The sequence below is a fragment of the Clostridium sp. CM038 genome (assembly GCF_055081105.1).
Map to the genome: position 1 here is coordinate 2,081,170 of NZ_CM143651.1, position 55,763 is coordinate 2,136,932.

The 55,763-nt window shown below is 32.7% G+C and carries 73 protein-coding genes and 2 pseudogenes (1 of these 75 running past the window's edge); 4 read left to right on the forward strand and 71 right to left on the reverse strand.

Annotated elements, in window-relative coordinates:
• The 6 genes and pseudogenes from spoIIGA to ACWJKS_RS09495 form a co-directional block, all read right to left on the reverse strand.
• Positions 1-359: the beginning of a sigma-E processing peptidase SpoIIGA gene (gene spoIIGA / locus ACWJKS_RS09470; protein ID WP_165412729.1), read on the reverse strand. It extends 448 nt beyond the left edge of the window; only the first 359 of its 807 coding nucleotides appear in the window; the start codon lies at positions 357-359; the stop codon falls past the left edge of the window.
• A 286-nt stretch (positions 360-645) separates the two neighbouring features.
• Entirely contained in the window at positions 646-1,737 is a 1,092-nt protein-coding gene (gene ftsZ / locus ACWJKS_RS09475; protein ID WP_165412730.1) for a cell division protein FtsZ, read from the reverse strand.
• Between the two features lie 15 nt (positions 1,738-1,752).
• Positions 1,753-3,006 carry a cell division protein FtsA gene (gene ftsA / locus ACWJKS_RS09480; RefSeq protein WP_165412731.1) on the reverse strand — a complete coding sequence of 418 codons (1,254 nt, stop codon included), beginning with the start codon at positions 3,004-3,006 and terminating at the stop codon, positions 1,753-1,755.
• 374 nt (positions 3,007-3,380) lie between these two features.
• Positions 3,381-4,436, reverse strand: coding sequence for a type IV pilus twitching motility protein PilT (locus ACWJKS_RS09485; RefSeq protein WP_216302811.1), 1,056 nt, complete (start codon positions 4,434-4,436; stop codon positions 3,381-3,383).
• 244 nt (positions 4,437-4,680) lie between these two features.
• Positions 4,681-4,989: pseudogene (locus ACWJKS_RS09490) on the reverse strand (sigma-70 family RNA polymerase sigma factor); the annotation flags it as partial.
• Between the two features lie 40 nt (positions 4,990-5,029).
• Entirely contained in the window at positions 5,030-5,176 is a 147-nt protein-coding gene (locus ACWJKS_RS09495) for a hypothetical protein (protein ID WP_462959412.1), read from the reverse strand.
• 401 nt (positions 5,177-5,577) lie between these two features.
• On the opposite strand from ACWJKS_RS09495, the gene ACWJKS_RS09500 reads away from it, so the two are divergent.
• Positions 5,578-5,784, forward strand: a complete 207-nt coding sequence (locus tag ACWJKS_RS09500) for a helix-turn-helix domain-containing protein (protein WP_462959413.1) — start codon at positions 5,578-5,580, stop codon at positions 5,782-5,784.
• A gap of 88 nt (positions 5,785-5,872) precedes the next feature.
• Positions 5,873-6,013 (forward strand): hypothetical protein, encoded by a 141-nt coding sequence (locus ACWJKS_RS09505; RefSeq protein WP_165411885.1) that lies wholly within the window; start codon positions 5,873-5,875, stop codon positions 6,011-6,013.
• 48 nt (positions 6,014-6,061) lie between these two features.
• Here ACWJKS_RS09505 and ACWJKS_RS09510 read toward each other — a convergent pair whose 3' ends face one another.
• The 4 genes from ACWJKS_RS09510 to ACWJKS_RS09525 are packed head-to-tail and all read right to left on the reverse strand — an operon-like array spanning position 6,062 to position 8,173.
• Positions 6,062-6,388, reverse strand: a complete 327-nt coding sequence (locus tag ACWJKS_RS09510; RefSeq protein ID WP_462959414.1) for a hypothetical protein — start codon at positions 6,386-6,388, stop codon at positions 6,062-6,064.
• Positions 6,369-7,247: a ParM/StbA family protein gene (locus ACWJKS_RS09515; RefSeq protein WP_462959415.1), complete on the reverse strand. Its 879-nt coding sequence runs from the start codon at positions 7,245-7,247 to the stop codon at positions 6,369-6,371. The genes ACWJKS_RS09510 and ACWJKS_RS09515 overlap by 20 nt, the downstream gene beginning before the upstream one ends.
• Positions 7,248-7,267: 20 nt before the next feature.
• Positions 7,268-7,429, reverse strand: coding sequence for a hypothetical protein (locus ACWJKS_RS09520; protein WP_462959416.1), 162 nt, complete (start codon positions 7,427-7,429; stop codon positions 7,268-7,270).
• A 30-nt stretch (positions 7,430-7,459) separates the two neighbouring features.
• Entirely contained in the window at positions 7,460-8,173 is a 714-nt protein-coding gene (locus tag ACWJKS_RS09525) for a hypothetical protein (protein ID WP_462959417.1), read from the reverse strand.
• A gap of 166 nt (positions 8,174-8,339) precedes the next feature.
• Between ACWJKS_RS09525 and ACWJKS_RS09530 the strand changes: the two genes are divergently transcribed.
• Positions 8,340-8,507: a ribbon-helix-helix domain-containing protein gene (locus ACWJKS_RS09530; protein WP_462959418.1), complete on the forward strand. Its 168-nt coding sequence runs from the start codon at positions 8,340-8,342 to the stop codon at positions 8,505-8,507.
• Positions 8,508-8,866: 359 nt separating this feature from the next.
• On the opposite strand, the gene ACWJKS_RS09535 is transcribed toward ACWJKS_RS09530, so the two are convergent.
• The 6 genes from ACWJKS_RS09535 to ACWJKS_RS09560 all read right to left on the reverse strand — a co-directional run bounded on the left by ACWJKS_RS09535 (position 8,867) and on the right by ACWJKS_RS09560 (position 12,956).
• The gene (locus ACWJKS_RS09535) at positions 8,867-9,694 is read right to left on the reverse strand and encodes a hypothetical protein (RefSeq protein WP_462959419.1); all 828 of its coding nucleotides are present in this window, start codon (positions 9,692-9,694) and stop codon (positions 8,867-8,869) included.
• Between the two features lie 72 nt (positions 9,695-9,766).
• Positions 9,767-10,525 (reverse strand): potassium channel family protein, encoded by a 759-nt coding sequence (locus ACWJKS_RS09540; RefSeq protein WP_462959420.1) that lies wholly within the window; start codon positions 10,523-10,525, stop codon positions 9,767-9,769.
• A gap of 145 nt (positions 10,526-10,670) precedes the next feature.
• On the reverse strand, positions 10,671-10,883 hold the full coding sequence (locus ACWJKS_RS09545; RefSeq protein WP_462959421.1) for a DUF3006 domain-containing protein: 213 nt from the start codon (positions 10,881-10,883) through the stop codon (positions 10,671-10,673).
• A 9-nt stretch (positions 10,884-10,892) separates the two neighbouring features.
• Entirely contained in the window at positions 10,893-12,140 is a 1,248-nt protein-coding gene (locus ACWJKS_RS09550; RefSeq protein ID WP_462959422.1) for a ComEC/Rec2 family competence protein, read from the reverse strand.
• A 95-nt stretch (positions 12,141-12,235) separates the two neighbouring features.
• A complete protein-coding gene (locus ACWJKS_RS09555; protein ID WP_462959423.1) occupies positions 12,236-12,595 on the reverse strand; it encodes a DUF5658 family protein in 360 nt (119 codons plus the stop codon).
• Positions 12,596-12,683: 88 nt separating this feature from the next.
• Positions 12,684-12,956, reverse strand: coding sequence for a hypothetical protein (locus ACWJKS_RS09560; RefSeq protein ID WP_462959424.1), 273 nt, complete (start codon positions 12,954-12,956; stop codon positions 12,684-12,686).
• 179 nt (positions 12,957-13,135) lie between these two features.
• On the opposite strand from ACWJKS_RS09560, the gene ACWJKS_RS09565 reads away from it, so the two are divergent.
• On the forward strand, positions 13,136-13,534 hold the full coding sequence (locus tag ACWJKS_RS09565; RefSeq protein WP_462959425.1) for a YmaF family protein: 399 nt from the start codon (positions 13,136-13,138) through the stop codon (positions 13,532-13,534).
• Between the two features lie 229 nt (positions 13,535-13,763).
• On the opposite strand, the gene ACWJKS_RS09570 is transcribed toward ACWJKS_RS09565, so the two are convergent.
• The 55 genes and pseudogenes from ACWJKS_RS09570 to ACWJKS_RS09840 all read right to left on the reverse strand — a co-directional run bounded on the left by ACWJKS_RS09570 (position 13,764) and on the right by ACWJKS_RS09840 (position 55,600).
• A complete protein-coding gene (locus tag ACWJKS_RS09570) occupies positions 13,764-14,261 on the reverse strand; it encodes a hypothetical protein (protein WP_462959426.1) in 498 nt (165 codons plus the stop codon).
• Positions 14,262-14,558: 297 nt separating this feature from the next.
• Positions 14,559-15,269, reverse strand: a complete 711-nt coding sequence (locus tag ACWJKS_RS09575; protein WP_462959427.1) for an HIRAN domain-containing protein — start codon at positions 15,267-15,269, stop codon at positions 14,559-14,561.
• Positions 15,270-16,172 (reverse strand): HipA domain-containing protein, encoded by a 903-nt coding sequence (locus tag ACWJKS_RS09580; protein WP_462961066.1) that lies wholly within the window; start codon positions 16,170-16,172, stop codon positions 15,270-15,272.
• A 226-nt stretch (positions 16,173-16,398) separates the two neighbouring features.
• A complete protein-coding gene (locus tag ACWJKS_RS09585; protein WP_462959428.1) occupies positions 16,399-16,740 on the reverse strand; it encodes a hypothetical protein in 342 nt (113 codons plus the stop codon).
• An 87-nt stretch (positions 16,741-16,827) separates the two neighbouring features.
• Complete coding sequence (locus ACWJKS_RS09590) at positions 16,828-17,706, reverse strand: N-acetylmuramoyl-L-alanine amidase (protein ID WP_462959429.1); 879 nt, start codon at positions 17,704-17,706, stop codon at positions 16,828-16,830.
• Positions 17,707-17,721: 15 nt separating this feature from the next.
• Positions 17,722-17,970 (reverse strand): BhlA/UviB family holin-like peptide, encoded by a 249-nt coding sequence (locus tag ACWJKS_RS09595; protein WP_462959430.1) that lies wholly within the window; start codon positions 17,968-17,970, stop codon positions 17,722-17,724.
• A 32-nt stretch (positions 17,971-18,002) separates the two neighbouring features.
• The gene (locus ACWJKS_RS09600; RefSeq protein WP_462959431.1) at positions 18,003-18,134 is read right to left on the reverse strand and encodes a hypothetical protein; all 132 of its coding nucleotides are present in this window, start codon (positions 18,132-18,134) and stop codon (positions 18,003-18,005) included.
• Position 18,135: 1 nt separating this feature from the next.
• Positions 18,136-18,303, reverse strand: coding sequence for a hypothetical protein (locus ACWJKS_RS09605; protein WP_462959432.1), 168 nt, complete (start codon positions 18,301-18,303; stop codon positions 18,136-18,138).
• 2 nt (positions 18,304-18,305) lie between these two features.
• Positions 18,306-21,515: a BppU family phage baseplate upper protein gene (locus ACWJKS_RS09610; RefSeq protein WP_462959433.1), complete on the reverse strand. Its 3,210-nt coding sequence runs from the start codon at positions 21,513-21,515 to the stop codon at positions 18,306-18,308.
• Positions 21,516-21,564: 49 nt separating this feature from the next.
• Positions 21,565-21,840: a hypothetical protein gene (locus ACWJKS_RS09615; protein WP_462959434.1), complete on the reverse strand. Its 276-nt coding sequence runs from the start codon at positions 21,838-21,840 to the stop codon at positions 21,565-21,567.
• Positions 21,841-21,854: 14 nt separating this feature from the next.
• Positions 21,855-24,578, reverse strand: a complete 2,724-nt coding sequence (locus ACWJKS_RS09620) for a phage tail spike protein (RefSeq protein ID WP_462959435.1) — start codon at positions 24,576-24,578, stop codon at positions 21,855-21,857.
• Between the two features lie 10 nt (positions 24,579-24,588).
• Positions 24,589-25,296, reverse strand: coding sequence for a phage tail protein (locus ACWJKS_RS09625; RefSeq protein ID WP_462959436.1), 708 nt, complete (start codon positions 25,294-25,296; stop codon positions 24,589-24,591).
• Positions 25,297-25,301: 5 nt separating this feature from the next.
• On the reverse strand, positions 25,302-27,452 hold the full coding sequence (locus tag ACWJKS_RS09630) for a phage tail tape measure protein (RefSeq protein ID WP_462959437.1): 2,151 nt from the start codon (positions 27,450-27,452) through the stop codon (positions 25,302-25,304).
• A 238-nt stretch (positions 27,453-27,690) separates the two neighbouring features.
• On the reverse strand, positions 27,691-28,521 hold the full coding sequence (locus tag ACWJKS_RS09635; protein ID WP_462959438.1) for a hypothetical protein: 831 nt from the start codon (positions 28,519-28,521) through the stop codon (positions 27,691-27,693).
• Between the two features lie 224 nt (positions 28,522-28,745).
• Positions 28,746-29,360: pseudogene (locus ACWJKS_RS09640) on the reverse strand (phage tail tape measure protein); the annotation flags it as partial.
• Between the two features lie 258 nt (positions 29,361-29,618).
• Entirely contained in the window at positions 29,619-30,170 is a 552-nt protein-coding gene (locus ACWJKS_RS09645; protein WP_462959439.1) for a hypothetical protein, read from the reverse strand.
• Between the two features lie 48 nt (positions 30,171-30,218).
• Entirely contained in the window at positions 30,219-30,824 is a 606-nt protein-coding gene (locus ACWJKS_RS09650; RefSeq protein ID WP_462959440.1) for a bacteriophage Gp15 family protein, read from the reverse strand.
• Positions 30,824-31,177, reverse strand: a complete 354-nt coding sequence (locus ACWJKS_RS09655) for a DUF6673 family protein (protein ID WP_462959441.1) — start codon at positions 31,175-31,177, stop codon at positions 30,824-30,826. The genes ACWJKS_RS09650 and ACWJKS_RS09655 overlap by 1 nt, the downstream gene beginning before the upstream one ends.
• Positions 31,178-31,191: 14 nt before the next feature.
• Entirely contained in the window at positions 31,192-31,671 is a 480-nt protein-coding gene (locus ACWJKS_RS09660; RefSeq protein ID WP_462959442.1) for a hypothetical protein, read from the reverse strand.
• A gap of 1 nt (position 31,672) precedes the next feature.
• Positions 31,673-32,110 (reverse strand): chloramphenicol resistance protein, encoded by a 438-nt coding sequence (locus ACWJKS_RS09665; protein ID WP_462959443.1) that lies wholly within the window; start codon positions 32,108-32,110, stop codon positions 31,673-31,675.
• The gene (locus ACWJKS_RS09670; RefSeq protein WP_462959444.1) at positions 32,107-32,463 is read right to left on the reverse strand and encodes a minor capsid protein; all 357 of its coding nucleotides are present in this window, start codon (positions 32,461-32,463) and stop codon (positions 32,107-32,109) included. Before ACWJKS_RS09670 ends, ACWJKS_RS09665 begins: the two co-directional genes overlap by 4 nt.
• On the reverse strand, positions 32,463-32,870 hold the full coding sequence (locus ACWJKS_RS09675) for a DUF6751 family protein (protein ID WP_462959445.1): 408 nt from the start codon (positions 32,868-32,870) through the stop codon (positions 32,463-32,465). The genes ACWJKS_RS09670 and ACWJKS_RS09675 overlap by 1 nt, the downstream gene beginning before the upstream one ends.
• Position 32,871: 1 nt before the next feature.
• Positions 32,872-33,156 carry a hypothetical protein gene (locus tag ACWJKS_RS09680; protein ID WP_462959446.1) on the reverse strand — a complete coding sequence of 95 codons (285 nt, stop codon included), beginning with the start codon at positions 33,154-33,156 and terminating at the stop codon, positions 32,872-32,874.
• A 50-nt stretch (positions 33,157-33,206) separates the two neighbouring features.
• Positions 33,207-34,229, reverse strand: coding sequence for a major capsid protein (locus ACWJKS_RS09685; RefSeq protein WP_462959447.1), 1,023 nt, complete (start codon positions 34,227-34,229; stop codon positions 33,207-33,209).
• A 14-nt stretch (positions 34,230-34,243) separates the two neighbouring features.
• On the reverse strand, positions 34,244-34,615 hold the full coding sequence (locus ACWJKS_RS09690) for a hypothetical protein (RefSeq protein WP_462959448.1): 372 nt from the start codon (positions 34,613-34,615) through the stop codon (positions 34,244-34,246).
• Positions 34,616-34,630: 15 nt separating this feature from the next.
• The gene (locus tag ACWJKS_RS09695; RefSeq protein WP_462959449.1) at positions 34,631-35,278 is read right to left on the reverse strand and encodes a DUF4355 domain-containing protein; all 648 of its coding nucleotides are present in this window, start codon (positions 35,276-35,278) and stop codon (positions 34,631-34,633) included.
• Positions 35,279-35,544: 266 nt separating this feature from the next.
• Entirely contained in the window at positions 35,545-35,823 is a 279-nt protein-coding gene (locus ACWJKS_RS09700; protein WP_462959450.1) for a hypothetical protein, read from the reverse strand.
• 18 nt (positions 35,824-35,841) lie between these two features.
• A complete protein-coding gene (locus tag ACWJKS_RS09705; protein WP_462959451.1) occupies positions 35,842-36,576 on the reverse strand; it encodes a minor capsid protein in 735 nt (244 codons plus the stop codon).
• Positions 36,577-37,908, reverse strand: a complete 1,332-nt coding sequence (locus ACWJKS_RS09710) for a phage portal protein (protein WP_462959452.1) — start codon at positions 37,906-37,908, stop codon at positions 36,577-36,579.
• 12 nt (positions 37,909-37,920) lie between these two features.
• A complete protein-coding gene (locus ACWJKS_RS09715) occupies positions 37,921-39,684 on the reverse strand; it encodes a hypothetical protein (RefSeq protein ID WP_462959453.1) in 1,764 nt (587 codons plus the stop codon).
• A gap of 144 nt (positions 39,685-39,828) precedes the next feature.
• Positions 39,829-40,389: a recombinase family protein gene (locus ACWJKS_RS09720; RefSeq protein ID WP_462959454.1), complete on the reverse strand. Its 561-nt coding sequence runs from the start codon at positions 40,387-40,389 to the stop codon at positions 39,829-39,831.
• A 187-nt stretch (positions 40,390-40,576) separates the two neighbouring features.
• On the reverse strand, positions 40,577-40,966 hold the full coding sequence (locus tag ACWJKS_RS09725) for a phBC6A51 family helix-turn-helix protein (protein ID WP_462959455.1): 390 nt from the start codon (positions 40,964-40,966) through the stop codon (positions 40,577-40,579).
• 152 nt (positions 40,967-41,118) lie between these two features.
• Positions 41,119-41,625 (reverse strand): hypothetical protein, encoded by a 507-nt coding sequence (locus tag ACWJKS_RS09730; protein ID WP_462959456.1) that lies wholly within the window; start codon positions 41,623-41,625, stop codon positions 41,119-41,121.
• Positions 41,622-42,989, reverse strand: coding sequence for an SNF2-related protein (locus tag ACWJKS_RS09735; protein ID WP_462959457.1), 1,368 nt, complete (start codon positions 42,987-42,989; stop codon positions 41,622-41,624). Before ACWJKS_RS09735 ends, ACWJKS_RS09730 begins: the two co-directional genes overlap by 4 nt.
• Positions 42,990-43,265, reverse strand: a complete 276-nt coding sequence (locus tag ACWJKS_RS09740) for a VRR-NUC domain-containing protein (protein ID WP_462959458.1) — start codon at positions 43,263-43,265, stop codon at positions 42,990-42,992.
• 276 nt (positions 43,266-43,541) lie between these two features.
• Entirely contained in the window at positions 43,542-45,971 is a 2,430-nt protein-coding gene (locus tag ACWJKS_RS09745) for a virulence-associated E family protein (protein ID WP_462959459.1), read from the reverse strand.
• A 43-nt stretch (positions 45,972-46,014) separates the two neighbouring features.
• Complete coding sequence (locus tag ACWJKS_RS09750) at positions 46,015-46,188, reverse strand: DUF3797 domain-containing protein (RefSeq protein ID WP_462959460.1); 174 nt, start codon at positions 46,186-46,188, stop codon at positions 46,015-46,017.
• A 44-nt stretch (positions 46,189-46,232) separates the two neighbouring features.
• Positions 46,233-46,553 carry a hypothetical protein gene (locus tag ACWJKS_RS09755; protein ID WP_462959461.1) on the reverse strand — a complete coding sequence of 107 codons (321 nt, stop codon included), beginning with the start codon at positions 46,551-46,553 and terminating at the stop codon, positions 46,233-46,235.
• Complete coding sequence (locus ACWJKS_RS09760; protein WP_462959462.1) at positions 46,550-46,723, reverse strand: hypothetical protein; 174 nt, start codon at positions 46,721-46,723, stop codon at positions 46,550-46,552. Before ACWJKS_RS09760 ends, ACWJKS_RS09755 begins: the two co-directional genes overlap by 4 nt.
• A gap of 20 nt (positions 46,724-46,743) precedes the next feature.
• A complete protein-coding gene (locus ACWJKS_RS09765) occupies positions 46,744-47,769 on the reverse strand; it encodes a nucleoid-associated protein (RefSeq protein ID WP_462959463.1) in 1,026 nt (341 codons plus the stop codon).
• Positions 47,770-47,826: 57 nt separating this feature from the next.
• Complete coding sequence (locus ACWJKS_RS09770) at positions 47,827-48,075, reverse strand: hypothetical protein (protein ID WP_462959464.1); 249 nt, start codon at positions 48,073-48,075, stop codon at positions 47,827-47,829.
• A gap of 49 nt (positions 48,076-48,124) precedes the next feature.
• Complete coding sequence (locus ACWJKS_RS09775) at positions 48,125-48,328, reverse strand: defense against restriction DarA-related protein (protein WP_462959465.1); 204 nt, start codon at positions 48,326-48,328, stop codon at positions 48,125-48,127.
• Positions 48,325-48,687: a hypothetical protein gene (locus ACWJKS_RS09780; protein ID WP_462959466.1), complete on the reverse strand. Its 363-nt coding sequence runs from the start codon at positions 48,685-48,687 to the stop codon at positions 48,325-48,327. Before ACWJKS_RS09780 ends, ACWJKS_RS09775 begins: the two co-directional genes overlap by 4 nt.
• Positions 48,688-48,698: 11 nt before the next feature.
• Positions 48,699-50,654 (reverse strand): DNA polymerase, encoded by a 1,956-nt coding sequence (locus ACWJKS_RS09785; RefSeq protein WP_462959467.1) that lies wholly within the window; start codon positions 50,652-50,654, stop codon positions 48,699-48,701.
• A 17-nt stretch (positions 50,655-50,671) separates the two neighbouring features.
• The gene (locus ACWJKS_RS09790; protein ID WP_462959468.1) at positions 50,672-50,941 is read right to left on the reverse strand and encodes a hypothetical protein; all 270 of its coding nucleotides are present in this window, start codon (positions 50,939-50,941) and stop codon (positions 50,672-50,674) included.
• Positions 50,942-50,952: 11 nt separating this feature from the next.
• Positions 50,953-51,135 (reverse strand): hypothetical protein, encoded by a 183-nt coding sequence (locus tag ACWJKS_RS09795; protein WP_462959469.1) that lies wholly within the window; start codon positions 51,133-51,135, stop codon positions 50,953-50,955.
• On the reverse strand, positions 51,135-51,701 hold the full coding sequence (locus ACWJKS_RS09800) for a DUF2815 family protein (RefSeq protein WP_462959470.1): 567 nt from the start codon (positions 51,699-51,701) through the stop codon (positions 51,135-51,137). Before ACWJKS_RS09800 ends, ACWJKS_RS09795 begins: the two co-directional genes overlap by 1 nt.
• Before the next feature lie 35 nt (positions 51,702-51,736).
• A complete protein-coding gene (locus ACWJKS_RS09805) occupies positions 51,737-51,925 on the reverse strand; it encodes a hypothetical protein (protein WP_462959471.1) in 189 nt (62 codons plus the stop codon).
• Positions 51,918-53,081, reverse strand: a complete 1,164-nt coding sequence (locus ACWJKS_RS09810) for a DUF2800 domain-containing protein (RefSeq protein WP_462959472.1) — start codon at positions 53,079-53,081, stop codon at positions 51,918-51,920. The genes ACWJKS_RS09805 and ACWJKS_RS09810 overlap by 8 nt, the downstream gene beginning before the upstream one ends.
• A complete protein-coding gene (locus ACWJKS_RS09815; RefSeq protein ID WP_462959473.1) occupies positions 53,081-53,512 on the reverse strand; it encodes a hypothetical protein in 432 nt (143 codons plus the stop codon). The genes ACWJKS_RS09810 and ACWJKS_RS09815 overlap by 1 nt, the downstream gene beginning before the upstream one ends.
• A gap of 2 nt (positions 53,513-53,514) precedes the next feature.
• Positions 53,515-53,826 (reverse strand): hypothetical protein, encoded by a 312-nt coding sequence (locus ACWJKS_RS09820; RefSeq protein WP_462959474.1) that lies wholly within the window; start codon positions 53,824-53,826, stop codon positions 53,515-53,517.
• Positions 53,826-54,077 (reverse strand): hypothetical protein, encoded by a 252-nt coding sequence (locus ACWJKS_RS09825; protein ID WP_462959475.1) that lies wholly within the window; start codon positions 54,075-54,077, stop codon positions 53,826-53,828. The genes ACWJKS_RS09820 and ACWJKS_RS09825 overlap by 1 nt, the downstream gene beginning before the upstream one ends.
• A 14-nt stretch (positions 54,078-54,091) precedes the next feature.
• A complete protein-coding gene (locus ACWJKS_RS09830) occupies positions 54,092-55,150 on the reverse strand; it encodes a DUF1351 domain-containing protein (protein WP_462959476.1) in 1,059 nt (352 codons plus the stop codon).
• On the reverse strand, positions 55,151-55,285 hold the full coding sequence (locus tag ACWJKS_RS09835) for a hypothetical protein (RefSeq protein ID WP_462959477.1): 135 nt from the start codon (positions 55,283-55,285) through the stop codon (positions 55,151-55,153).
• A complete protein-coding gene (locus tag ACWJKS_RS09840) occupies positions 55,286-55,600 on the reverse strand; it encodes an aspartyl-phosphate phosphatase Spo0E family protein (protein WP_462959478.1) in 315 nt (104 codons plus the stop codon).
• Between the last annotated feature and the right edge of the window lie 163 nt (positions 55,601-55,763).

Consider the following 55,763-nt stretch of genomic DNA (forward strand, 5'->3'; position numbering starts at 1 on the left):
ATTATGATTATATCAAATGACATATTTTTACTATTGTTCATTTGTATAAATAAACACATTCCAGCTAAAAGTATTGAATATAATATAAATATTAAAGAAGCCTTAATATTGAATAAAATGTTTTTTTCTCTAAAAACAATTAAAATCATCGCGACTGGTACTAATATTTTAAAAGGTAAATATGTCAAGTATCTAAGCTTTGGATAGACTACTGTTAATACATATAAGCTGCCTATAAAACTCGAAAGACACATCCATATAAGATTTACTCTTTTTCTTAATGTTTGAACTGTAATATGCAATATGAATAGATTAACTATAAAATTCACTAATATAAGGACATCTATATATACTATCACTTGCTCTTCCTCCTTTAAAATTATTATATAACTTATGCAATCAAAATTTTGTCATTTTTTACAATATTTTTTTATTTTTATTCTTCTATAAATCACCATTTTTTTCCATATTGTGTTAGGAAATACAAAGTAAAAAAAAGGACCATTCCTTATTAATTCACCACGTTAACTAGCCCCTCTAAAACGACTTAAGTTAACTCAGTGAATTTGCATAGAGATTATGTCCTATTAGCAATTAAAATTGCCCTAAACGCAAATAAAGTGCCAAAAGGCACTTTACTATTTATTACTTGCTTTGTCTTCTTAAAAAAGCTGGAATTTCTAAATCAGAATCTCCATACTCTTTAGTATATGCAACTTCTTCAATAGGATTAACTGGTTCTTTTACTTTAGGCTTTGGGACAGTTTTATTTTGCACAACTTTGTCACTTTCAAAACCAGTTGCAATAACTGTTATTCTTATTTCATCTTTTAGGTCTTCATCTATAACTGCACCAAATATAATATTAGCGTCTGGGTCAGCTGCACCTTGTACAATTTCCGCAGCCTCATTTATTTCAAGTAAACCTAAGTCCATTCCACCAGTAATATTTAAAAGTACACCTGTAGCACCGACTATAGAGGTTTCTAGTAACGGGCTTGAAATAGCTTGTTTTGCTGCCTCTTGAGATCTATTATCACCAGAGGCTCTACCAACACCCATATGTGCAAGACCTTTAGCAAGCATAATTGTTCTCACATCTGCAAAATCTAAATTTACAAGACCGGGTATAGTAATCAAATCAGATATACCTTGTATACCTTGTCTTAAAACATCATCTGCCATTTTGAAAGAGTCCATCAATGTAGTTTTTTTATCTACCATTGTTAATAATCTTTCATTTGGAATTGTTACTAAAGTATCAACTACTTCTTTAAGCGTTTTTATTCCGATTTCAGCATTAATCATTCTTTTTCTGCCTTCAAAAGGGAATGGTTTTGTTACAACTCCTACAGTAAGTATTCCCATGGATTTAGCGATTTCTGCAACTACAGGTGCAGCTCCAGTACCTGTACCGCCTCCCATACCTGCAGTAATAAATACCATATCCGCTCCTTTTATTGCTTGAGAAATTTCTTCTTTACTTTCTTCTGCTGCTTTCATACCTATTTCTGGATTAGCGCCTGCTCCTAGCCCCTTAGTTAACTTATCACCAATTTGAATTTTTTGAACTGCATGAGAAAGAATTAAAGCTTGTTTATCCGTATTTATCGCTATAAACTCCACGTTTTTGAGTCCCTCTATAATCATTCTGTTTATAGCATTGTTTCCTCCGCCTCCACACCCAATTACTTTAATTTGAGCAAATTCTTGAACATCAACATCAAAATCTAGCACAACACTACCTCCTCTTTAGAAAAAATCTGCAAAAAAACCTTTTATTTTTGATGCAAATCCATTTTCTACTTTTATATTTTTGTTTTTTGACCATTTGTTATCATATGAATGTTCATCTGATTCTTCCAATGAACTATTACTAGTTTTAATATTATTAACAGCTTGAAGCACTATACCTACTGCTGTAACATATATAGGGCTAGCTGCTCCTACATACTCTGGTGAACCTATTCTCACTGACTTATCGAGTATAACTTTACTGAGTTCATTAGTGCCTCTTAATAAAGCTATACCTCCACCAACTATTACTACTCCAGAAGTTTCATTATAAAATCCACTATTTACTAGGTTTCTTTTAATTAAATGTAATAACTCATCTACTCTAGCATAAATTATATCAACTAATAAATTATTATCAATTTCCATTAAATTATCATAAGAATCTTTGACTCTAATTTTCTCAACGTTTTCTCCTTTTTCTTTAATTAAGCTTCCATATTTAAGCTTTAATCTTTCACCTTCGCTAAAAGGAACTTTAAGACAAACCGAGATATCGTTGGTTATGTTATCTCCACCTAATTGAATAATAGAAGTATGTTTTAATTTTCCACTCTTGTAAATAGAAATATCAATAGTTTGTGCTCCAACATCAACTAGTGCTATTCCCATGTCCTTTTCTTCTTTTCGTAATACAGCCTCTGATATAGCTGATGGTTGAAGTACTATCCCATTAACTTTAATTCCAGCTCGCTTCACACTTTTTAATAAATTACTAACTACTGTGGATTGTGCCATGACTACTTGTCCTTCAACTTCTAGCCTTATACCACTCATTCCTCTAGGGTCTTTGATATTATCATATCCATCAACAATATATTGTTCGGGCTCAACACCTACTATTTCTTTATCGGGCGGAACTGAGATGAGTTTAGCTGCCTCAATTACCCTGTCCACGTCGCTCTGCTTTATTTCTCTGTCTTCAGAAGATATCGCAATCATACCTGTATTTCTTACTAGTTCACAAATTCCTCCAGGTAAAGATATATACCCTTCATTGATTTGTGTATCTGTCATACGCTCTAATTGTGTAATACATTTTTTTATAGCTTCCGCTGTACTATCAATATCTATTACAACTGATTTATTTAAACCACTACATACAACTGATGTAATGCCTATAATCTGAAGTTTTCCATTACTACTGATTTTACCAACTGATCCACATATTTTTGATGATCCTAAATCAATCCCTACTATTTGTTCATTCATTAAGTTTATCCCCCCTCATAAGAGAAACCTTAAGTGTATATATTCAACAAAAAGATAAATTTTCCTCTTAATTTAAATGATTTTTTTAAATATTTATTATAAATTTAAATATAATCAAAATTAATTTCATTTTATTGTATATTTGCAGATATATATAACCTTAATTTCAAATTAGTAAATACATTATATTATGATGTTAAAAAGCTAACTTGTCCTTCTAGACTAATTATAATAGCAAAATATAGAAAAAGCAATATCATATCGTTAAGTAAATCAACCAAATAGTATATAAATTGGTTAATTTTACATTAAATTAAAAATAAAGCTGAAAGCTATAATTTATCTATGCTTTTAGCTTGTTTTTTAATTATTTACTAAAGCGATAGCATTCTTACAATCATTTCATTGTCAACTGAGTAATTAATTGCTTCCTCTTTAGATATAACACCTTTTTTATATAACTCTGCAATTGACATATCCATAGTTTTCATACCATATTTCCCGCCAGTTTGAACACAAGATTGTAATTGATGTGTCTTGCCTTCGCGGATAAGATTTTGAATTGCTGGAGTTGATATCATTACCTCAAGCGCTGCTACTCTCCCTCTTCCACTTATCTTAGGTATTAATTGTTGAGAAACTATTCCCTGCATTACCGCTGATAATTGAACTTTAATTTGTTGCTGCTGATATGGAGGAAATACATCAACTATTCTATCTACTGTTTTTGCTGCACCTATAGTATGTAAAGTAGAGAAAACCAAATGTCCAGTTTCAGCTGCAGTAATAGCAATAGAAATCGTTTCAAGATCTCGCATTTCACCTACTAATATAACATCTGGATCCTCTCTAAGAATAGCCCTTAATGCATTTTTATAATTTTTACTGTCTTTTCCGATTTCTCTTTGATTAATAATGGATTTGTTATGTTTGTGTAAATATTCAATAGGGTCCTCGAGTGTTATAATATTACATGCTCTAGTAGAATTAATTTCATTAACCATAGCAGCGAGAGTTGTACTTTTACCACTACCTGTAGGCCCTGTCACTAAAACTAGCCCTCTTTGTTTTGTGGTAAGAACCCTAACAACCTCTGGAAGCTCAAGCTGTTTAATAGTAGGTATTTTTAATGCAACTACTCTAATAGCTATAGTATCGCTTCCCCTATGTTTATAAACATTAACCCTAAATCTTCCAAGTCCGTAAATAAAGTAAGACGTATCGATTTCTCCATTTTGACAATATTTTTCATAAGAATTTTCTAAAATTTCTCTTGAGTATTTTTCAGTGTCTGCTGGAGTTAATTTATCTTTTCCTGTTTGTATTAAATTACCATCGACTCTAATGATTGGCACTGAGTCCACTGTAAGGTGCAAATCTGATGCATTTTGTTCTGTTGTCTTTTTTAGTAATTCACTAAGAGGTATCATTATTGGTCCTCCTGTTCTTTTAATGAAGCTTCCAAATATATATGCCAAATTGAGTTCTAAATTTTAGAATCTTCTTGTCACTTAAAATTTTTGCTCCATTTTCATCACCTAACTGCAGAAATTTTATTTTCTCAGATAAATAATTTAAATACATTCTTTCCCGAAATATTTTGTATCTTTAATGAAAATCGTTAAGATGCTTTATTTGACTAACGGTGTACATTTTATAATTATACCATAGTTGTTACAATTTATTAGAACTATTCAACCTATTTTTACTAGTACTATTTAATTCCTTATTAAGCTTCTTTAATGCCCTCTTTTCAATTCTAGAAACATAGGACCTTGAAATCCCTAAGATCAATGCAATTTCTCTTTGAGTTCTAGGGTTACCATCAAGTAATCCATATCGCATTTGAATTATTGTTTTTTCTCTATCCATTAAAGCTACGTTTATCTTATTATAAAGCTTTTTAATTTGTATTTTACTTTCTACTATATCAATAATAGAATCTTCATCGCTGCTTAACACATCCATAAGTGATATCTCATTACGTCTTTCATGTTAGACGTTGCAATGAATATCCCTTTCATTATATAGACACCACTCTGACTAATTTTTTTAGTAGCTTTAAATTTAAGAAGAAACGTTTCTGATTATCTTCTGCCTTCCCATTTGCTAAAGCTTCTATCGTATTTAATAATTCCTCTTGCCTTTTTAAAATTTTTATATTGTCCAATTTAATACCCCCATATCTTTAGTTATGTAACTATAACCTCGTAAAATTACCATCTATATCCTTATATGGATATATAATATTATGTTAAATTGCAAAAGTAAAGAACAACTGTTCCCACGTGATCAACATCATAATTTTCTATTACATTTAGTCAAATAGTCTCTTGTTTTATATTTGTTAACGCTGGCTTACGTTTCTTTCATTGTAAACTCAAATTTAAATTTGAGTTTATTTTTGTTAATTATTTATGTCCTTCTTCTCTTCTCTTGTATTGTAAACCAATCCGCTACCACTATATTGGTAACTTTCCCCACTTTTCGACAATTATCAAAAATTATGTGTTGAATTTTGTAGAATTGTGATATATATTGTAATATAAAGGTTTTTTAAGGGGAACGATTATGTATAAGCTGAAAGTAAAAGAGTACAGAGTTGAAAAAGAATGGTCGCAAAAAGAATTGGCAACTAGAAGTGGGGTAAGCCAGTCCGCAATATCGTATATCGAACAATTAGAGAGAAATCCTTCAATTGACACTATAGCTAAACTAGGTATAGCTTTTGGGATTTCCCCACATGATTTGATTGTATTCCATGATTATGATAAGTAACTTTAACCACAGCGCCATTACAATGGCGTGATGGCATAGCGCTATGATGTTACGCCTGTGCTTTGTATAATGGTTTTGAGGTGCTAATATGAATGAAAAAACTACGGTATATATAGAACTAAAATTAAAAGAAGAAGTTAAAATCAGATTGATTAGGGCACAGGACAATCAAAGTTTATCGTCCCTGGTAAATGAGCTACTCGAAAAATGGTTAAAAGAACAGGAATAACAAAAGCCTTGGAGATAATTCCAAGGCTTATTGAATCGTGCATACAAGTTAAACAAACTTGCTCAATTCCTCTAACTCATTCATTTCTAATTCGGTTACTTCGCGTAACTTTTCTTCACTGTTACTCACTATATTTTCATTTATATCATCACCTTTCCTTACCGTGAGTAACTTTACATCACATTCACTTACTTCTATTTGAGTAACTAGTGGTAACTTTGCACCACCGTTACTCACTATATAATTATAAATCATTTCCTTAATGGAGCTATTTGGATCCATGCATCCACTAAGGAACTCTATTATTTGATTTTCTTTAGGTTTGTCTAGGTTTAATGTGAATTGGACTCTTACACTATTTTTGCTTATCGCCATTATTCCACACCTTTCTGCAAGCTTCCAATGCTCCATCTACATTAGATGTACTTGCATTATCTAATACAAAACTTGCCTTTAGAGGTAATTGTTTTATATGATTTTTTAACATTAAGCTTGTACCACCAGTCCAGTAAACTTTATAGGTATTAAGATTTGCATAAGGCTTTATAGAGTTCAGTATATTGCTTAAAAACAAAGCATATTCCTTTGATTCTACTGTAATTATCTTATTATCTATAAGTCTTTGTATATCCTCCTCGCTATAATCCTTATTCTCTATATTTTTAATTTTAGTATATAGATCATAACTTCCTAGTTTAATTGTTTGGAGCTTAACCACCTTCCCATTTTCAAGAATCGATAAATTTATTGTCCTGCTGCCACAATCTATTATGCAAATGTCACCCATCTTCTGCTCCTTACTAATGCTGAAATAGCTGCTATAACCCTCAGGCAATATTAGTGTGTCCTCTATAAAAATTTCCTTCTCTACGCCATTAAACTTTAATTTTGTATGCTTATTTTTATTTACTATATCTATTAACTTTTGTTTACTAGCCATCTGCATTATAGGTAGCATTAAACATAAATTAGTTTTTATAACGTCACCGCTATTAGCTTTACATATAGCATACATAAGTTGAGGTATAAAGTTTTCTTTGTTGGTTTTGTCATACTCCTTGCTAAATTCTCCAATGGTCAAATATGTGGTAAATCCCTCTATCTCAACCCTTTGAAAACTATCTTGGTAACTTTGATAGTCTGTAGTATATTTAGCACTAAAGCTTCCCTTGTTCTCTCCAATATACTTTATAAAATAATTACCCACGTCTATAATTGTATTTTTTTTATTCATTACTAAAACCTCCATTTAATTTATTGTCTGATTCTTCTACTTCCTAAACACTCCGCATACTCTAACTTTTCTATTAGATCTCTCCTGCCCTGTAAAGCTTCGCCAGTAAGTTCTATAATATAATTTTTTAATGTTTTATTATCCATATCGGATATTAAATTTTTATTTTTTTCGGTTAGCATAACAAAACCTCCTGTTTTTATAGCTTATTCCTACGCTGGCAACTCATACTGCTCACCATAGAGCAGTAGCTTTTCTAATTTATCAAAATCATATTTCCGCTGTGGATAATCGTTAAAACTACCTTTGGCAGCATATTCTTTTTTACATTTCAAAACTTTATTGTTTTTTATTGCCCATTTTGTGTAGCTAAAAATATCTTTTACATTGTCCTGAGCAACGCTGTACTTATGACACTCAATAACCTTAGTGACATTATTACTAGCCACTTTCAATAGTTCAGTCGCTTCTGCATAGGTAAGTCGTGTAGCTTGTACTACTGCCACAACATCTTCATTTATGCTAACTACTTCTTGTTGCTCCGCCCCTAAAACATCATCAATGTGTATTTGGCCATCCAGTGGAGCATCACCATCGCTATCTATATGTTTAGGTTTCTTTTTCTTTACTGGGGCCGTTATCTTTGTGGCACTTTCATTATTTTTTAATGTATATATATACTCATATCTGCCTTTATTACTTGTTTTATTTTCAATAAGCACACCTTTATCCTTAAGTTCTTTCCAAACCCTTCTGAAGGCGGTCTCACCATAACCACTAAGTGATTTTGTGTAGTCTCTCTTGATTGAAAAGTTATCTATGGTAGATAGGTGTTGGAGTTTGTTATAAAGCCCGATAGCCTCACATGATAGATTTAAATCGAAAATTATTGAATTGTTTATTTTGGTAAATCCCTTAGTAGCCATGTTGTGTTGCCTCCTTATTTAACATTGATTAACATTAATTAATGTCAGTATACAACATTAATTAATGTTAATCAACCTTTTTTTATAAATTAATTAATCAACATTGCTTATAATTAATCAATTTATATGTTATAATATAGGTATACTCTAGGTTTAGGAGGTTTTTATGAAAACTAAAAAAGATACTTTAGTTAATAGAGAAAGATACTCTAGCACATTTGATAAAGACTTATTAAGGCAATTTAAAGATTTGTCAAACGAAACTTCAATACCCGCTTCAAAGCTATTCGATAAAGCATTAGATTTATTATTAAAAGAATATGGCAAAAGGTAACCAATGATAAAATTGGCTACCTTATTTTTTTATTTAAATTTCTATTTATAACCTCTCCCTAACCAACTCCTTATCTTATAGCATACCTTTAGGTATATAGTTGTTGTTATATAGAGTTATTTATATAGTCTTATTAATAAAGTCTTATTAATAAAGTCTTATTAATAAAGTCTTAATACCTATAGTCTTATTAAGTATGCACGATAACCACATGTGGGTTTTAAACGTATGGTTATTGATATGTTGGTAATGATATGTTTAAAATAATGTTTTACGTTGTTATGATAACGAAGAAAAAGACACCGGATTAACCAGTGCCTTTCGTTATATCTAAGTTGTATTTTTGTAATTATCTTTAATTAATAAGCTATCTTATTAGCTCCTTTGCTATTATAACCATCTAAGATTATATTGCTTTCCCCTGAAAATATTCTTACATGAGCATTATATTCTTCCCAGATTTGACCGTAATAATCTTTGTTTGGGGTCTTCCCGCCAGAGTGAGCGCCAACTTGTCTTATAGCTGTATCTACTAGATCCTTTGCTTTATTTTCGTTTATTGCTGCATTAACTTGTATTGCTATATTTATCATATCGTCTTTTTCTACTATAGCCACGTCTTGTACTAAATCATCTGCTTTTAATGTTTCTGTTGTAAGTTTGATTGCAATATCACTTAGTGTAGGCGCCGTAGTTTCTTCTGCATCATCCTTAGCCTGTTGTTCTGCTAATACTTTTTTATCTTCTATATCTTTGGACTTTTGAGCTACTTTTATTTTTTCACTAGCTCCAACTTTAATTTTACCTTCAGTATCATCCTTAACTTTTGTACTAGCCTCTGATTTAATTTCTATTACAGTTTTTGCTTTCTTTTCAGGAACTACTTTGCTTGTTGAAACTGCTTTTGTTGAACCTTCTGTTATACCTTTAGAAAAGGCAGGCTCTAACTTTACCCCAATGCTAAATATTATTATGCCTGCAACGAGCGTTAACACTACATCTTTGTTTCTATGCTTTATGAGTCTTATAATAGCAAATAATGTAAATGGGATTGATGTCATTATTAAAAATGCACCAATTCCAGCTATTAACATGAGTAAGCAAAATAGATAATATATTATTGCGATTACTTTCTTCCATTTCTTATCTGTTCTAAAACCAGGTATGTATTTAAAAATATCTTTCATTAATTTAATTCTCCTTTTCAATCTTATAATATAATATTTTTTAATATGAGTTAGTTTAAGAGAATATAACTTCTACTTTTTCAATGCTATAAGCACATTGTAGATATTATTTATGTCTTCAATATTTAATTCTTCAAAATTATCTAATCTCATTTTGATGTCTTCAATCGTTTGACTTTTAAAGCCTGTACTATCATTTTTACTAAGAAAGAATGTAGCTATAGTTCCAGTAAGCATACCCAAGAATCCTATACCAGTAAGCATTATTATTCCAGCAATAACTCTTCCAATTGGGGTTGCTGGAGAAATGTCTCCATATCCTACAGTTGAAATGGTGACAAAACTCCACCATAGTGCATTACCAAATGATATACCTTCTGCGAAATGTATTCCAATAGCTCCCATAAGCAATGTGGATAAAGTTATCCAAATAACATAATTTAAATTATTGGTTTTTAAAAATTTATCCATATATTTTCTAAATTTAAAAATCAATGTCCCTGATCTAAATATTTTAATAAACTTTAGTAGTTTAGCTAACCTTAATATTCTAATTGACCGAAATACAGAATTGAATGGAATAATAGAAATTAGATCGATTATATTGCACTTAAAAAACTTTACTTTATCTTTAGCTAAAAATAATCTTGTAAAGTAGTCTATAGCGAAAATTCCTAATATTATATTATCAGCAATTGAGAACGTAATAGTAATATCTTGAGGTAGGTTATATGATAGCTCAATTACAAGAATCGCAACAACAACGATAGCCAGTAACGCCATCACTATTTCATAAAATGCTATAATTCTTCTGTTTTTTAATAGTTTCAATTTAATCCTCCTTGTTTTTATATGGCAATACTTCTTTTGAATTCTTACAACTAACACTACCCTTAGTAAATAGCTTCAATCAATAGTTAGTTTGAATTTATTTTTTATAAAATGAAATACCTCGGCTGTTACACCGAGGTTAATTTCATTCCCATAAATCTTCAGTTAATCTTTCAATTTCTCTACGCCTTTTTTCAGTTTCCAATATATCAATAGTAATAGCATCATTAATGATATTAAGTACATCTCCATCCTTAGCACCAGAAGGAATTTTATCTTTAGATATGTCCATCATAGTTCTATCTTCTTTTTCACACACTGCATAATATCCTTCAAATCTATCAATAATTACTTTCATAAATTCCTCCTATTGTGGTGGTCCACAAACGCTACATGGTTCATATCCCGCCTTTGCATCATTCAAACTTATAGATATTTTGCTTTTCTTTAAATATCTACACCCACCACTGTGATATTTTTTACCTGTTTCAGTAACATATACTGTAGCGCTTTTATTTTGAGTTGCTATTGGTTTTTCTTCAGGAACTACTTTAACTTCAGTAGACGCAACACTCTTTGTTTCTGTAGTTGGTTTGTTAACTACGGCATTTGATGAAGTATTTGCCTTACTAGTAGCTGGTACAGCACCATTAGAATAACTTCCTGGCTTAACATTAAAAGTTATATCTTTACCGTTACTTGTTGCGATAACAGTTCCAGACTCGTCGGTGCGGTAAACAGAAATATTTTTAGCCTTAAGTCTATCCATGCTTTCTTTATTAGGATGACCATAACTATTGTCCTTTCCAACACTGACAACTGCATACTTTGGGCTGACCTTATCTAAAAATCCTTGTGTTGTTGAACTATTGCTACCATGATGGCCTACTTTAAGTACATCTGATTTAAGGTCATAATTTTTTGATAACATTTCTTTTTCCGATACATCTTCTGCATCTCCAGTAAATAAGAATGAATTACCTCCGAACGATACTTTAATAACTATTGAGTCATTGTTAGGGTCTTCATATCCGCTTCCATTAGGAGATAGTATGGTGCATGTAGCTTCTCCTAGTTTAAAGTTCTCTCCTGGAGTTGGCACTGAAACTTTCATTCCTTTACTTTTAATTGCATTTACTACATCTGTAAAAGTTTTAGTTGTTGCAGTTCTTTTAGGCATATATACTTTGCCTATTTTAAAACTATTTATTACATAATCAAGTCCGCCAATATGGTCTTCATGCGGATGAGTACCAACTAGAAAATCTAAATTAGTAATCCCTTGGTCTGCTATGTATTTTTTAACCAATTCACTATCAGCATTATTACCAGCATCTATTAGCATAGAGCTTGAGCCTTGTTGTATTAAAATACTATCTGCCTGGCCTACATCTATGTAGTGTACTTTTAGTTCTCCTTTAACTTCGGTAGTTACCTCCGCCTTAGGTGTCTCAGCTTTATTAGTATCTGCAGCTGCAGCTACAACTTTAGCATCAGTTTCAACCTTTACCTCTTCTTTACTGCATCCACTCAAAGTTACTCCCATAACTATTGCAATGGCAATTAGCCAAGAGCACTTCTTCTTATGAAATTTCTTTTTAACCTTATCGCTCATAATAATCCCCCTTTATATTTAAGTTCTTATAGAATAATACCATATCAACCACAATCATACAATTACTTAAAATTCCTTTTATTGTCGGAATTCTATTATAAAATTATATATAATATACTCCCAAAAATGTGTAATATATTTAAAGCTCCATAAAATATTAAGCATCCATTAATGATAATATTTGACTGGTATAGCTGCTTTTCTGTAGCATCTTTCATCCTTTGGTATACCCAAAACAAAAGTACAAATGGGATTACTACCTTAATTAATATGCTTAGTAATTGACTATTGTTTACAAATGGTGCCATGACAGAATTGATTTCTAAGAACATACCTGTGTTGATTAGAAAAATAGTAAATATAATATCTGTTACATTTAATATGTACACTGCAATTAACTTCTTCCTTATTAATCCCAAATCTCTGGTTTTTAGTAGATATTTTATAAAAGACATGGCCATCACCTCTATTTAGAAGTATTGGCCATGTCCGTATGTTTTAAACCTAGTTTTAGGTAAGATATTCAGCATTTAACAAAAGCTATTAAATCTTAAACAATATCCACTTGCAAGTATTGAGTTCATATTTAAGTTCATATCTTTTCTCACTATCTCCAATTAGGCTTTGACAGGCAAATACAATCATTAAATTACCTGCAAACTTCTCCTGTGTTCTAGTAATTACTTTATCTACTTTATCTACTTTAATTACTTGTAAAGATTCATCTTCCCTCACGATTCTTAGCCTCAAAGGGGTAATGCTCCCTTTAGTATCCATTACAGATATAACTTCAATTGGTTTTGCTACAATTTTCATATTACCCCTCCAAAACATATGTTCTTATTAATATTATACAACATATTACTTAAATTGGAAGGGGTAAAGTTTTCCTTTAAAATAAAAAATGTATGAACCACTAAATGAATTCTATCTTTTAGTGTCATATTCAATTAACCTGAATATCATATACTGTCGAAGGACAAGGAGTGATGTTAATGTCAAAGTTTGAAACTAAATATGATTATGAAGATTGGTGCGAAGAAAAACATGTTGATGAAAATTGTTGTAAAAAAGTACAACTTCATGATCATGAATTTGAAGGAAGCACTAGGTTAGCTGAATTAGGTAGTGAGGATGCTCATAATCATAGATTCGCCGGAGTATCAAGTCCTGCAATACCAGTTAAAGGCGGTCATGTTCATAAAGTTAAATCAAGAACAGATTTTTTTGACCACTTTCATGAATTTGAAGCAGTTTCGGGTCTACCGATACCTGTTGGCGGTGGTAGGCATGTTCATTTTGTAAAAGCTAAAACTAATGTCGTTGATGACCATTGCCATGAATTAATATTTGCTACACTTATAGAAGCTCCAATATTCGAAGAAGAAAGCTAATATAAATGCAGAGTTGATGTTTCTTAACAACTCTGCTTTTTTAATTTTGGGTATGCAATTAACTCTTTTATTTCTTCTAAATTATTGCCATACTACAATTACTTATACAAAAAAATAAAAAAGCTCCAAGGATTCCCTCAGAGCTACTCTAAATATTCTTGAAATGTAAGTTCGCATATCTCATAAATCATTTTACTGAAATTGTAAGGAGTGAATTTTCCCTTTAAAATTAAGGTGTTAAAAACAAAGTTTTAAGTGCTTGTAAAATAAATATGATTGTGTAATCTACGCCTTTGTCCAATAGGTTTTGTTTTGCTGCTGAAATAAAGTCACTCTGTAAATTATTTGAGTTTTCTTTAATATATTCAAGCTCCTTTTGAATTAAAAGCAAATTGCATTCTTCTACGTTGTTACCAAATTCTATGGAGTTTATAAGTCCACCAAGTTTTTGAATAATCTCTTCATTGTCTTTATTTACACATTGCATAAGAAATAATATTAGTTTTTGCGTTTCGTTGCTTTCGCACTGAAGTTTTAAACTCCGCTTATCTCTCTCTTCCTCTTCTTTTCTTTTTTGTTCAATGCCTTGTAGTCTTCTTTCGGATTCTTTATCTACTAGAGTTATTGGGGCTGCCGGGTAAAATCCAAGTGATCTAGTTAATGTATTCTTATCAACTTTAGGCAAAGTTCTTAATAGATTTGTATCAATTTCATATAAATTATCCATAACCATACCACCTCCACATATAGGTAAATTCTATAAGAAAATGTAAATCCCTTTAAATTGAATACTCATTCCAAATTAAAAATTCAAAAAAATAAAATCCAGTGCTACAACAATAGTACTGGATTTTATACATGCAATTACTTATTTTATTTTTCGTATAAATTATTGCCATACTACAATTATTTATACAAATAAAAAGAAGCCCCAAGGCATCCCTCAGAGCTTCATCAACTATTTTTTAAAATTACAAAAAAATACTTTACTGTATTTTTGCATACATTGGAAAATGTATATTAATCAAAATTTATTTTGCGGGTAAATTTTCATATCTATTTTTATACACTCATTGCAATTATTATTTATATTTGCTTCAACAACTGAACAATCTACTCGACGTCCTGATTCAATACATTCAAAAACCTCTTTACTATAATACTTTGGCATATACCCCAACATCTCATCATTGTTTTTACAAACAACAACGGCATTAAGGTCAAATTTATTATTAGGCTCCAGAACCAACTCTAACTTTTCGCCTATTTGCAAATTTATTAATTTAGGGCAAATTTGATTACTACACATATCATAATATCTTACACCAGCAACAAAAAACTCCCTAGTAATCACATCAACTGAATCTATAAATATAGGATCTATAAATTCCAATGTATCAATTGGTAATCTACCACCACTTCTTTTTAATAACTCAAAAGCATCATATTTATCTAATTTATATCTATTTAAAACAATTTCAATATCTTTTCTTCTTCTATCTGGTAATCTACTGTTGAATACTGGAAATAGGGATTGATTAAAATAAGTTTCTTCGATGTCACTAAACGCTATCAATGGTTGAAATCCTTTTTTTATAGCTTTTTTTACTTGATCTTTATTATACTTAAATACATATTCGCTATCTTTTGAAAGTTCTCCAATAACATATCTTTGTCTTTCGACCGAGTCTTTCCAAACAACGTAGATACAATCGCTTCCATTCCTTTTACTCATTTAATGTTCTCCCTCCTTTAAATTATAAATTTTTAAAATATTATTTACTCTTTCATTGATAAATTTTATTAATAATATTTTCATTTTAGAACTAACTATATTATCAGGATACTTTTCTATTAATTCCTTTACTTTTTCTTCTTTTATATTTTCCTTAATACATTTTACAAAATCTATCGTATCATCATAATAGTTCATATGTAATTCAGAAAGTACATCAAAATGATTAGGTTTCTTTGTTTCAGTTAATCTTCTCCTAATGATTGATTTAGATTTATTAATTACTAATGCACTAAAACGACGCCCATCTCTTAAAATATTATCAATTTGAGATTCATTTACATAAGCACACAATGATGATCCATTATCATACAAAGGTGATATGCGCATTTTTTTATTTACCCTATTCCATACAACTCCCCAATTACTAGGATGCCTATCACTGTTTCCAATTAAACAATCAAAAATAGGTATTTTCAAAAAATCTTTTTCTAAATTTATGAATTTCAATGAATTTATTATCATAGGAATTGAATAAAATTCTCGCGTTTTCAAATTGCAAAATTCATCTTCATCATAGCTATTATATATTCTAGTTATAAACTGTATACCCTCAATAAGTTCTTCATCACTATTTAATATAAAATAACTCATTGAGGCTCTCTTGAAATCATATTCTCCTATATCTACCCTAGCACATTCTAAATTTAACAAATAAGCCAGATCGCTAGCTATTTTTTCAGCCCAATATTCACCTGTTATAGTTCCTATATTATTAACTTTTGGAAATTTGATTATTCCTTTTTGAGTTTTACTTTTATCAATTATCCACAATTTTGAACTTGCACCACTACCAAACGGTGAATCCTCCCATATATCCCAATCATCAAATGACTTAATAATTTCTAATCAACTCCAATAAAACTATTTTTTTATGCTACAGTACCTATTTGTATTAATTAACTCTATAAACAGCTTTGAGTAGTCAGTTATCTAACTATATAAATCTCTATGTTTTTATCTGTACCTTATATATTCTATAAATATTTTTATTTTCCCTTTAAATTTACCAAAAAATAAAAAAGACCTGAAACTAGATTTCTCTAACCTCAGGCTTAAAATTATTGTGCTACTGGTATTGATGCAGCTTATCTGTAATAGTTTTATTCTGTAGAATTGCATAAGCTTGTAATTTATTTAAAGAATATTCGATAGCTCTTCTTACATCATCTTCACTAATTAAATAGCTAATCACTTTTGGTGCTTTATTGTAAGCATTTTTGAGAACATAGTCAAACTTTTCAGGGCCTTTAGCGTATAGAAGTTCTGCATCTCCGATTAGATCATAAATTCCAGTATAAATCTTTTGTTTATTTTTAGATATAATTGCCTTAACCAATCCAAAGATTACAGCTAGCAAGGCAACTAAGACACCGATATTATTAGTTAAAAAGGTTGTTATATTTGACATTTTTACATTCCTCCAAGAATTTATTTTTTTTAATATAAAAAGGTACCTATTAAGATACCCTTTAATTTTATTATTATTTTATTATTACTATCTTAGTAGAGCAGCCCAAGTATCTCTGCCCACAATTCCGTCAGCTGACAATCCCATTGCACGCTGAAATTTAATAATTGCATTTTTAGTTATATCTCCGAAGTAGCCGGTTTGTAGGTTAGCTGGAAATGCTAATCTCTTTTGTAACCATTTTGTTATGTTTCCGTTTGCCCCGAATTTTGTCATAGGGCATCCGTTGAGTGTGTTTATACCATTGAAGCCATCCACTTTTTGGTTGCTAAAGCCTTGCTTATTACATTCTGTTTGTAGTTGCGCTATAGAATTATTAACCCTTGTGTCCGGTATTGGAATAGGTACTGGTTTTGATGGTGTAACCCCCGGAATAGCCTGTCCTTTAATTGCTTCCGCGATTGCTTGGCCTACTCTATCCGCTCCTAAGCTTTTATAAAGAGCAACATCTTCTGTAGCTTCTACAAAACAAACTTCCACTAAAACAGTTGGCATTTTAGTTGATCTTATATCATGTAAACCCATACCATTTTTCAACCCTCTATTTTTAAATCCAAGTGCCTGTAAATTGTTTAATATTCTAGTCCCTGTTGCCACGCTTGTAGCACTATCTGGGTTAATCCATATCTCGCTACCGATTGCTCCGTTGTAATTTTTATAAGCATTATTAAAATGTATTGGAACGAATAAATCTACATTTGCGTTGTTAGCGGTATCTGTACCGTAATTCAAATCTGCATTTTCTCCGCAATTCCCTGGCGTACACTCTACAACCGTATCACCTGCATTTTTTAAATATTTGTCCATTGCTGCGCATACATTTCTGTCTTCTGTCACCTCATTTATTTGTGCGCTTGCACCTTCGCATTGTCTGTTGTGTCCGCCTCTTGTACCGATTTTTCCCATAATAATTTCCTCCTCTTATTTTCTTAATAATTCCTCTATTTTGTCTACTTTACTTCCGATTACTGTTATTAACTGCAAATTATTAGTTAAATCTGTAATAATATTTTGGTATGTAGATTCTCTAATTTCACTTTTTGTGTCTCTGTCTTCCTGTTTTTTTAGTACATAGAATAGTAAACAAACAAAAAGTGCATACCCCAAACCGTCATGTAGGGCCTTTGTAAGTATTGCTTCCAAGGTTATTACCTCCTTAATTTTTGGCATTAAAAAAGCACCCTTTTGAGCGCCTTACTGATTTATTCTGTTGGGATATTCTCAACAATTACATCTTTTTCTGCTTCGGAAATCCATTCTATTAGTACTGCTTTTTCTAACATTTCAACCGTGCATCTACCGTCTTGGTGTAGTCTTTTTAAAGTATTAAACATATTATTTGCCCCCTAAATTAATTAAAATTAAAGAATCCACTATATCTTTCAATTCCTTTATTTCTATATCTTTTTCTGCCCTAACAATTTCAATTTCACTTGTTATTTTTTCCTCTATTAAACTTTTTAAAAACGGACAATTATTCATTACTGTATCAAAAATATTCATTTTTAAGCCCTCCATATATTTAGTATTTCGTTTATTTTTGCTTTTAAATCTGTAGCAGTTTCCACGGTTAATAATTCAATTGATTTCATTCTTAACTCTCTATCTGCAATGGTTAAGAGTGAATTTGTGGTGTAAGAATCTAACTCTAGTACATAAGTTTTAACCTCTCCTATACTGGCATTATTGTCGGATATAGTCGCTCTAAAATTTATAGGTACAATATACTTAGTAGTGGGTGCAATCTCTCCTCCATCCACAGATAGCGTACCATTTTCATAACACGATAGAGGTAAAGTTCCGTTGGGTTCTAAGGGGTTACTACCTTCTACGTTTAATACTTCTGTAGTTGGATTTGCAAGTTGGTAAATCATTTTATAAGGTGTATATCCTTCATATGGTGCAGTTGGTAATACACTTGTTACTCCTACTGGATTAATTACACGCTTCCAGTTTTTGGGGTTAAGACCATAAAATTTATACTTTTCAACAAGCTGGTCTGCGGTCAAAGAATTAAAGTCCTCTTCTATTTGAGAACCCGCGGGTAGTTCAAATATTCTAATATCTTTAATCTTAATTTTGGTTCCTGCAGTGCTATCAGTACTGGTATAAATCACTGTTCCCAAGTCTGAATTGGATGCGTTAGAAGTACCTATACTCTTGTTATTTCCAATAGTTTTAGGTAAAGCACCGAACCCAACACCTCTGGTAGCAGAAGCGGAATTAAGGGCGCCATCTATGCTTGATGAAACTACATTATAAAGTAACCCATATTTAGTGAATGGTTTAACCGTCATAACATAAGGTGCGCCAAGGACATTACCATTCGCAGTAAATTCTAATCCTGTGTTATCTCCAATAATACCAACTGGTCTTGTCCACTCTGCCCATGTGCTAGGATTATAAGGAACTAAGCTTGGTAGGTAAGGGTACAAACCGTCTGAGTGGCACATTTTCCAACCGTAGAAATACGCTTTTCTTTCAGCTAATACTGGTGCTAATGAAGCACACCATCCCGAATCTACATTGGCTACATTAATAGCTATTCCTGTTGCACCAGTACCTATGCTATCAGCACTATTCATAGGTAAAGCCTTTTGTATTAAGTCAAGACCATCATATTTAATACCTCTAACGGAATTGCTATTTAGTATTACCTCTGGATAAACAGAAGCTGAAATATAAAGTTGCTTATAGGTAGTGTACCCAAGATTTATTAACCAATTTAAATTGCCGCTTAACTCTTCCCATTCACCACTTACATTTCTAGTAACTCGACCCTCGTTATATACGTCTGCTACTGTGCCGTTAACTCGTTTAAGGGGTTTTTCTAATAGTAATGTTCTTGCATCTTCTACATATGGCACATAGGAGGTTATCGCTGTACCTTCTTCAAGCTGTATTCCTAATTTGTCGCCCCATGTCGCACTCGTTTGATAAAACCTAACATACTTACAATTTGCTGATGTAATAAAAGGAGTATCAGTGTTACCTCCACGGCCAATACAAACTTTCTTGTCATCATAGTAGAAAACAGCTATGCGTAAAGGTTTCCCATTTTTACTAACCCTATAGCTAGTATTAGGTTTTACTTCACAGTAATTTCGAGTAGCTTTATTACCTGTTAAGGTATATACCAAGTTACCTAAATCATTAGGGTTTATACCTAAGTAGTAATTATCCAGTATGCCATTGGGGTCAAATATGTTTTTACATCTACTCGATATATCTATCTTATGAATTCCTTTACCACCAAAATTCTCTCCTACACTTTTATAAGAAGGTTTAAAAGTCATTTCTAAACTTATATAATCTGTGTAAATTGTTGAAGCTACAATTCCATCTGACGCATCTGTATAAGCTAGATAATGGACAAATCCATTTGCATCTATTTTGTCTGATACAACACCTGTGGTATAGGCAAGGGGGGCTATACTATTTGAAGTGCTAGGAGAACTATTTGACCATACGGAGTTGCTAGTATTCCATATACCGAATACTGATTTACCACCGCTTGGACAACTACCGTAGCCATACCAATTACCTTTTAACTGCTTTATATTATCCTTCAACCAAGCAACTTGACTTGCCGCCGTTTGCATTTCGCTTGGGATTGCTCCGTACCTTTTTTCATAGCTTTTAATTATATCGAAGGAAAATAAGTGTTGTGGTATAGCCCCTGGTGTTAATATTGTCGATGCCTTTACACTTGCATCAAGAGTATTAATAAATCCATAGGATTGGTCAAGATATTCATTCCACACACCTGCATCATTAGGTAGTGATAGAGTTGGAGTAAACGAAGCTTTAGCTTTATTCGGATTTTCAATTGTACTGATAGCAACCTTACCTTTGAAATCAATTAAAACTCCACCTGTATACATATCACTTGTATTACCTTCGATTGAATGATTTACAATGCCATTTACAACTGAATTAGACACATCTACGTCTGCACCAGCATCATTCTTTCCAGTCCCAAGGCTAAACATCTTAGCAGTTTGATTTAGTTGTACGGAGTAAGAAGGTGCTGTTGTTAACTCGAGCAACTCGTCTATTTCTCCAACATTCTTATTGATTTGACTCTGCAGTGCAGCCACATTGCTTTCTGCAATCATTATTTTTTTATACGTATCGTAGTCCTTCTTAATTACTCCAAAATCTGTTGTCCTGTCTTTTTCGTTGGCATTGAAAAGGTTAGTTCTAGCAGTTTCTTTCGTAGTAAATTCTGTTGACCTATTCTTTTCATTTGTATTAAAAAGATTAGTTCTATCATTTTCATTTTTTTTACACTCTGCGTTCCACTCAACTATTTTATTGTTTATTTCAGATATGTAATTAATGCTTAATGCGCCTATACTAGGGCTTGCTATAAAGGTAAAGGCTTCTGTAGATAATAAATTATTACCTTCGCTAAAAGAAATTTCACACTTTACTAATCCCGCAATCGCAAGGGCTGGACATTCAAGCGTACACTCAAAAACTCCTTTTAATGGGTCTAAAATAACTACTCCTTTACTAAAATCTTGTATTACTATATTTTTGTCATTTCTTAAAAATTTAAATTCTATGTTTTGGCCTGTTATGTCAACAACTTTTCCATTGTTTGTTAAATTAATTTCCAGTACACAGGTGCCTGTGTCACCTTGCTTAAATCTAATATTACTTAAAATTTTACTCTTTAAATCGTATCTTACGATATAGCGATTCTCCAATGTTTATCACTCCTTTATAATATTTTTGGCATTAAAAAAGCACCTACATTTAAGCAGATGCTACTGGGTATTTGTTTGCACTTTCTTGTTTTAGTGAGAGTACTGGCTCTTCCCCGCTCAAATCCATTTTAAAATTATTAGGATTTGACAAAACGTAAGGGTCATTGGGTATAATTATCTGTTTTACTATCTGCATAATATCTTGCGAGTGAGTTGTAAAAAATTCCTCGATACTTTGAATACCGCTACAAGCAGAATATATATCGCCATCGCTCTTATAATAAAATATTGTCATATTGTCTTGCATTTCTTGCATTGTAGCCATTTTAACATCTCCTTTTAATATGTTACAGTATAAAGAATGTTCATTGAACCTCTCCAAAAAGGTGCATTCTCTGTCGACGGATTTCTGACTAAAAGTGAGGATTTAACCACAAATGAAGCAGCACTTTTATCGTCAGATATCAACTCGGCATTTGCAGAAAAGACTAAATCAGTGTTGTCTTTAGGGAATACATTACCTGCCCACCAATTTAACATGTAATTTTTACCTTTAAATTCCTCCGGCAAATAAATTCTATATGTACCGTTGCTTTCTAATTTAGATACCGAACCAGTGAATTTAAGAAAGTGGTAATTCTGCCCTGTTCCTGCAGTATATCTTGTAATCCCATTTGCGCTTAATATCGTATAATCTCCATTTGGGTGGTTTACTCTTATACCACCACCTCCTATAGATATCACATCACAGATTCCATTAAAGCCAATATTAACATTAGAAGCAGTTTGCGCTATAGTACTCGCTTGTGCAGAGGTTATTTTCTCGCCTAAATCATTTATGTATGACTGACTATTTCGAACTGTATTTGTTATCGCATCAGACGTTATTTTTGATTCGGCTGTAGAAATTCTTTCATTTGAACTATCTATCTGTGATTGAGTATCTTTGTAGGAAGGCTTCCAACCAGTTCTTTTCGTGCCTTCCTCTATATGCATCTCAGAAAACCAAGCACTTGAGACTTCTCCATTAAGACTTTTATTATTGTCGAACCTTATAAACCCGCAAACTTCATCACTAAGAGTTGTAAATTCTAATTCATACTTTGCCCAATCTTCGGGAACTCTCCCCGTTATTACATTGTGAGCATGGTCAAATTGACCTCCAATGCCTACTTTATCGACAACACTTCCAAGAAAATGTATATCTATTCCATCACAATTTCCAGATTGCAGCAAGTAAACAGTTAGTAAATATTTTGTGTTAGGTTTAACTTTAAATATCGTTGAACTCGCATAGTTTTCTACCTCTAAACTATTTTTAAGAAGAAATCCAGTTCTGCCATATATGGATTCTTGTACCATGTCGCCAACCCAACCATTAATCCCAAGTAATGCGCTTGAATTATAAAGGATATTTTCTCCGCCGATAACTACATGTTCTATTGCTTCGTCAATATCTTTTTGTGAAACCTTTGAACTAATCTCATTCGCTTGAGAAGATACGCTACTTTCAACTTCTGTTATTTTTTCTTTAAATGTTTGTGTATCATTAAATTTAATCTCTAATTTATCCCCATCGAAATAAAATCCATCACCGATTTTGAGCGTTTCGCCATCCAAATTAAATTCGACTTTACCATTTTTAGAAGCTATAATACCTGTTTTTATGAGGTTAGCATTTAGAACTCCAGTTGTTATAAAGTCAGCTACAATAGCACCATCATTTGTCATTGCTATACCAAAATCTCCATAATAACCGGTGCTTGAATAGCCTAAACCACCATTATTCCATCGCCATACCTTAGTCATTGTATTAATATCTTTAGTGTCTCCAATTATTATTTCATTTTCTCTTACAGTTACATAAGAGTTTTTAATACCAGCTTTTATAAGTACCGTTGCATTATTTTTGGCTAGTTGCAATATATCATCGGTAGTGTCGATTGATTCTAATCTTTCAATTATTTGTTTTATACTTAATGGTTTAACTTCAATATAGTTACTTAACGTAATTTCTATTGTTTTTTGTGCTAATACATCAAACTTTTTAACCATTGCCCTTACTTTTATGTCTGTGTTCAATCGAGGTACATAGACCCCTATCGTATCGCCTAAATAAACCCTTTCAGCTATTATATAATTTTTATATTCCTCTGTTTTTTCAAGTTGTACAAAATTAATAGCATAACTAGCTTTAATTTTATCTATACAATTTTTGTCGTATTCCTCTTGTATTCTTCTATCAAGTTCAATTTGCGCTTCTTCCAGCGTGTCATATCCTTCATCATCGTCTTCATTATTTTCATCTTTAACTTTAATATCCTCATACCTGATAATAGCTGTGTAAACTCGATTATAGTTATTAATCAAAGGGCTATCTATATAATGACCTACAATTCCATCAAATCCTTTGCCCTGTGCCCTTGTAATAAGCTTATCTATATTGGAGTTGCATTCAAACCCTGTTAGATTTTTACCTTCCCTTATCGTAACCCCTCTGTTTACACCTATAGCACTATTGATATATTCTATATATCCTCGCCTTTGGATTTCGCCGCCCCATCTGTTTAAAAAGGATTGGTCGCAATCATGTAAAGCTTGATATAAAGTCATTTTCATATAATAAGCTGTAGAAAGATTGGAGATATTAGAAACAACTTGAATTTCTTTAGTTCCTGTAGAATTTGATACTAGATAATTACTGGCATTAGCACCGCTCATTGTGGTTGGCCTTACATCCTCTAACCACAACGTTAATTCTTCTGCTATAGTAATTTGCCTTGCAACTACATCTATGTACCTAGTGCCTACCGTGACCTTACTAACTCTAAATACTTCTTCTCCATAGTCCATTAATACTTTTAATATTACCTCTTCTTGCAATAGGTCCTGAATATTATTTTGTATTAAAAAAGTACCATCCAAAATATAATTACCGGAGCTTAAGTCTTCTTCCGTATTACATTTAGTACAGTACCTATCCAAACTTTTCCCATTACTATTTAAGACCTTACTTTTAGTAGCAGTAGAGGGGAAATATGCTACTTTTATTTGCTTTTTCATATATTCCCTCCTATCTGTATTTAGTAGTATATTCAACAATTATTTTTGTAATTGATCCGGTAAAGGCAATTGTGTTTTTACCCTTTTCAAACATATAAAAATTCCCTGAAGTATCATCATCTTTAGATGTTAAATCTAGATTTCTAACTTGCAATAGGTCACTATCTATCTCTATATAATTACTTACATTTAATATCTGCATTGTTTCACCATTTATAGTAATTTGGATATTTCCCTGGCCATAAATCTTTATAAGAGATTCAGCAGGTGCATTTCCAAAGTATTCAAAATTAAAGTTATTAGAGATTATTGTATATACTGTTTTTTGTAAATCAGATTTAAATGGTTCGCAAATAAATATAATATCAAATTCACCTATAGTTTTAAATTCTTTCTTTAAGTTTTCAAACAATATTTTTTTAACTATATAGCATCTATCTTCCCTGCCAAACATCATCCGGTTGTCTTGTATCTCTGTGAGCCATTCATAAACTCTTTCAAAGTCTATTTCAATATCTTCGGACAAAATTGTAAATGTAAATGAAATCTCTTTATTGGGATAAGTATTTTTATTTATAAACAAATTTCCATTTCTACCTTCGACTGGTACTTCCTCATATCCTTCATTACAAACGGGTATAGCTGGATACTCTTCTAAAAACAAATTAAGATTAATACTAGTGTCATTATTAAAATAAAGTTCACCTTCTTTTAACACTTGAATCACCTCCCTTTGTAATAATCATCAAGTATAGCCTGGTTAGGCGCAGTAACGTTTGCTGTAAATTCTTTACCATCTACAATTAAGCTATTTTTAATTATTATTGGTTTGTTATTATTTTTACTTACAGCATCTTTTAAACCAGTTTTATTAGTAACTGTAAAATTATGCTGAGCCACTACACTTGCTGTAGTTTTAGCTGTTTCAAAGTCTACTGTAGATTTCATTTTAGCGGCTAAATTACCCATATTAGATTCTATATCTTTTTGCAGATTAGGCATCTCGTCGTCTATTCCAGCACTTACGCCCTGGGGAATAAATTTACCAACTTGATCTCGCATAACTCGCGATGGTGAATGGATACCTAAAGCAGCCTTTGCTCCATCTACAATTCCACCAAAGAAATCACCAACTTTACTAGCTAACCAACCACCCATTCCGCTGATACCGTTCCATACTCCATGCACAATATTAGATCCTATACTAGCCATTTTGGATGGCAAACTATCGACTGCGCCCATTATATTGCTTACCATATTGGAGCCCGCTTCATGAGCCTTAGAACCTAAATTGCTAGCAAATTGTGCCATCTTAGAAAGTGTATTCGCTAAGCAACTCCATACTTTGCCTGGCAATTGGTTAAAGAAAGTACCAACTGCATTTATAGCCTTACTAGCTGAACTTGTCATATTACTATACGTTTGAGATCCCCATGTTACTATTTTTGTATAAGTATTGACTAACGCTGTCCATATCTTCCCTGGTAATTGATCAAAGAATGTACCAACTGCCTTTATCCATATAGGTACATTAGTTACCAAATAATTAAATGTATCTATGCCCCATTTAATTATAGTTCCTAGCGCAAACCCTAATGCAAATCCAATTTTCCCAGGAAGTTCATTAAAAAATGTAACTATGTTATTTACTAATTTTGGAATTGTAGTAGCTATCCAAGCTGTAACACTTGCACCCCAAGTCATAAAGCCAGTATAGATATTTGTAAAAAAGGCACCTATTTGACCAGGCAATGCACTTACTATCGCTATAAAACTATTAAAAGCGGCGGGTATATCTACTGTAAAGAAATTTACTAACCACCCCCACACTGCAATGCCAGCATCTTTTATTGCACTCCATGCTCCAATAACCGCGTTTCTGAATCCTTCGTTTGTTTTCCATAAATAAATTGTGGCTGCTACCAATGCGACTATAGCAACTAAAATAATTCCGATAGGATTGGCCGTCATCACAGCACTTAATGCTGCTTGTGCCTTTGTCCATAAAGCTGTTGCTGCTGTTGCTAAAGTTATTTTACCTGTAAATAAAGCGACCAAAGTCTCCCAAATTGTAAATACTCCATTCATCACCCCTTGAGCTATCGTAGCTCCACTAGCTGACATTGAATATAGAGCCATAGCGAGCTTCGCTTGTTGCCATGACGCAATTACACCTGTTATTATCGCACCTACTTTGAATGCAATAATCGCTGCTGTTATACCACCGATTATTGTTGCTATCCCCGTGCTATTATCCATAATCCAAGTAAAAGCAGTAATAATTCTAGGTAACCATGTAACTACACCCTCAGCAATACTAGTTATTAAATTTCCAAATCCTATTGCTAGTTTATCAACGCTGCCTGATAAAGCTCCATCAGTTAAACTTTTCGAAATTCGACTTATACTTTCTATTGCAGTTTTAGCAGCTTTTTTCAAGGGGCCTTCCATCTTTTCGTATATCTGTAATCCCAATCCCTCTAAAGCACTTTTCATTAATATTATTTGCCCTTGGAGATTGTCATTCATGGTATCGGCCATTTTTTCAGCGGCACCATCAGCATTATATATTGCACTAGTTAATTTTTCATAATCCTCGGGACTTGCATTTATAACACTCAACATACCCGCTAAGGATTCTTTGCCGAATAATGTAGCTGCCGCATTTGCTTGAGTTGCTTTATCTAACCCGCCCATCTTACTTCTTAGTTCATCCATTACGGTTTTCAATGGCTTCATAGTTCCGTCTGTATTTTTTAAACTTAATCCATATTGGTCCATAACAGTTTTCATTTTGTCGGTTGGTTTAACCATATTTACTAAAGCAGTCTTTAAACTAGTCCCTGATTGCGAAGCTTTAATTCCCGAATTCAATTCGTTATATTCTAGGCTCTTTATCCTAGACCCCTCCGCCTTTCGATGGAGTATCGGACTATATCTTCATCTTCAACATTATTTGTTAAGATGTCCGGCGCTCGTGTTTCTATTATTGGTTGTTATACCTCAAGAATTAGTCTCTACACCTTCTAACTACTTTTATTAACTTTCGTTAGTTTGGCTCGGGATTGCCTTATAAATTAATTATTGATATTATAAAAGAGCACCCATGGTATTAGGCGCTCTTAATATTTTTGTTGCGTATATATTCTTCGAATTGGTCTTTTGTATTGTATCCATATCCATAAATAGAATGGAATGTTTTGTGGCAATCATCGCATAGTGTTGTTCCGTTGTTTATATCTATTCTGTGTTCCTTATCCCAGTTATATCCATTTAAATGATGCACGTTTAAATTTCCACCTTTATTATCACCGCAACACTGGCAAGCGTAGCTATCTCTTCTCATTGCTTCTTTTATAAATGTGGTATAACCATCAAGCAATCTCCCATTTTCTCTTTCTTCATCTGTTTTATTAGGATTGTACATTGGATGGGTTTTACCTATATAAAATACTCCGTTTGCCCTATCCTTGCATTCGTAAGAACAAAATGTATGGTGCTTACCTTTTACAAAGCATTCTAACCTTTCAAAGCTATTGTCACAAAAATCGCATATATATGTTTTTCTTTCTTTTTTAGAATTTTCAGTCATTTTCTTTAAATATATGTCGTGACATTTTTTAGAACAACATACATATTCACTTCTAAAATGTGATTTTGTTCTTGTAACTTCATTACCACAAATCGTACAAAACTTAGTAATATTCCCCAATCCCTTTTTAGATAAGGAACTGCAATTGTTGCTACAAAATACAGTTTGTTTTTTACTTGATTTAAAATCTTCACCACAATATTTGCAAACTTTAGTATATCTTTTTTTAGCTTTTTCATATTTGCATTTATTACACATGCTTCCTCTTTTATCGAATTTACTTATAAGCTTTACTTGCCCACAATCTGAACATTTTTTCATAATTTTTTTACATTTTTTAATTTTAAACATAATAAATAACCCTCCCTAGGTTTTGTTTTTCCCAATATTAAATTTTAATAAGTAGGAAGGCACTTGGGAAAGCACCTTATCAATTGAGGTAATTAATCTCAATCTATCCCTATCTATATTATACCATATTTTTTTGCATTATCAATAATTAATTTATTTAGGTTTCCCCGAATTCACCGAATACTTTTTATACCAAATTTCTTTGATACCGACCCATTTTGTTAAGCCATTAATCCTAAAGCAATACTCGTATCTTCTGCACTATAACCTAATGCGCCAGCGAGTGGTGCTACATATTTAAAACTTTCACCAAGCATTGCAACATTTGTATTGGAATTAGAACTAGCTTGTGCCAATACATCTGCAAAATGTCCACTATCCTTTGCCTTCATTCCAAATGCGGTCAATGCATCTGTTACTATATCACTTACGGCCCCTAAATTTTCTCCACTCGCTGCGGCTAGATTCATAATACCCGGCAAACCTGCCAACATATCGTTAGTTTTCCATCCAGCCATTGCCATATATTTTAACGCTTCCGCTGATTCTGTTGCGCTAAATTTAGTAGTAGCGCCCATTTCTTTGGCTTTATTACTTAATTTCACCATATCTTCCGCACTAGCACCTGATATTGCTTTTACTTTAGACATGCCAGCTTCAAAATCTGAGCCAACTTTTACTGCATACACTCCAATGCCAAGAAGCGCCGTACCAACACCCGCGACTGCAAGCCCTACTCCTTTTAACGCAACTCCGGCAATACCACCTAACTTACCTAAGCCATTTTCAATTCCATGTGAATCTAAAAGTGTATCGATGACGATACGACCGTCGCCCATATATTTCTCACCTACCTTTTTTATAAAATAAAAAAAGCAGGCGTTGGCTCACTACAAACTGTGTGGCTCTAAGCTCTGTCTTTTATAACCTCTAACTTAATCGTGTTTTTACACCGAATACATTTAATTTCACCTTTGATATAATCAGCCCTTAGTAGCAGTTGATTACATATAGGGCATCTTACTTCCTCAATTACAACCACCCCCATTGCATAACAAAAGCACTTGCTAATGCAAGTGCTCCATAATTCATATGCGTTATTTTTTTAATCTAGGTTCTCTTTGTACGCTTTTAGCAATTGCATCATATACATACCATTTATTTTGGTCTTCAGTTTTGCTTAACGGAGCAATCCCGATCGTTATATCATAAACATCATAAATTCCGCCTAAATATTCCTTACTTCCACCTTTTATCGAACCATCTTGCATTTGTGCATTAGCATTAAATCTTCTTAAAATAGTATCTGAAAAATCAAGTGCTACATCATTATTTGTAGAATCTGCTAGAGCAGCTGTAAATGTTATTCTTCCATCTTCGACTTTTATATATATATTTTTTACATAATCAAAGTACTTCGGATTAGTTAATTCGGTTTTAGTATCTTCTATACATTTTTCCCAATCAACATTAAACTTAACTTTTTCGATATCCTTTTTTACAGCCACAACATTTCCTTTGTTTTCTGGTTCACTATTTCCTTTTCTTCCTTTTTCATACCCGTTTTTAACTCCATCAGTAAATCCGCACCCTACAAAACTTAAAGATATAATTGCGCATAGAAAAACACCTATTAATTTCTTTTTCATAAAACAACCCCCTTTATATAACATAATTATACAATATAGGAGCATGTACTACAATAGTTTCGACAATTTTCCTCCATTAAGCAAAGCCTTTTTAATGCTATCAAGCTTTTCAATCTCGTCTTTACTTACTTTACTTTGTATTTTATACAAATCCTTCATTTTTTTATAGTGTGCTTTCTCTTCTTTATCTTTAATCTTGTTTAAATCCATAGAACGATAACCTATTATCTTAACTATCTCATTATCTTCTCTAAGAGATTTAAAGAGTGCCTTGAACTTCCACCAATGGAGGTTTTCAATATCCTGTAGGTCAATCCCATACTGGTCTAAAAATGCACTATAGATATAATCATCATCAAAATCAAAAGAATAAATTTGTGTACTCTTGCCTTTTCCGTTACCATTTACATTTGATGTAACTATATCTTTACCACATCTATAGAACCAAAGTAACTGTTCCATAGCTTTATTAATATTATCTGGAATCTTAGGATAATAAAGGCGTAGGGCTTGTTCTATTTTTTGTTTATCATCTAATTCATTAGCAGACATCATCATTTCAAAAATCATAGAAGTACGAAAATCTGAATTTATATCATATTCTATATCCTCTATTTCAATTTTTGTAGGCAAAATGTCAATAAGTATATTCATTACTTCTTAGTTCTACGCTGAAGCCTGTTTGGTGAGTATTTATCAGTTAATTTTTCTAGTTCTTTTTTCTGTTCATCCACATGTATAATTAATTCTTCGAAAGCTTTTAAGCAAATCATTAAATTCACTTTATTACCAAATACTTTTCTGTCTGTACCATCGCCAAACATAGTGTTAAAACAATTAAATACAGCATTGCACTGTTTTCTTATAGCTTCTGATAAACTTATAGCTTCTAATGACTTTGATGCGGCTGCTTCTTCCTGTACCTTTTTTACTGCAATTTCGTATTTTTCTGCTGTATCTACATCAAATATATCTATATTTTCTAGTTCTACATTATTAATTATCATTTAATTTCCCTCCTTTATTGTGTAAATCCTTCTGTAAATTCTTTTGTAAGAATGTCAAACGTTCCTTCTACCGGATCACTGATACCCAGCAAAGAACCACTAATACCTAATTCTCCATCATTATCATCAAAACTATCCACTTGAATTGCAATATTAAATTTTCTTGCTCTAAAACTTCCTTCCTCTCCAATCGACGGTTTGTCTAAATCCACTATTAGATACTCTGTTTCCGTATCTGCCCCAATAAGTTGCATTTCACCAATTTTCCTAATATGGTCTATGACACTTACGCTTGCTATTTGGTCAGCATTAAAAGAAGTGGACCACTCATATCCTATAATTCCTTGCGTGGCACTAGATTGATTAATATACCGCTTGCTTGATGTTTGCGCTGATGGACTTTCATTTAATTCAGTGAATCCGGTTCCCAACAACTCAAAACTTTCTTCCACTTTTAGATAATTTGCTTGTATCTTCCTTTTTCTAATGGGCAATTTAAATTCCTCCTTGTTTTTTATAATATTTAAGTTTTAAATTTATTTGATATTGCGCTGTATCTTCACTAACAGCAAACGCATAGCCTGTGCTAGTCACTTTAATTTCTAAAGTTTCTAAACCGTTATCCAATATAGGAAATACCCCATTATCATTTTTGGCTTCAAGTTCGTTTGCAAACTTCTCATAAAACCCACTGTTGTCGATATTCTGTAGCACATCACTGCCATATGGCTCTCTACTCGTGAATATAAATGCATACTGTCTTATACTATCACCGTTAACATATTTCTTTAATATAGGTTCTATAGGCACTTCTTCTATGGAGTAGGTATCTACATTAGGTTCTAAATAGTTTACATTCACTCTAATGGCATTGTTAAAAGTTTCTAAACAATTCATATTCCTTATAAAATTTCTTATACTTTCTATAATCATCCTTTTTTACCTCCACAATAACGAGCAACAGATTTAACAATAGTATCTCCGTTATCTATCCAGCTACGTCCAGACCATTGTTTGCCACGCAACCCACCTAACGAGGTACCTTGTTTGCCCATACCTTTATTGTTATAAAACTGTGCAAATGCATAAGGTGCTGAATATGTTATTTTAGACGCTTCAATAGATACCGATATATTTTTAAGTCGCCCTGTTAGGTATGGAGTATAGTTATCAAAGGCTTTGGCACATTCTTTGGTAAAGTAAGATTGCCCCTCACCATTTTTATTCAAACTTCTGGCAAGTAAAATCCTCTGCGTATCCTTCATAATTAATTTTACATGATTCATTATTTACCCTCAACTTCCCAGTGATCAGTAAGTGGTCTAGCCGACATTATATTGACTACATCATCATAATTATTTTCTAAATCCGCAACGGAATAAGGTTTAATACCTATAATCTCAAAATCAACCTCACCTTTTACAATTTTATCAGCCATGCCCAGCGTAAAATACTTTATTCTTTCATCATCAGATAATTTTGCAAACTGTTTTGGTGAAATATAATTATCTAGTTTATCAATAATGATAAGTATGCTATCAGCTAATAATAATCCTTTATCAGTTACTGTAGCATAGGATTTCCCTTGCCAGTTTACGCCCTTTATTACTGTTCTTTGGTATTTATCTATGTCGTCTATTACATCATAAAATCTGTTGTACAAGGTTAGGTCTGTATTTTTAAATAGCACCATCTTAATACATCCTTATAAATGGTGAAGGTAACAACGCCCTCACATTGTCAGTTATAGTCCAGGCTTCTATATTGTTTTCAAAAGTTATACTTTGAACACCATCACTTTTGGATTTTATTCCTGTAGTTTTAATAGATTTAATAGCTAAAGAGCTTTCCACTAATTCATCTATTGCGAGCTCAAACTCTTTCATCATATAATCATCTGAATATTTTAAATTACCATTAGCATTCAAATAATTTTTAACTGTAAGTATAGCTTTTCGTTGATCTATTGTAAGGTCCATAAATACCTCCCTTTACATAAATAAAAAGAGAAAATTAATTCCCCTTTAAATTAAAGTGTTATTGTTGCTATTCCTAATTCTTCTCCATGCGGAAAGCTTGGCATTGCTGTAGCAGCTGCTTTTGTGAATTCTCCAACTGGGTCTATTAATGTATAAGTTCCTACGAATACATTTCCAACCATTGTTGCATCTTCCATATTACCATCTCCAATTAACTTAACTTCCTCTGCTGTTAATCCATAGATTGTTTCTCCTAAAGTTGCGGATCCAAACATGGATATAATATTTTCAGGAAAATATCTTTTAGTTGTAAAGCCTTTAGCAGTTTCAATTTTATACTTACCTTCATATACTAATAATGCTGGCAAATCAGATTGAATTAACAAGTCATTTAACAATGCTAAAGTTACAATTTTGTCTGAATTAGTTCCAAATACCGCTTTCTTTATGGATGCATTAGCACATATAGCCTTTACAATTTTTCTTGAAGTTAACGCCCTTGCTGGTCTACTTCCACATTCTGCTTCAACCGCTGTAGCTAAGGTTTCTAAGTCTACCAGTGGTGTAGCTGTAGTTGCTGACCAGTTATAAGCCTTTCTGTTACCAGCTGGAATCGAATAATCTATAGTAACCTTTACGCCATTTTCCTCTATTTTAATCTTACCGCTTGAAATTGCCTCCATTCTCATAGCTTCGATTCTTACCTTTATACCCTCAACCATTTTTTCAGAGTCCTTATAAAGTTGAGATAACACAAAGGCTAGTTCTGCATCTGTTCTAGGATTTTGGATTTTGATTAATTCTTTTTCTGTTATTTTAATTTGTCTTTTGATAAGCGATAAACTTTGAACACCTTTTTCAATCGCTTCTCTACTGGCTAATTGTGTCTTTGTATCTAAAGCGTGGACATTTGCACTAACTGGTAAACCACCACTTCCTAGGATCATATCAAACTCTATATCTTGGATTTTTCTTTCAGGGAATAAGGCTTCACCTAACATTGGTGTAACTTGTCTTTCCTTGAAATAATTTATTAATTCGTGTGTGTTGAATACTTCATTAATTTTTGGCATATTAATTTCCTCCTCTATTTAAATCTTATATTTGGTAAAGCTGCTTTAATTGCTGTAATTCCTTTTGTTGCAAAGCCATTTAATACTCTGTCTGCTCTTAAGTAACCTTCAACTATTAATGAACAAGGTTCATCCCCGTTTGTTACATCTACAGTTTTATATAGGATTCCAACTGGTACGGTAGATAATGTTTCTGAACCAGCAATACCAATTTGAGTAACTATTCTTCCATCAGCATCAATGAAGCTTCCAGTCGCAACATATTTCCTTCCGTTTTCATCTGCCGTTATGTCCTCTGCTAGGACTGTACCGCTGAAACTAATTAGATTTGCTGGTGTAACTAATATTTCTAAGTCGCTTGTATAAATTTCTTTTTTAAAAGACATTTAATATTCCTCCTCTTATTTACTTGCCCAAGGGTCGTTTATAACAACCTTTGCACCGTTATTTTGCGCTGCCATTGAAGCGCCAATTGAAGTTTTTGTTCCATCCGTATTTGTTCCGCCAGGAACATACGAACTGGATTTCATCCTCTCATTCACTAGGGACTCCTGTCCTTTTGTCCAATCTACAGCTAGACCATCTAGCTCGGCTTTCGTAGAATCTAAGTCTTCACCTAAAAATTTTCCAATATATTTTGGATCTAACTTAATATTTTTTTCGGATGCGTAAGCAATGGCTTGTGATAACATATCCTTTCTGATTCCGGCTTTCTCTGATTCTTCCGCCCTTTTTTCTAAGTCAAATATCCTTTTATCTTTAGGATCAACTATCAAGTCAGGATATTTTTCTTTCATGGCATCCGAGAACTCGCTTTCCCAAGTACCTTTCTCTTTCATGGTTTTAATGGCTTTAGAGTGATATGTATCCCTCTCACTATCCATAAATTGTTGATATGCTTTATCCGTTTTCAATTTCGATTTAAAGATATCTAAGCTAGGTTCTTCCCCTTTAAATTGTGCTTCTACATCTGTGCCAACTAATAAAGAATTAATATTATCTTCATCTTTTAATCCTTTTATTTTTTCGATTAAATCTTTCTTTAACATATATTCCTCCTACCCCTCAGACCAAACACTCTACCCTAAGACATAAATTTTTATTATTTTAATATAGTTACACCCCTTGTACACAAAATGCCCACAAGACGAGCTTAAACAGTTTAAAGTCGTATTAAGGACATAATAAAAAGCCTTAGTTTCCTAAGACTATAAATGATATTGAGACTATACTAGAGACTCTTGACAATAAAAGTCTAATAAATGTAACCGATAAAAATTATATCCGTATTTGTGTTACAGGCATAAGCATTTAATTATTTTTGAAGGGGATTTTCATTAATCGCCTTCATTAATTTTTTTAAATTGCAACATGATTCTAGTAGTATCTTTCCATCAAGTTCTACATCTGCCCCAAATTTCATATTTATCTCGCATAGACCGTTGATACCACCTCCAATTAATTTGAAACTAATTTCAGTTACTGTCGATAATTCTTTATTATCTAATTTCATCTCCCCAGTTCTAGTATTAATTTTTAATAGTGGAATTGAATCCAAATTTATGCCCGTGACTACAATATACTTCTCTTGCATATCCTAACCCCTCCTTAATTATTCGACTATAGTATTAAATCCTCTGCATAATGGATGCAATAAAACTGGTGCATCTGCTAAATCATATATATTTTCATTTATTGCGGCGCACTCGCTACAAGTCCTAGAATCCATTTCCTCATTTCTCATAACTCTTTTTACGTTTGTTTCTCTGCAGAATTTCTTAAATGATTCATCCTCTACACGACTAATTTCTGTTTCAACAAGTCTGTGTGCATTATAAGCATTAGCATTATAGGTTTTTTCAATATTTCTTTTAATTTGGTTAACATTTATCTTACCTTTGAGAAAATCATTAATCTGTTTATGGAGGTGCTTGGCCATATCCGATTCATTGTCCCAAACCCTAGTGCTAAAATGTTTTCCTTTGAAGTTATTGCCTATAATTTCTCTAACATCCTTAAGATTCACATTATAACTATAGAAATCAAAGGTTTTATTTATAGTAGATGATAACATTTCTTCTATAACCCTACTTTGTGTAGCGCCTTGGCTTTGCGCACCACTTACAACCATCTTAGACAGCCTATTATACTCTTTCTTTTTATCTGTACTAGAAAGCTTCATAAGGTCATTTAAAATGGTATAGGTAATCATAATAGTTGCTATTTGCTTCAACAATTCATCCCTATTATTCTTTTGTTCCTTGTAAACCTCTTTTATCTGTTTATCAGCCTCGTTATATAGTCCTTCTATAAATTCAAGTTCTTCTTTATCCGTATAATTACTCATTTAAGTCACCCTATTTAAATCCATAGTAGGTAATTCATTATCCTGTTCTTTTTTAACTTTTTCAGCCTCGGTAACTTTACTATTAATAAAACTGAATAACCCTCTTGCAGTATCCTTGGAAATAATACCCTCTGGTACTTGCGCTAACATTTGCGCTGTTCCTAAATCATCCATTGGAATATTAGGTGTATAAAGTGCATTAATATCTTTATAATCATAATTTTTATTTTTCTTAAGGTTTAAATACATGCATAAAAACCTATTACGATTTTTAACGATATTTTTATGAGCCTTTTCTTCAAGCTCACATTTATTCTCTAATGCAATCAGCCTAGATCTTAAGGCAATACCACTTAAATTACTTACCATACCCTCATTATGATTAATATGGCAAGATATTTGGTACATTGTATCTACATATCTATCAAGCGTATTTTGAATAAAGGTATCATTAATGTTTTTTATTAACCATTGGATGGTACTATCTTTATCTTTGGCATTTAATATACCTAGCCTTTTCATTTCAGGAATGTCATCTTTATTAATTTCACACCCTGTGAATACTAAATAGGCATTTCTGAAATCACTTATTTCGTTCCCAATATCACTGAAATTAGTTTCAAAAGCATCTTGCAAACCTTTAATGTCCGCATATAAGCTATCGTGATATTCTTCTAGTGTTAATATTCCAACAGAAACTGGAACTTCTCTAAATATATTTGCTGTAGATTTTGATATTTCATTAAATTTGCTATCAAAATGATAAATATAACTATCTGTATAAATATCAATATATTGATTAACTGTATCGAAATCATTTTTAAATGAATGAATAAAAAATAAAACCTTACCTGAGTTATCTGTATAAGCGTAACCGTCGGTGGGTTTTACAATTTTACTACAAAAATCAGCATTTTCATCTAAATAATATATCTCATAAACCTTAGTAAAAATAAGCAGATACTTCATCATGTTCGTATCATGAAGTTCATCCCAATGTGCTGTGTAGTACTCAATATCTTTTATTATCTCGTTATTGTCACTCTTGGACTCATAGGTTATATCATTTCCAACAGTATACGAAACTTCTTCTTTGATAAACTTTTTTATATAATTCGTGTTTGTTTTGATGTTTGACCTTTCGGTAATAAACTTATATTTTCGCATAGCATCGGTATCGCCTTTATAGTACCGATACATTTTTTCGTGAATATGTTTATTTGCGTTATAGTTGCCATATACCTTTTTAACTAAGGATAAATGTTCAGGATTATGTAAATCTAGTCCAGTTTGCTTTTTAAATAGTTTCTTTATTAATTCACTTATATTCATTTGTCCACCTCCTTATATCCCAAGTGCTCTTCTGTCGAATATTTTTATAATACTAGTTAGTTTTATTTCACTAATTTTTAAGAAAAACTCTGAGGTTACATCTGGCGAATCGTCATGCACCGAATATTTCTGACCTGCAAACTCCATTATCTGCTTTATAAATTCTTCATCTTCCTCAGCAAATATAATCATTCCCTTGTTCATATAAGGAATTATTGTACTAATTTTGTCATCCTTATTTTTCTTTTGGGCATCATTGATGATTTTTATGCCTCTGGACCTCAGGGCAGGATCCTCACCAATTGATTTTTCAAGTTGGAAGGCATCCGCCCCATTGAATGTATTTTTTTCAATAGAAACATGAGTTATATCAGGATAATCTTTTAGTAAATCAACCATATGCTTAATATAATCATCAAAATTAGTACGAGCATTTATTTTTGCAAGTTCAGCCTTACGAGCATACTTTAATCCATTATCACATTCAGAACCAACTAAAAATGATGAATAATCTGATTTAACGTTTGCTGTTGCTCCCGGATCCACAACTAACATTGTTTTGATAAATCTATGTGTTTCAATTTCTTCACGTTTTTCAGTTCTAACAGTTTTAAACCACTTTTCACCGATACTGTTAACATCACCTTGTATTTCTTGTTTAAAGGATGCTGGGTTTTCATAATACTGCAACGCTATATCTAAGCAGTCCCAAAATTCAGCCCATAATAAAGGGAATTTCATCTCTTCCATATGGGACCAGTAAAACTCTTTAGCATCTTCAAGGTGATTTTCATTTTTGAAATTAAATAACATGTTTTTAAATTTTAACCACAGGCCTGTATTAAAATAATGGTCAAGTCCATTAACTTGTTTGCCTTCATCATCTATAAAGTCATCAATTAATACACCTTTATCATTCTTAAATTTCCATGTAGGCATTTTAATGAGCCTAGAATAAAAGCACTCCTTATGTTGCAATGTTCCCAAAGCAATAAAAGTAGTGCCTTTTTTAATTATCTTACCAGCTCTATAAACCGCTTTCTGCGCGGCATACTTGACATCATTACTGAAGCGGGTCCACTTCTTTATTCTAGCTTCATCAGTTCTACAATCATCCTCGGACTGATAATCATCTAATATTATTAAATCAGGCCTTATATTATCATATTTCCGCCCTCTCATCGGGGATGCTGAAGATATAGACTCTATAAAACTTTTATTGGTAAACTCTAATTGAGTACTATTACATATATATCTTTTATCTCTATCATCTAAGAGCTTGCCGAAAGCTTTCTCCAGATAAGTGTTTTCAAGAAATGTATTTTTAATATCCTTAATAAATTTCTCAGCAGTAGAACCAATGTCTGAACATATAAGGGTATATTTTTTAAATCCATAACAGTGACACCATATAGTAGTAGCAAATGTTCCGAAGGCACTTTTCCCAGTTCCTCTAGGCTCAATACGTCCTATTTGATCATTGCCATCACCAATTATAGATTCTTGTATTCCATGCCATATTTGTCGATGGACATTTGCAATAGGAGCTGCAGCATTATCTTCTTTTGGTAAAAATACATCTTGTAAAAAATATAAACAGAAGAACTCTAATGATTTTTTTCCAACTGACCATGCAAGACCATGGAATCCAAATAAGTTATTAATATTTCGGTGCATTATGTCTTGCGCTTGGTTACCACTAGGATATAACTTTTTTAAATACTTATATAACAATTGCCTATTAACTTTATGCTCGTCAACTTCTAACTCTTCCAATTTATTCACCTATCTTCGTTGTTGTACTTATTCATTTTAAAGTTGAAAAAATATTATAGAAAATGTAGAGTCTAACTGGCGGCTCTCAGGACTTTCCAAAATTAGAAGGTGCCCCTATTGTTTTCATAAAAAAAGAAGAAGGTATTATCCCTCTTCATACTGTTTTACTAATTTATAGAATGTTGTTCTTTTTAATTCTAGTATCTCCATTGCCTTAGTGCCTGTTAGTTCTCTATTCTTATATTTGTTATATATTTCATTCCAATTAGACGGATACTCTATTACTTTCCTACCCTTATACGCTCCATTATCCTTTGCTATTGCTATTCCTTCACGTTGCCGCTCTAACATATTCTCACGCTCAAATGTATTAATAGCACCTATCATAGTCAGCATTAGTTTGCCTGTTGCTGTATTAGTATCTATTGCTTCTTTGCTACTTACTAAGTGTATACCTTTTGATTGCATCTGCTCCACTATATCAAGTAAGTCCTTTGTGCTTCTTGCTAACCTATCTAAGCTATGCACATAAACGGTATCACCTTTTCTAGCGAACTTAATTACCTCTTGCAACTTAGGTCTATTAGCATCTTTAGCACTAACCTTTTCAGTAAACCATTCATCTATATCATATTTTTTTAATCCTTCTATTTGTCTACCCTCATTCTGTTCTACTGTGGACACTCTAACGTAAGCTATATTCATTGCCTGCACTCTCCCTCAACTAACTTCTTGATAACATTATACCAAGGTGTTCATTTAGAGTCAAGAACTTTCTCAAATACTTGTTCATTAATTTAAATTCAACTTCAAACGAATAGCAGTTAAGCCATTCCTATCATTGCAATAAGTGTTCATTTAATGCATGCCTTATACGAACAATAAATAATGTCTATTCATTATCTATCTCGCTAATCTCAGCATCCAATACATCTATAGGTACGTTATCCTTATCATCTCTGCCATCCTCAATACTTATCTTAGTTGCATTACTGTGTGACTTATCCAGTATCTTTGATGCTGCATCTAACTGTATCTTCTCACTATCTGCATCCATGAGCTTGTCTAGCTTCTTTAGCGCCTTAATAGATAAGTAAGATATCATGTTACTTCCCTGAGATAAAAACTCTTGTCTAAATCTGTTAACCTCGTCCGTAAACTCTTCTGCTTTTTCCCAATTATAATATGTTGCTCTACTGATACCGATAGCTGGAGCAATCTTAACAACATCAATACCTTGGGCTTTCATAAGAGCCGCTTTAATTTTTCTTTCATCTAACATGTTAACACCTCCTATCTATTAGACACAGAATATAGAAAAAGCACCAGCAATTCAGTTAAGAATTCTCTAGTGCTTTTATTTACAATTTATAATACTATCATATTAGCACACTTAGATTATCATGTAAATAACATCTTTTTAACATCCTTTTATCACAGTGCATCTATACCAAATAAATATACTCCCAAGGCTTGTACCATCTCGTTTTTCCACCTTCTAACAGTCATCTCTACACAGCTTAATTCAACTGCTATCTTATCAAATGGTACATTTTTCAAGTAATACATTTCAAGTACTTCATACTTATTTAGCTGATTTTTCTCAATACACTCTTCTTTTAATGATTTTAATGCAGCTTTAATATGACTTACCATAATCATTGTTCTAAACCTACTACGTCTTATTGACAGTATAAACAATTTATCATTTGATTCTATGCTTTCACAGGAAGCATTATCTTCTTCGTCAAGTTTTATATAGTCTAAATTATCAACTGCTTTTTTATAATGCTTAGAAAGATTATTATAATTACTTAAAAGTAATCTGGTATTATGAAGAACTTTAGTCTTTGCATCCTCTTGTCTTTTTATATCAAATTCTTTAATCGCTTCTGTTACTGCTTTTTTTATTACTTCATCAAAGTTTGCAGAATATCTCATATAATCCCCCTCTTAATCCTAGCCTTTACAGCTTCAAGTAGTGTATTTTGATTTATTTCCTTATTTCCTAATGCTCTCATAACGTCTTCATCCACAGTTCCTTTTGTTATGATATGATGAACTACAACCGATTCCTTTTGTCCTTGTCTGTGTAATCTTGCATTAGCTTGTTGGTATAATTCTAAGCTCCATGTAAGTCCAAACCATATTATTATATTTCCACCATATTGAAGGTTTAATCCATGACCTGCAGATGCTGGATGAACTAAAAGTATTGGTATTTCTCCATTATTCCATTTCTTGATATCACCAGAATCGCCAAGTCCAATAGCTTTTAATTTCTTAGCTTTTAAATATCTAACTATTCTATCTAAATCATGTTTAAAGCTATAAAATATTAATACTGGTTTACCATTGGCGGCTTCTATAAGATCCAGTAACACTTTTAATTTTTCTTCATGTATTTCTACCACTGACTTATCCTCAGAATAAATGGCACCATTAGACATTTGCAATAATTTATTTGTAAGCACTGCTGCATTAGCTGCTGTTATATCATTCTCATCAAGCTCTATTACTAAATCTTTCTCTAATTTTTTATATTTGGCTTTTACATCTTCAGGTAAAGATATATTTATTATATTATCCACTCTTTCAGGTATATTTAAATAATCTTTTGACATCATGCTAATGCATATATCACCTATCTTATTATGAATCGCATCCTCTGAACCTTCTTTAAGTTTCCAGTCATACACTATATAACCATTCATTCTTCCAGGCTTAAAATATTGTTGCTTAAATCCTGTTATAGTCTTACCTAATCTAACACCGCCATCAAGTAAATATAATTGTGGCCATAAATCTATTAAACTGTTAGGTGCTGGTGTTCCAGTTAACCCAACTATTCTTTTAAAATAGGGTCTTACTTTTTTTAGGGATCTAAACCTAACCGCTTTTGGTGATTTAAAAGAACTTAACTCATCTATAATAGCCATGTCAAAGGGCCATTTATCAAAATACTCTTTAACCAACCATTCTACATTTTCTCTATTGGTTACATAGATATCTGCTGGTTTATTCATTGCTCTTATTCTTTCTTTTGGAGTTCCTAAGACTTTAGATACTTTTAAATGACTCAAGTGATCCCATTTTTCTACCTCTGTGGTCCAAGTATCTTCTGCTACTCTTAGTGGTGCGATAACTAAAACCTTATCTATATCCCCTAAAAATAGCAAATCATCTATTGCAGTTAATGTTGTTACAGTTTTTCCTAGTCCCATATCAAGAAAAAGCCCTGAAGCTTCATGCTCTATAATGTGTGTTATTGCATATTGCTGGTATTCATGTGGTACAAATTTCATTCAGCTCACCTCGTTTATAAGTTCCATTATCAATTCAATTGAATCTATACACCTAACATCAAATCCTAAATCTTTATATTCCTTTGCTCTATACTCTTGCATTGCCCTTAACTTTTTACCAGGTGCTTTAAGTTCTACAAATATAATCTTTCCTTGGGGTAAAAGGACAATCCTATCTGGCACTCCAGTCACTCCTGGACTAACAAACTTTAATGCTTTACCACCTATCTTCTCTATTTCTTTTTTAAGTCTATTTTCAATTCCGGCTTCTTTCATTTCATCACCATCCATTTTTAGGTCGGATACATTGGATACAATGATACAGGTTTTCCTTACGCACACGTATTCACGTGATTAGGCGCAGGGGTGCTCGCGCATTATGCCTAAATACTAAAATACTACTATATAAGTAATACCTGTATCTTCTGTATCCTACAACTCCCCACCCCTTATTGTATATAGCTTTCAAGTTGATACAGGGTATAGATACAGGTTGTTTTTTACTGTATCCACTGTATCTTAACTTATTTTTTATAAAACAGCCTGTATCCATTAAATATTACGTAAAAAGGCTCTTTGTCTACCATATATCCCCCCAAAACTTAAGGGACTTTTACTCTTTTTCCAGCTATGGAGTCCACTTAAAATATCATTAATTTCCCTAGACCCCATATATGAAAGTTGCTTAGGGTCTCCATTGAAAAGCTCGCACCATATCTCCATTACACAGGTCTTTTCTCGTACTATATTTCCTTCAGATTGGTCACCAAAATCTGACCCCTGTATATAATTTCTTTTTTCAATAATATCTAGCTCATACCAGTTATCAGTAATAGGCTTATTAAGATATTCTTCAATTAATCCAGACTTTGCGCTCTCTTCGCTATGAGAATCTTGTTGCACAGCTGCTTCTTTCTCTTCTTCCTTACTAAGATGTAGTGGCTCTTTATTCTCCCATAGCTCCACAGCCTCGGCCCATATTTGGTCAATTTCATAGTTGGTCATATCTTCCCACACATTCTTAGTATGTGGCACTACGCCAACATCTACTGGCCAGAACCTTCTATTCCCTGTTTTATCTCTCAGGAACTCACTATCATTAGTTGTACCTATAAATATACATTGGCGTGGGAATCTGCTTGTCCTTCTCCCGTAAGCCACTCTGTATATATCCTCTGTCTTAGATAAGAAATGCTTTGTGGCTTCAATATCTGCTTTCTTTGTAGCCATCATCTCGCCCATTTCTATAATCCATACACCCTGTAATTGTTCATATGCTTCTTTACCTTGGACTGTAGTTAGAGAATCTGAGTACCATTCCTTACCTAGCTTTTTAATCAGAGTACTTTTACCTATACCCTGGGGGCCACTTAATACTGGCATATTATCAAATTTAATCCCGGGAACGAAAACCCTTGCTACTGCAGCAACTATAATTTTTCTTGTTACAGTTCTTACATATACCTTATCCTCCGCACCTAAATAATCTATGAACAAAGTATCTAGTCTCTTTACACCATCCCAGGTAAGACTATTAAGATAATCCTTTATTGGATGGAATGAATGTTTTTCAAAACTAAGTGCCAATGCATCCGCACATTTTGCTGTTGAACTTATACCATAATACTTTTCTATAAACTCTCTGAGCCCGCTATCATCAATATCAGCCCAGTCTGACTTATTGTCAGCACTTCGCCACGGAAGTTTATTAGTCACTACAGCTCTATTGGAAAATTCATTGTAAGCTATCTTACTTTTTAATAGCGGTTCATTTTCTATTGTCACTAAAAAATTAGTTATTGTGCTTTTTAATTTCCCTTGCATATTATATGTTAGCTCATTTACCCACTCTGTATTAATTTTCTCATCTGACTCAACTACCCCAAAGTCCTCTTGAGACTTTTCCATACGTTCTTTACCTAATGTCTGCATTACCTTATCATTACTACTTGCAAACTCTGTCATTCTAGTGAATGATGGCATTCTATTAACTGGAGTGTCTTCTTTGGCATCATCATCTAGGTGCCCGAACTTATGAATTCTTACTAAGTCAAAAGCATTGCACAATATTCCACTAGCAGCATCTGTACCATGGTGCGAGAAACTAAATTTATCATCATATATAACTAATCCGCCTGAGGTACTCCCATCTGTAAATGTATATCTTGTATCATCTGCACCTGCAGTATAAATATCATCTAAGAATTCTGCTATCGCTCCACTTGTACTAAATGTCCTACAAAATGCCCCTATAACACCTTTCTTTTCTAGTGGATCCTCTTGTCTTTTAATATCACTCGTAATCTTTGCCCTAGCTCTTGAACTTTCTGGCCAGTAACTTACATCTTGCCACCCAAATGTATATCTTGCTAGTACCTCATCAGGATTAAGCCAAGGTAAGTCTTGAACTTTAAATACATACTCTCCATCCGCACTAGTTGATGGCCAGTACATTAACCTTGAAGGTTCATAAGTAGTATCATCAAACTGATCTATACCTAAATCATCTGCAACCATTCTAGCTATTGCTTGATATTCATCTGGAAGAACTGGTCTGCTAAGAGGAATCACTAATCTTAGCCTTTGATTATCCGGCGCATGTGTATGAGTTGAATACATTGCACACCCAAAGTCCCACAACATTTCTATACTGGACCACACATCTCCATTAACATAATCTAAGTCTAGTGATAATACTGTTCTATTAGCTACATTCTCAGCTTTTCTACGACCATTCTTAAGTGATCCACCAACAAACCCTCCAACATCTTTAATATTATCTCTATCAGTCTTTGGCATTCTCTTATATTCTGCGTAAGTCTCAGGAGTTCTTGTCGTTGTAGTTAGCTTTTCAACTAATGCTGAGTAAATCATATTTTTATTTTTCCAATGAACCTCTTTCTTACTTTTGCCAGTTGCTAGAGATATTTGGCCATCATATTTAATCCTTATAATTTTCTTATCATCAGTTATATATTCCAAAATATCACCTCCCCCCTTTGCATACATTCTTTTGTATTATGAACTATTTAATTTCTTTATTATGTTCATCAACTTTTTTCAAAAATCCACATTTACAACTTATAGTTATAATTTCATTTTCTAAAGAACATTGTAAATCTGTATCTTTGTAACTACTGCCACATTTAGGACATTTTTTATATTTTCCAACTATTCTACTAAAAGTCCATCCGTCCATTTTAATTTCTCCTTTAAAGTTAATTCATAATATAATCAGATTTTTCAGTTCTCCAAATTAATATCAATAAACTTTTGTGCCATTGCTGCAACTTGAATTGCTTCCAGTGCTAACTCTATTGCATATCTTTTGATCAATTTAGATTCAATCTTAAACACTTCTAAACTATCAGTCCTGACACATTGCCATAAATCATTTGTATGGGTTTTAACAATGTCTAAAGCTTCCTCACATTCTTCAATTTCTTCTTTAATAACCGCATAACCGTGATGCATGTCCGCAAATTGAGGATGAATCTTATTAGCTCTTTGCAGTTCCTCCCGTGATAATACCTCAACAACTTTTCTTAACCCTTCATCAATCATTGTTTATTCCTCCACTCCTTTGCATGTCTCAATCTTCCATTTCTCGTAGCATCATATTCATTTGCAAGTTTTTCCTTATCCAAGCCATTTTTTAATGCTTTTCTTCTTACCGCTTGCTTCATATTTTTGATTTGATTGTAAGTAAACTCGGCTTTTTCTTTGTTATTCATACTTTTTCATTCCTCTAATTTTATTTTTCAACATAATTTTCTATATTTTTAATTATCATGTGTATGCTGCCATCACCATTATCTTTAATCTCAAACTTACTACTATCTCTATAAGAATCCTTGCTTATATTTAAATCTATATCACTGCTTATTTTAATTTTTAACTTATTAAGCTTCTTCTCTACATATTCCTTATCTATCATAAATTCTTCTATATCGTTTGATTGAAGATATGCTATAAAATTTTTCTTTAATTCTGGATGATAATGAGGTATTAAGTCTTCAGCTACCTCATAGATATCCACTGCCTCATATTCTTCTAATTTATTTCTAATAAGAGATCTTATCTTTTCAGCTTTAACTGCTTCATCTTTACAATTACTTCTTGTCCACATTTCTACTGCACTCATAAAATGTCTAGTTGCATCTCTATCATTTTCTATTAAGGAACACCCAAGAAAGTTATCCAGAAAGTAATTAACTCCATCAGTATCTGTAACTGGTTTTTTATCAAATACGAGTAAGTCATAGTCTTGACCGTCTCTTATAGGTCTAATGAATGCAGCCTTTTGAACTTTCTTACTTGCAGATAATCCTGTTATTACAGGTATTAACCCTATACCAATATTGTTATCAACAATGTCAATTTTGTGGGTATATTGCTTAACATAATCCATCTTTAATATTCCTAGCATTGGGCCATACTCGGTATTAAAAGATACAACTAGAAGGTCACAGGAGGATATACTCTCATTATCCTTCATTATTTCAAACAACCCTTTTGCAATTTCTTTTGAGGCTATATTCAAATCTATTCTTCCATTTAAGTAGTCCTGGCTAACTTCTTTAACAATTGTATTTTTAGATTTAAAAGAAGCATATTTTAAATTTTCATCTTTAAGGACCCGCTCAATATGACTTAGTATAAATTTATATCTTTCCTCCGTGAGTTCCATCATATAGTTATTCAGAATTGGCTCATCTGAGTTTGTATCAAGTACATGAAGCACGGCCTCTGTTATTGAAACATCTCTTATCTTATCCATAATTTTTTTATTCTCCTTAGATTTTATTTACCTACACATGTTTTTTGTATTGTGCAATTAAAACATATTAGCATTAGACCTCAATATATTAATTTCATTTTCCATTTTATCTATTTCCTTATCTAACCTATATTTTCTAGTCTTTAATTCTTTAATTTCTTCAACTGTCCCTATGTCTTCATATTCAGCAAGTTTTTTCAACACTTCTCGTACAAGTGGAGTCTCTAACATTTCAACTGGGAGTATTGGATTGCCATTTTTCGAGTAATACACATACTTATCTACATACATTGTTAATCTATTCAATAAAATCGCCCTCCTATTTGTTGCATACTTTTCTCATATTTTGTAGTAACTAACCCTTTACCAGTTCATAATCGCTAATACTTTTACTGCTCAATGGATATTTATAATCTACATGGCCCCATGCCCTATTCTCTATTTCTTCTACATGTATTTTTGTACCATAGTCCTCTATATTTATTATTGAATTATCCCAGGGGGTAGGTACTGTTCCTGGTCCTGGACCTCTTTGTGTTAAATAATATCTATTTTTCATAATGCAATTACGTGCGTTTGTTTATAATACTTAATATTTTCATATATCTTATTGGGGTAAGTATTAAACATTTTTGCAATCTCTTTATAGGTGTGAGTTTGTTTCAGTGATGTGAGCAATATAGGATCAGCTATATATTTAAATTTCTTATCCCTATTTCTATGAACACTAATTATTTCTTTCTTTTCCTTTTCAGGACTCACATAACCTGGCTTTTCCATATAACTTTTTCTCCATGCGGTATAATAAGTCTCAGCTAGGGTTTTAGTTATCCCTAGTGCACTCAGGACTAATTCAATTGTATGTTTCCTATCGGCTCCCACCTTCTCATCAAAAAATTTAAAACATTCTTCCTTCATAAAAGTACCTCCTAATCTTTCTTATAATAATCTGTCTCATATCCATCAGCGCTTAGAGGTAAGCCAGGAGCCCATGCTATTGGCTCACCAAAGATTGCATTTACTTCTTTTAAACTTCCTTTACCTATAGGTACATCAGTAATAATTTCATCATGGACATGCATTACAATGTCATACCCAGCTTTTTCTACCTTAAACATTGCCTCTGCTAGACAATCTCTTGCAGTAGCCTGTACAATATTCTCTACAATCTTAGGTCCGTATGTCTCTAATGTAGTCCATTGCTTTGTTGTCTGCTCCATTCCCTCATAGGTTATAATAGGCTTACCAAACTTACCCTCTGCTATCTTAGGTCTTATATAGCTTAATTTTCGACCACTAGGTAGTTGTATAAATAGAACTCCCGGAGCATAGATGAATTTAAGACCAAACTGCATAGATACTGTTGTTTTTTCATGTACTGCTTTTTTAGCTGCCTTATCACAGTCCCACCAAAACTTAGTTATATTAGCATTTGAATTTCTCCAACTTTTAACTAAACCGGGGAGTTCATCTTCAGGAATGCTTTTGTTTTTATCCATTGCTGTAAGAGCTCCAACACTACCACCATATCCAAGTGCCAACTCGGCTATCTTTCCTCTTGCTCTTAGATCACTACCTTTTTTAACTGACTCTATAGGTACATGAAACATTTGAGATGCGGAGGCTTCATATATTTTCCCATGAGTTTTAAAAACATCCATTCTCCATTTTTCACCTGCAAACCATGCTATTACTCTTGCCTCTATGGCACTAAAATCTGCTACTATGAATCTATTACCTTCTCTTGGTATAAAAGCAGTTCTAATAAGTTGGCTTAGAGTATCTGGAACACTGTCATAAAGGAATTCTATTTCATCAAATTGACCTGTTCTTACTAAATTCCTAGCATCATCTAAATCAGGTAAATGGTTTTGAGGAAGGTTCTGCACCTGTACCAGTCTTCCTGCCCATCTGCCAGTCCTATTAGCACCATAAAACTGTAATAATCCTCTTACTCTTCCGTCCTCGCATCTAGCATTTTTCATTGTTTGATACTTTTTAATAGATGTTTTGGCCATAAGTTTTCTTAACTCTAAAATTCTTATTACATTATCATCATCAGCCTCTTCTAAGAGCACTGGTACACTCTCTTTAGTAAGACTTGTTACTTCATGACCAATTCTTTCACCTATCCATTTTTTTAACTGTGCTGCACTATTAGGGTTGTTTAATCCTGTTATTTTTACTGCTTCATTTCTAAGTCTTATAGAATAATTTGCATCACACTCAATAGCTTTTTCTATGATAACTAAATCAGTACCTACACCTCTATCATTGATGCGTTGGTCTAATTCCCATAGCCTTTGTTCATTTTCTGTAGTTGGATATATACTTAATTTATTTCTTATATCCCTCTCAACTTCAACATCTTGTATACAATATGTTTTAAATATCTCCCACTTTTCCATATCATGTTCCGGAAGGTTTCTAGTTCTGCCACCATTAGCTTTTGTTGCTTTGCATGGCTTACAAAAATACTGTATTAAGGCTTTACCCTCTTTCATTTTCTGTTTATCTTCTTCAAAATGCATTGCCTTTCCCACCATACCAAGTGATCCGGGTAACCCTATTGTTAACGCTTTTACCATTGTGCATTGCCACATCTCTGGTGGTGTTGGTATGAGTAAAAAGTTTTGTATGGCATTTCTCTCGAAATTCGCGTTGAAAGCAGATTTAATTATATCTGGGTTATGAAGAGCATTTCTTACCCTTAAGGGTAGCTCCTCACCAGCCATAAAATCTATAATTTCAATTTCTTTATTATTGAAAGCATATGCAAATAGTAGTATTTCAAAATCAGGGGACTCAGTATATTTGTAAGCCCCTGAGGTTGATATATCTACACTGCTATATGTCTCAACATCTATACATAAGACATCAGCCACTAAAATTCACTCCTTATTTATAAATCAACACTATACTCTATTTTTAATGGAACTATAGCAACAAAATCTACATCAGCATCTGTATTATTTAAATTTTCCTTATAAAAATTTATAGCAGCCATTTCTGTTCTAAATCTTTTTGCTTTTGTTATTATTACAGTGCAATTTATATGCTTTAACGAATAATAGTTCTTATCAATATATTTTTTAACACCATCTCTTTTAACGATTAAGATAAAAAATTTAGCTTCTTTTTTAGTCTCAATTGTTTTGTTATCTATTGCCATTTAATTCACTCCTATTCTTCCTCAGCATAAGGATCTGATCTTGGGTCTTGCTTTCTACATTCTAACGGTATGTTATGATTGAATATACAACTTCCGCAATCTACTTCTCCGCTAAATCCATACTCGCAATCGTACTCTACGGATTCGCCATTAAAATCAGAATAGCCTAAGCAACCTTTATTTTCTTCTTTCATTATCCTAAGAAATCATCTGTTGCGGTTTCTCCAACAGCTTCAAAATCATTTTCTGCTCTAGTAAATGCACCACTTAATGATTCTCCCTCTGCTAACTTTTGAACATTTCCGAGTCCTGCAGCAACACCCTTGTTACCTGAAGCACTAAAAGCATAAAAATTAATTGTTAATCTTCCGTAGCAACCGCTATATACTTCAGTAGCATCTAGTACTGGGTGAACATTTTGGTCAACCACTCCTGGCTTATTTTTACTGCTAGCATTTAAGAAATAGCAGTTTGTATATGCATCATCATCTGGTCTTTCAACATCACCGTCTCTGAGAGGAGTTTTTAAGTTTCCTGGAACTTTGCCACCCCATTTAGATTTACCCTGCGCCTTAGCTTCTTCTACTGCTTCCTTGATTGCTTTAAGTGTTTCAATTTCTGTCTTAGGAATTATTACACTAACTGAAAACTTAGGTTCATTTCCCTCGATTGCGTGAGCCTCAAATAGGTGAGCATAGCTTAATCTAACTTTTCCTGTAGTTACCTTTGTTCCTGTTCTCATTGCTTTAACGTTTGCCATAATATTATTAATCTCCTTCGTATTTAAATTATTTTTTAGTTAACTAATCTTTGTTTGATATCCCATCTAGCAGGTACATACTTCTTGAGTTCTACTTTATTTTCTAACAATATCTTTTTTATTGTTGTTGGGGCATCTCCTAACCGCATGTGGACTGCTGCAAGGGTTCCGTACTTTTCATAAAGATAAAGTACCTTATTAACGTCATATACCTTTTTACTCATTAGAAACCATCTCAAAATCTGCTGTAGCTTTATTAAAAACTTCTCTTTTGTCAGTTTCAATTACAAGAACTGGCTTACCTACTGGTTTTTCTATATAATCACCAACTAGTTCACCAAGCCTTTTCTTACCAATGATTTTCTCCATGTTAGTCAATCCCTGAAGGTCTTTAGGTTTGTATATTGCATCTTCATCATATGAATTTTCTAGCAGTATCTCAGCTACCTTAGCTACATCTGTATACTTTCTATTACTCCTACCCTCAACTAGTTTCCATCCCGTAAACTCCGTACCTGAGACTGCTTGTTCTAGTGCATATTCTTGAATATCCTTGGCCCACTTAGCTAACTCATCACATTTACCTATAATATCTGCAATTTCACTACTAAGTAATGTTGGACCATCACTAAATTCATACTTGGCCAGTTCCATGTTTTTCTCTTCCCTAGCTCTACATACTGCTTTTGCATTGCAGAAACCACAATGACCTCCGGCGCAAAATTCTCCCTCACCTTTAAATGCTAATGCTGCAGTTGGTTTTACAAATTCATTCGCCCATGAAATCAAATCCTCCACGGATATTTCATCTGTGCTTATAGAATCTAATCTAGGTTGGATAATAGTCATTTTTACTTTTTTTATATCATATAAGAAACTAAACTCTGCTATTGCCCCTAATGCATATAACCTCATTTGTTTATTATCTACTGCAGATACTGGAATGCCTTTGCCATACTTTAGGTCGCATACTTCCATAGTTCCATCAGCAATTACCACGAAATCTCCTGTCCCAAATCCTTCTGGGACCCATTCACTAAAATTCAATCTTGCTTCAATTTTGAGTAATGCATCTGGTGTTACTGCTTTAGCATCTGAGACTTTCTCCATGCAGGTTTCAACATACATTGCTACATAATCAGGCATGTCATTTGAGAAAAGTTCATGAGCTTCTATCTTCTTAAATTCAGAATTAAATTTTCTTTTACTAATTTCTTTAAGACTAAGTTTAAGGTTTAGTTCCCCAAGCTCATGGGCAAGTGTTCCCTCTGCAGCAAAGGCACTAGTTTTGTTTTCATAACTTTGTTCTAGTCTTGCACTAGGGGGACAAGCCATCCACCTGGATGCAGAACTTGCACTTAGTATTGCATGCAATCCCATTATAGTAATGCCTCCGCTTCCTTATATACCGCTGCATAATCCTCTTCTTTTAGATCTGGCACTTTGCTTGCTCCAAACTTAGCAACTAACTCCTTAACTTCTGTCTGCTTACCTGTCTTCATAATTGCGCCAAGTCTCTCTCGTATTAATTCCTTTGTGATTTTAGGTTCTTCCTTTGAAGCTTCATCTTTATTAATTTCAGCCTCTTTAGGTGGCACGACATCTTTAATTTCTTCCTTTGGTGCATCTGCTTTAGCCTCTACTACAGGTTTGTCCAACTTTTCGATAACTTCATTCTTAACTGTTTTCTTTGTCTCTACTACTGGAGCTATAATTTGACTAGACTCAACCACCATTTTTGTTTTATTACCAAATGCACCAATGAAGCTTACTAGTTCCTCTGTTGAATTAAATTCTGCTGTTATTTTCATAATTAATTTTCCCCCTTAATATTCTTTTTAGGTAAGTCTGGACCCATGTCATAGAGTTCAATTACCCCCTGTCCTCTACCCTTTTTGTTTTCATATTCAATCACAAGTCTTCCTCTCTGGTCATTCTTCACACACTCTGTTTCGACTCTAGGTGCCTTAGTTATAAAGACAATTTGAGTGTTTTCTCCAGAACCTTTCACTGTATATTGCTTTGTAATAACTGCGGTTTTATTTATACTGTCTATTACTCTTTTAGGTACATATATAAACTCACCATTTTCTATTGGCCAAGCTATTTTCTTTAATTTACCCATCAATCAAACCCTCCTAAAAACAATTTGCTTTCATAAGCTTCAACATCTACCTTTTGCACTATCACTTTAGTAGCATTTTTTATGTGCTGCTTATTACAGGAATACCTTGAGAAATAGCCTATTGAATATGATGTGTTAGTTGGTACTACAACAACATCACCTTTCTTTAAATCCTCTATATCAGTTTTATAAGAATATTCCATATGTTCCTGATAACCTTTGAACATAACAAGAGCTATCTTTTCATCCATCTATATCAACCTCCTTAGATCCACACATAACCATTGGTGTTTAAATATTCTTCAAGAGCATCTAATTGCGCCTCTGTTCCAGTAACCGTATAAGTTTCAGTAGCTGTTACTTCTGATATTTTTTGTTCTGCTACTATTTCTTTTTCAGGGGGACTTTGTATAATAACTTTTGCTTCTTCCGATTTTTGAATATCCAAAACTCGTTTAAATTCTTGTTTTAAATCTTCATCAATTTCATGTTTATGTTTACGCTTATCGACTTCGGCTAGTCTTATAACTTCCTCTGCTTCCATCTCTTCTTTAATTCTTGCTTCCTGAGCAACTTTCTCAGCCTCAATCTTGATTGCTCTTTCAGCCTTTCTTGTTTCTATCGCTAATTTTTCCGCTTCCGCTTCTTCAGCTGCTATCTTAGTTTGTTCAGCATTTTCATTAATCATTTTAATTAAGCTATTAACATCTTTACCATCACTCAACAACCCCAGATACAGATTATTTAGTAGGGTAACCCCATATTGTGAGTTGGCAAGCTCCACTTTACTTTTAATAAGTTCAATATTAGCTTTCTCCATATTTTGTTGAGATAGTAATACATCAGCTTGTTTGGTTAAATCTGCAGTAATATCTTTTATTTTGGTACCTTTATTCAACATCTGTTCAATAATTATTAGCTGTGTTGAGTATTTGCTTTCTAGTACCCTTTCAGAAGAAAGTGTATTTATTATTTTTAAGATTTCATTTTGCTTATCAGATCTTCTTTTAACTTTAAATGCATCTGCTTGGACACTTATTGGATTAATAACAGTATCGAATTTATCACTGAGTAACTTGCATTGATCCTCAAATTTTGTGATATCTTCAGTTAATAATTTTTTAGTTTTTATTCTAAAATCACTAAGTGACTTTTGACCTTTTTTAAGTTCGCTTAGAGTCTTCTTACACTCTTTTAATGTTTCCTCGGTAAATACTAAGCCATTATATTTTTTAAGTGTTACGTCCAGTTGTGCATCTATCTCGTCATAGTTAAAACTAACTACTGCAGGTGTGGTTTTTGATACTAATGCCAATTCTTTCATCTATATTTCCTCCTTTAAAACCGCAACAATAATTTTTATAGAATCATCAATACATTCATCTTCTGAATTAGGAGCATCTATCGACCTTAAATTTCGCAATACTTCTTCTAAAGTTTCTCTATATTTTTGCTCCAACTATACAACCCCACTTTCTTTCGCTATAATGGTGTTAATGAATTTTTTCTTTAGGTTGCTTTGCAGAGCAACCTTTTTCCTTTGTTCCTTTACTATCTCCTTATCTAGTTTTTGAGATAACTTAACTACTTCTGGAGCAGTCAAATTGAAGTTGTTTTTTATAATTAGATTATTTAGTTTTAGTTTTAACCCTTCTATTGTTCTTATTTCCTTTATAGCTTCTTTTGCGGAAAATCCTTTAGAGTGCAATCTAACAATTTTTCCTATATGTTCATTAATAATATTAGTATTGGTATTAGCAACGTTCCTTTCCATCTTTTTCATCCCGCCTTAAAATTTATTACCCTCTGCTGGGGAACTTGTGCGCCAGTGTGCGTAATTTAGTTGTCATATTTTCGAAATGTCTTACGTATTATATATTGAGAAGTGTTTGTTTTTTTTTGGCTTTAAATAAATTTTTAATAGGCTTCTTAGCCCA

Excerpts from the sequence above, each read along its gene's own strand:
- ftsA (WP_165412731.1), bottom strand. The coding sequence starts at position 3,006 with ATGAATGAACAAATAGTAGGGATTGATTTAGGATCATCAAAAATATGT.
- ACWJKS_RS09485 (WP_216302811.1), bottom strand. The coding sequence starts at position 4,436 with ATGATACCTCTTAGTGAATTACTAAAAAAGACAACAGAACAAAATGCA.
- ACWJKS_RS09500 (WP_462959413.1), top strand. The coding sequence starts at position 5,578 with ATGTATAAGCTGAAAGTAAAAGAGTACAGAGTTGAAAAAGAATGGTCG.
- ACWJKS_RS09505 (WP_165411885.1), top strand. The coding sequence starts at position 5,873 with ATGAATGAAAAAACTACGGTATATATAGAACTAAAATTAAAAGAAGAA.
- ACWJKS_RS09510 (WP_462959414.1), bottom strand. The coding sequence starts at position 6,388 with ATGGCGATAAGCAAAAATAGTGTAAGAGTCCAATTCACATTAAACCTA.
- ACWJKS_RS09515 (WP_462959415.1), bottom strand. The coding sequence starts at position 7,247 with ATGAATAAAAAAAATACAATTATAGACGTGGGTAATTATTTTATAAAG.
- ACWJKS_RS09520 (WP_462959416.1), bottom strand. The coding sequence starts at position 7,429 with ATGCTAACCGAAAAAAATAAAAATTTAATATCCGATATGGATAATAAA.
- ACWJKS_RS09525 (WP_462959417.1), bottom strand. The coding sequence starts at position 8,173 with ATGGCTACTAAGGGATTTACCAAAATAAACAATTCAATAATTTTCGAT.
- ACWJKS_RS09530 (WP_462959418.1), top strand. The coding sequence starts at position 8,340 with ATGAAAACTAAAAAAGATACTTTAGTTAATAGAGAAAGATACTCTAGC.
- ACWJKS_RS09535 (WP_462959419.1), bottom strand. The coding sequence starts at position 9,694 with ATGAAAGATATTTTTAAATACATACCTGGTTTTAGAACAGATAAGAAA.
- ACWJKS_RS09545 (WP_462959421.1), bottom strand. The coding sequence starts at position 10,883 with ATGAAAGTAATTATTGATAGATTTGAAGGATATTATGCAGTGTGTGAA.
- ACWJKS_RS09550 (WP_462959422.1), bottom strand. The coding sequence starts at position 12,140 with ATGAGCGATAAGGTTAAAAAGAAATTTCATAAGAAGAAGTGCTCTTGG.
- ACWJKS_RS09555 (WP_462959423.1), bottom strand. The coding sequence starts at position 12,595 with ATGTCTTTTATAAAATATCTACTAAAAACCAGAGATTTGGGATTAATA.
- ACWJKS_RS09560 (WP_462959424.1), bottom strand. The coding sequence starts at position 12,956 with ATGAAAATTGTAGCAAAACCAATTGAAGTTATATCTGTAATGGATACT.
- ACWJKS_RS09565 (WP_462959425.1), top strand. The coding sequence starts at position 13,136 with ATGTCAAAGTTTGAAACTAAATATGATTATGAAGATTGGTGCGAAGAA.
- ACWJKS_RS09570 (WP_462959426.1), bottom strand. The coding sequence starts at position 14,261 with ATGGATAATTTATATGAAATTGATACAAATCTATTAAGAACTTTGCCT.
- ACWJKS_RS09575 (WP_462959427.1), bottom strand. The coding sequence starts at position 15,269 with ATGAGTAAAAGGAATGGAAGCGATTGTATCTACGTTGTTTGGAAAGAC.
- ACWJKS_RS09585 (WP_462959428.1), bottom strand. The coding sequence starts at position 16,740 with ATGTCAAATATAACAACCTTTTTAACTAATAATATCGGTGTCTTAGTT.
- ACWJKS_RS09590 (WP_462959429.1), bottom strand. The coding sequence starts at position 17,706 with ATGGGAAAAATCGGTACAAGAGGCGGACACAACAGACAATGCGAAGGT.
- ACWJKS_RS09595 (WP_462959430.1), bottom strand. The coding sequence starts at position 17,970 with ATGCCAAAAATTAAGGAGGTAATAACCTTGGAAGCAATACTTACAAAG.
- ACWJKS_RS09600 (WP_462959431.1), bottom strand. The coding sequence starts at position 18,134 with ATGTTTAATACTTTAAAAAGACTACACCAAGACGGTAGATGCACGGTT.
- ACWJKS_RS09605 (WP_462959432.1), bottom strand. The coding sequence starts at position 18,303 with ATGAATATTTTTGATACAGTAATGAATAATTGTCCGTTTTTAAAAAGT.
- ACWJKS_RS09615 (WP_462959434.1), bottom strand. The coding sequence starts at position 21,840 with ATGGCTACAATGCAAGAAATGCAAGACAATATGACAATATTTTATTAT.
- ACWJKS_RS09620 (WP_462959435.1), bottom strand. The coding sequence starts at position 24,578 with ATGAAAAAGCAAATAAAAGTAGCATATTTCCCCTCTACTGCTACTAAA.
- ACWJKS_RS09635 (WP_462959438.1), bottom strand. The coding sequence starts at position 28,521 with ATGTTTAAAATTAAAAAATGTAAAAAAATTATGAAAAAATGTTCAGAT.
- ACWJKS_RS09645 (WP_462959439.1), bottom strand. The coding sequence starts at position 30,170 with ATGAAAAAGAAATTAATAGGTGTTTTTCTATGCGCAATTATATCTTTA.
- ACWJKS_RS09650 (WP_462959440.1), bottom strand. The coding sequence starts at position 30,824 with ATGAATATACTTATTGACATTTTGCCTACAAAAATTGAAATAGAGGAT.
- ACWJKS_RS09655 (WP_462959441.1), bottom strand. The coding sequence starts at position 31,177 with ATGATAATTAATAATGTAGAACTAGAAAATATAGATATATTTGATGTA.
- ACWJKS_RS09665 (WP_462959443.1), bottom strand. The coding sequence starts at position 32,110 with ATGATTATAGAAAGTATAAGAAATTTTATAAGGAATATGAATTGTTTA.
- ACWJKS_RS09670 (WP_462959444.1), bottom strand. The coding sequence starts at position 32,463 with ATGAATCATGTAAAATTAATTATGAAGGATACGCAGAGGATTTTACTT.
- ACWJKS_RS09675 (WP_462959445.1), bottom strand. The coding sequence starts at position 32,870 with ATGGTGCTATTTAAAAATACAGACCTAACCTTGTACAACAGATTTTAT.
- ACWJKS_RS09680 (WP_462959446.1), bottom strand. The coding sequence starts at position 33,156 with ATGGACCTTACAATAGATCAACGAAAAGCTATACTTACAGTTAAAAAT.
- ACWJKS_RS09685 (WP_462959447.1), bottom strand. The coding sequence starts at position 34,229 with ATGCCAAAAATTAATGAAGTATTCAACACACACGAATTAATAAATTAT.
- ACWJKS_RS09690 (WP_462959448.1), bottom strand. The coding sequence starts at position 34,615 with ATGTCTTTTAAAAAAGAAATTTATACAAGCGACTTAGAAATATTAGTT.
- ACWJKS_RS09695 (WP_462959449.1), bottom strand. The coding sequence starts at position 35,278 with ATGTTAAAGAAAGATTTAATCGAAAAAATAAAAGGATTAAAAGATGAA.
- ACWJKS_RS09700 (WP_462959450.1), bottom strand. The coding sequence starts at position 35,823 with ATGCAAGAGAAGTATATTGTAGTCACGGGCATAAATTTGGATTCAATT.
- ACWJKS_RS09705 (WP_462959451.1), bottom strand. The coding sequence starts at position 36,576 with ATGAGTAATTATACGGATAAAGAAGAACTTGAATTTATAGAAGGACTA.
- ACWJKS_RS09710 (WP_462959452.1), bottom strand. The coding sequence starts at position 37,908 with ATGAATATAAGTGAATTAATAAAGAAACTATTTAAAAAGCAAACTGGA.
- ACWJKS_RS09720 (WP_462959454.1), bottom strand. The coding sequence starts at position 40,389 with ATGAATATAGCTTACGTTAGAGTGTCCACAGTAGAACAGAATGAGGGT.
- ACWJKS_RS09725 (WP_462959455.1), bottom strand. The coding sequence starts at position 40,966 with ATGTTAGATGAAAGAAAAATTAAAGCGGCTCTTATGAAAGCCCAAGGT.
- ACWJKS_RS09730 (WP_462959456.1), bottom strand. The coding sequence starts at position 41,625 with ATGAGATATTCTGCAAACTTTGATGAAGTAATAAAAAAAGCAGTAACA.
- ACWJKS_RS09735 (WP_462959457.1), bottom strand. The coding sequence starts at position 42,989 with ATGAAATTTGTACCACATGAATACCAGCAATATGCAATAACACACATT.
- ACWJKS_RS09740 (WP_462959458.1), bottom strand. The coding sequence starts at position 43,265 with ATGAAAGAAGCCGGAATTGAAAATAGACTTAAAAAAGAAATAGAGAAG.
- ACWJKS_RS09750 (WP_462959460.1), bottom strand. The coding sequence starts at position 46,188 with ATGGACGGATGGACTTTTAGTAGAATAGTTGGAAAATATAAAAAATGT.
- ACWJKS_RS09755 (WP_462959461.1), bottom strand. The coding sequence starts at position 46,553 with ATGATTGATGAAGGGTTAAGAAAAGTTGTTGAGGTATTATCACGGGAG.
- ACWJKS_RS09760 (WP_462959462.1), bottom strand. The coding sequence starts at position 46,723 with ATGAATAACAAAGAAAAAGCCGAGTTTACTTACAATCAAATCAAAAAT.
- ACWJKS_RS09765 (WP_462959463.1), bottom strand. The coding sequence starts at position 47,769 with ATGGATAAGATAAGAGATGTTTCAATAACAGAGGCCGTGCTTCATGTA.
- ACWJKS_RS09775 (WP_462959465.1), bottom strand. The coding sequence starts at position 48,328 with ATGAAAAATAGATATTATTTAACACAAAGAGGTCCAGGACCAGGAACA.
- ACWJKS_RS09780 (WP_462959466.1), bottom strand. The coding sequence starts at position 48,687 with ATGAAGGAAGAATGTTTTAAATTTTTTGATGAGAAGGTGGGAGCCGAT.
- ACWJKS_RS09790 (WP_462959468.1), bottom strand. The coding sequence starts at position 50,941 with ATGGCAATAGATAACAAAACAATTGAGACTAAAAAAGAAGCTAAATTT.
- ACWJKS_RS09795 (WP_462959469.1), bottom strand. The coding sequence starts at position 51,135 with ATGAAAGAAGAAAATAAAGGTTGCTTAGGCTATTCTGATTTTAATGGC.
- ACWJKS_RS09800 (WP_462959470.1), bottom strand. The coding sequence starts at position 51,701 with ATGGCAAACGTTAAAGCAATGAGAACAGGAACAAAGGTAACTACAGGA.
- ACWJKS_RS09805 (WP_462959471.1), bottom strand. The coding sequence starts at position 51,925 with ATGAGTAAAAAGGTATATGACGTTAATAAGGTACTTTATCTTTATGAA.
- ACWJKS_RS09810 (WP_462959472.1), bottom strand. The coding sequence starts at position 53,081 with ATGGGATTGCATGCAATACTAAGTGCAAGTTCTGCATCCAGGTGGATG.
- ACWJKS_RS09815 (WP_462959473.1), bottom strand. The coding sequence starts at position 53,512 with ATGAAAATAACAGCAGAATTTAATTCAACAGAGGAACTAGTAAGCTTC.
- ACWJKS_RS09820 (WP_462959474.1), bottom strand. The coding sequence starts at position 53,826 with ATGGGTAAATTAAAGAAAATAGCTTGGCCAATAGAAAATGGTGAGTTT.
- ACWJKS_RS09825 (WP_462959475.1), bottom strand. The coding sequence starts at position 54,077 with ATGGATGAAAAGATAGCTCTTGTTATGTTCAAAGGTTATCAGGAACAT.
- ACWJKS_RS09830 (WP_462959476.1), bottom strand. The coding sequence starts at position 55,150 with ATGAAAGAATTGGCATTAGTATCAAAAACCACACCTGCAGTAGTTAGT.
- ACWJKS_RS09840 (WP_462959478.1), bottom strand. The coding sequence starts at position 55,600 with ATGGAAAGGAACGTTGCTAATACCAATACTAATATTATTAATGAACAT.